36 protein-coding genes are annotated in these 43,117 nt (G+C 71.6%); 10 read left to right on the top strand and 26 right to left on the bottom strand.

The window, feature by feature from the left end; genetic code table 11:
• Positions 1-1,311, top strand: a 1,311-nt coding sequence (locus GVN67_RS09545; protein WP_368667230.1) for an MFS transporter, incomplete at its 5' end; no start/stop codon positions are given.
• Between the two features lie 3 nt (positions 1,312-1,314).
• On the opposite strand, the gene GVN67_RS09550 is transcribed toward GVN67_RS09545, so the two are convergent.
• Entirely contained in the window at positions 1,315-2,892 is a 1,578-nt protein-coding gene (locus GVN67_RS09550; RefSeq protein ID WP_159995187.1) for an ABC transporter substrate-binding protein, read from the bottom strand.
• A gap of 68 nt (positions 2,893-2,960) precedes the next feature.
• Positions 2,961-4,199 carry a Zn-dependent hydrolase gene (locus GVN67_RS09555; RefSeq protein WP_159995189.1) on the bottom strand — a complete coding sequence of 413 codons (1,239 nt, stop codon included), beginning with the start codon at positions 4,197-4,199 and terminating at the stop codon, positions 2,961-2,963.
• Positions 4,200-4,433: 234 nt separating this feature from the next.
• On the opposite strand from GVN67_RS09555, the gene GVN67_RS09560 reads away from it, so the two are divergent.
• On the top strand, positions 4,434-5,642 hold the full coding sequence (locus GVN67_RS09560) for a Bcr/CflA family multidrug efflux MFS transporter (protein ID WP_159995191.1): 1,209 nt from the start codon (positions 4,434-4,436) through the stop codon (positions 5,640-5,642).
• A 103-nt stretch (positions 5,643-5,745) separates the two neighbouring features.
• On the opposite strand, the gene GVN67_RS09565 is transcribed toward GVN67_RS09560, so the two are convergent.
• From GVN67_RS09565 to GVN67_RS09585, 5 genes are read right to left on the bottom strand one after another with little or no spacing between them, the layout of a single operon-like run.
• Entirely contained in the window at positions 5,746-6,498 is a 753-nt protein-coding gene (locus GVN67_RS09565) for an ABC transporter substrate-binding protein (protein ID WP_159995193.1), read from the bottom strand.
• Positions 6,498-8,075, bottom strand: coding sequence for a SpoIIE family protein phosphatase (locus GVN67_RS09570; RefSeq protein WP_200845201.1), 1,578 nt, complete (start codon positions 8,073-8,075; stop codon positions 6,498-6,500). Before GVN67_RS09570 ends, GVN67_RS09565 begins: the two co-directional genes overlap by 1 nt.
• 2 nt (positions 8,076-8,077) lie before the next feature.
• Positions 8,078-9,025 carry a GGDEF domain-containing protein gene (locus GVN67_RS09575; protein ID WP_200845202.1) on the bottom strand — a complete coding sequence of 316 codons (948 nt, stop codon included), beginning with the start codon at positions 9,023-9,025 and terminating at the stop codon, positions 8,078-8,080.
• Entirely contained in the window at positions 9,022-9,408 is a 387-nt protein-coding gene (locus GVN67_RS09580) for a DUF1987 domain-containing protein (protein WP_159995195.1), read from the bottom strand. Before GVN67_RS09580 ends, GVN67_RS09575 begins: the two co-directional genes overlap by 4 nt.
• Positions 9,409-9,423: 15 nt before the next feature.
• Positions 9,424-9,969, bottom strand: coding sequence for a SiaB family protein kinase (locus GVN67_RS09585; RefSeq protein ID WP_159995197.1), 546 nt, complete (start codon positions 9,967-9,969; stop codon positions 9,424-9,426).
• Positions 9,970-10,395: 426 nt separating this feature from the next.
• On the opposite strand from GVN67_RS09585, the gene poxB reads away from it, so the two are divergent.
• A complete protein-coding gene (gene poxB / locus GVN67_RS09590; protein ID WP_159995199.1) occupies positions 10,396-12,135 on the top strand; it encodes a ubiquinone-dependent pyruvate dehydrogenase in 1,740 nt (579 codons plus the stop codon).
• Positions 12,136-12,145: 10 nt separating this feature from the next.
• Here the strand turns inward: poxB and GVN67_RS09595 are convergent, their stop codons facing one another.
• From GVN67_RS09595 to GVN67_RS09615, 5 genes are read right to left on the bottom strand one after another with little or no spacing between them, the layout of a single operon-like run.
• Complete coding sequence (locus GVN67_RS09595; RefSeq protein ID WP_159995201.1) at positions 12,146-13,750, bottom strand: ABC transporter substrate-binding protein; 1,605 nt, start codon at positions 13,748-13,750, stop codon at positions 12,146-12,148.
• A 54-nt stretch (positions 13,751-13,804) separates the two neighbouring features.
• Entirely contained in the window at positions 13,805-14,683 is an 879-nt protein-coding gene (locus GVN67_RS09600; protein ID WP_159995203.1) for a VOC family protein, read from the bottom strand.
• Entirely contained in the window at positions 14,680-15,435 is a 756-nt protein-coding gene (locus tag GVN67_RS09605) for a serine O-acetyltransferase (protein ID WP_159995205.1), read from the bottom strand. Before GVN67_RS09605 ends, GVN67_RS09600 begins: the two co-directional genes overlap by 4 nt.
• Before the next feature lies 1 nt (position 15,436).
• Positions 15,437-16,978, bottom strand: a complete 1,542-nt coding sequence (locus tag GVN67_RS09610) for an aldehyde dehydrogenase family protein (protein WP_159995207.1) — start codon at positions 16,976-16,978, stop codon at positions 15,437-15,439.
• Positions 16,978-17,856, bottom strand: a complete 879-nt coding sequence (locus tag GVN67_RS09615) for an NAD(P)-dependent oxidoreductase (RefSeq protein WP_159995209.1) — start codon at positions 17,854-17,856, stop codon at positions 16,978-16,980. Before GVN67_RS09615 ends, GVN67_RS09610 begins: the two co-directional genes overlap by 1 nt.
• Positions 17,857-18,079: 223 nt before the next feature.
• Here GVN67_RS09615 and GVN67_RS09620 point away from each other — a divergent pair, with 223 nt between their 5' ends.
• From GVN67_RS09620 to GVN67_RS09630, 3 genes are read left to right on the top strand one after another with little or no spacing between them, the layout of a single operon-like run.
• Entirely contained in the window at positions 18,080-18,730 is a 651-nt protein-coding gene (locus tag GVN67_RS09620) for a CDP-alcohol phosphatidyltransferase family protein (protein ID WP_159995211.1), read from the top strand.
• Complete coding sequence (locus GVN67_RS09625) at positions 18,727-19,734, top strand: phosphatidate cytidylyltransferase (protein ID WP_159995213.1); 1,008 nt, start codon at positions 18,727-18,729, stop codon at positions 19,732-19,734. The genes GVN67_RS09620 and GVN67_RS09625 overlap by 4 nt, the downstream gene beginning before the upstream one ends.
• A gap of 7 nt (positions 19,735-19,741) precedes the next feature.
• Positions 19,742-20,452, top strand: a complete 711-nt coding sequence (locus tag GVN67_RS09630) for a lysophospholipid acyltransferase family protein (protein ID WP_159995215.1) — start codon at positions 19,742-19,744, stop codon at positions 20,450-20,452.
• 4 nt (positions 20,453-20,456) lie between these two features.
• Here the strand turns inward: GVN67_RS09630 and GVN67_RS09635 are convergent, their stop codons facing one another.
• The 3 genes from GVN67_RS09635 to GVN67_RS09645 form a co-directional block, all read right to left on the bottom strand.
• Positions 20,457-21,179, bottom strand: a complete 723-nt coding sequence (locus GVN67_RS09635; RefSeq protein ID WP_235035215.1) for a ScpA family protein — start codon at positions 21,177-21,179, stop codon at positions 20,457-20,459.
• A gap of 2 nt (positions 21,180-21,181) precedes the next feature.
• Positions 21,182-21,691 carry a hypothetical protein gene (locus GVN67_RS09640; RefSeq protein WP_159995219.1) on the bottom strand — a complete coding sequence of 170 codons (510 nt, stop codon included), beginning with the start codon at positions 21,689-21,691 and terminating at the stop codon, positions 21,182-21,184.
• 81 nt (positions 21,692-21,772) lie between these two features.
• Positions 21,773-22,777 carry a site-specific integrase gene (locus GVN67_RS09645; RefSeq protein ID WP_159995221.1) on the bottom strand — a complete coding sequence of 335 codons (1,005 nt, stop codon included), beginning with the start codon at positions 22,775-22,777 and terminating at the stop codon, positions 21,773-21,775.
• 103 nt (positions 22,778-22,880) lie between these two features.
• Between GVN67_RS09645 and GVN67_RS09650 the strand changes: the two genes are divergently transcribed.
• Positions 22,881-24,113 (top strand): FAD-dependent oxidoreductase, encoded by a 1,233-nt coding sequence (locus GVN67_RS09650; protein ID WP_159995223.1) that lies wholly within the window; start codon positions 22,881-22,883, stop codon positions 24,111-24,113.
• On the opposite strand, the gene GVN67_RS09655 is transcribed toward GVN67_RS09650, so the two are convergent.
• The gene (locus tag GVN67_RS09655) at positions 24,110-26,218 is read right to left on the bottom strand and encodes a PAS domain-containing sensor histidine kinase (protein WP_235035210.1); all 2,109 of its coding nucleotides are present in this window, start codon (positions 26,216-26,218) and stop codon (positions 24,110-24,112) included. The genes GVN67_RS09650 and GVN67_RS09655 overlap by 4 nt on opposite strands.
• 119 nt (positions 26,219-26,337) lie before the next feature.
• Positions 26,338-27,360, bottom strand: a complete 1,023-nt coding sequence (locus GVN67_RS09660) for an amino acid ABC transporter substrate-binding protein (protein WP_159995225.1) — start codon at positions 27,358-27,360, stop codon at positions 26,338-26,340.
• Between the two features lie 221 nt (positions 27,361-27,581).
• Between GVN67_RS09660 and GVN67_RS09665 the strand changes: the two genes are divergently transcribed.
• Complete coding sequence (locus GVN67_RS09665) at positions 27,582-29,087, top strand: ABC transporter substrate-binding protein (RefSeq protein WP_235035211.1); 1,506 nt, start codon at positions 27,582-27,584, stop codon at positions 29,085-29,087.
• A gap of 222 nt (positions 29,088-29,309) precedes the next feature.
• Here GVN67_RS09665 and GVN67_RS09670 read toward each other — a convergent pair whose 3' ends face one another.
• The 5 genes from GVN67_RS09670 to GVN67_RS09690 all read right to left on the bottom strand — a co-directional run bounded on the left by GVN67_RS09670 (position 29,310) and on the right by GVN67_RS09690 (position 37,400).
• A complete protein-coding gene (locus GVN67_RS09670; RefSeq protein WP_159995227.1) occupies positions 29,310-30,194 on the bottom strand; it encodes a dienelactone hydrolase family protein in 885 nt (294 codons plus the stop codon).
• 46 nt (positions 30,195-30,240) lie between these two features.
• A complete protein-coding gene (locus GVN67_RS09675) occupies positions 30,241-31,452 on the bottom strand; it encodes a multidrug effflux MFS transporter (protein ID WP_235035212.1) in 1,212 nt (403 codons plus the stop codon).
• A 95-nt stretch (positions 31,453-31,547) separates the two neighbouring features.
• On the bottom strand, positions 31,548-32,996 hold the full coding sequence (locus GVN67_RS09680) for an efflux transporter outer membrane subunit (RefSeq protein ID WP_304621454.1): 1,449 nt from the start codon (positions 32,994-32,996) through the stop codon (positions 31,548-31,550).
• A gap of 2 nt (positions 32,997-32,998) precedes the next feature.
• Entirely contained in the window at positions 32,999-36,154 is a 3,156-nt protein-coding gene (locus tag GVN67_RS09685; RefSeq protein ID WP_159995229.1) for an efflux RND transporter permease subunit, read from the bottom strand.
• A 7-nt stretch (positions 36,155-36,161) separates the two neighbouring features.
• Positions 36,162-37,400, bottom strand: a complete 1,239-nt coding sequence (locus GVN67_RS09690; protein WP_159995231.1) for an efflux RND transporter periplasmic adaptor subunit — start codon at positions 37,398-37,400, stop codon at positions 36,162-36,164.
• Positions 37,401-37,536: 136 nt separating this feature from the next.
• Here GVN67_RS09690 and GVN67_RS09695 point away from each other — a divergent pair, with 136 nt between their 5' ends.
• Positions 37,537-38,193, top strand: a complete 657-nt coding sequence (locus GVN67_RS09695; protein ID WP_159995233.1) for a TetR/AcrR family transcriptional regulator — start codon at positions 37,537-37,539, stop codon at positions 38,191-38,193.
• Between the two features lie 29 nt (positions 38,194-38,222).
• Here GVN67_RS09695 and GVN67_RS09700 read toward each other — a convergent pair whose 3' ends face one another.
• From GVN67_RS09700 to GVN67_RS09710, 3 genes are read right to left on the bottom strand one after another with little or no spacing between them, the layout of a single operon-like run.
• The gene (locus tag GVN67_RS09700) at positions 38,223-39,500 is read right to left on the bottom strand and encodes an aminotransferase class III-fold pyridoxal phosphate-dependent enzyme (RefSeq protein ID WP_159995235.1); all 1,278 of its coding nucleotides are present in this window, start codon (positions 39,498-39,500) and stop codon (positions 38,223-38,225) included.
• Between the two features lie 59 nt (positions 39,501-39,559).
• Positions 39,560-40,885 carry a sensor histidine kinase N-terminal domain-containing protein gene (locus GVN67_RS09705; RefSeq protein WP_159995237.1) on the bottom strand — a complete coding sequence of 442 codons (1,326 nt, stop codon included), beginning with the start codon at positions 40,883-40,885 and terminating at the stop codon, positions 39,560-39,562.
• Positions 40,882-41,544: a response regulator gene (locus tag GVN67_RS09710; RefSeq protein ID WP_159995239.1), complete on the bottom strand. Its 663-nt coding sequence runs from the start codon at positions 41,542-41,544 to the stop codon at positions 40,882-40,884. The genes GVN67_RS09705 and GVN67_RS09710 overlap by 4 nt, the downstream gene beginning before the upstream one ends.
• A gap of 151 nt (positions 41,545-41,695) precedes the next feature.
• On the opposite strand from GVN67_RS09710, the gene GVN67_RS09715 reads away from it, so the two are divergent.
• Positions 41,696-42,076, top strand: coding sequence for a hypothetical protein (locus GVN67_RS09715; protein WP_159995241.1), 381 nt, complete (start codon positions 41,696-41,698; stop codon positions 42,074-42,076).
• 104 nt (positions 42,077-42,180) lie between these two features.
• On the opposite strand, the gene GVN67_RS09720 is transcribed toward GVN67_RS09715, so the two are convergent.
• A partial coding sequence (locus GVN67_RS09720) for an ABC transporter substrate-binding protein (RefSeq protein WP_235035213.1) occupies positions 42,181-43,117 on the bottom strand: 937 nt, incomplete at its 5' end.

The raw sequence follows: 43,117 nt of genomic DNA on the forward strand, positions 1-43,117 counted from the left end.
CGTGGCGCGCGCGCCGCGCTGGATCCGCCCGCCTCCGCCGCCCCCCGCACCCTGCGCGGGCTCGACGCGCTGAACTTCTTCCTGGCCGATGTGCGGGACGGGCTCGGGCCCTATCTCGCCATCTACCTGGTGGCGGTGCGCGGACCCGAGGGCGGCTGGGACGAGGCCACCACCGGCCTGGTCATCACCATCGCCGGGCTGACCGGGCTGCTGGCGCAGACCCCGGCCGGGGCGCTGATCGATGGCAGCCGGCGCAAGCGGGCCATCGTCATCGCAGCGGCGCTCGCCGTGACCATCAGCTGCCTGGCCATCCCCTATCTGGAAAGCTTCGCCGCCGTCGCCGCCAGCCAGTCGCTGGCCGCCATCGCCGGCGCCATCTTCCCGCCGGCGCTGGCCGCCATCACGCTGGGCGTGGTCGGCCCCCGCCTCTTCGCCCGCCGCATCGGCCGCAACGAGGCCTTCAACCATGCCGGCAACGCGGCCTCGGCGGCGCTGGCCGCGGGCGGCGCCATCCTGTTCGGCCCGCTGGTGGTGTTCTGGCTGATGGCGGCGCTGGCCGTGCTCAGCATCGGCGCCATGCTGATGGTGCCCGGCCGCGCCATCGACCACCGCCAGGCGCGCGGCCTGGCCAGCGGCGCCGCGGAGGAGAAGGCCAGCACCGGCGAGGCCCCGAGCGGGTTGGCGACGCTGCTGGGCGACCGCGCGCTGATGACCTTCGCCCTGCTGATGGCGGCCTTCCACCTGGCCAATGCGGCGATGCTGCCCAGCCTGGGCCAGCTGCTGGCGCGCAGCATCGGCCAGGAGCATGCCACCTCGCTGATCGCGCTCTGCATCCTGGCGGCGCAATGCGTCATGGTGCCGGTGGCGCTGCTGGCCGGCGCCAAGGCGGATCGCTGGGGCCGCAAGCCGCTGTTCCTGGCGGCCTTCGGCGTCCTCGCCCTGCGTGGCGTGCTCTACGTCCTGTCCGACAGCCCCTACTGGCTGATGGCGGTGCAGCTGCTGGACGGCATTGGCGCCGGGCTGTTCGGCGCGCTCTTCCCCGTCGTCGTCGCCGACCTCACGCGGGGCACTGGGCGGTTCAACGTGGCGCAGGGCGCCATCGCCACGGCGCAGGGGCTGGGGGCGGCGCTCAGCGCCAGCCTGGCCGGAGGGCTGATCGTCGCCGCCGGCTTCGACGCCGCCTTCCTGACGCTCGGCGGCATCGCGGCGGCGGGGTTCTTCGCCTATTGGCTGCTGATGCCCGAGACCCGCCCGGACAGCGTCGCCGCGGGCGGAGAGCCGCCGGCGGCGACCCTCCAACCCGCCGAGTAGCCGTCAGGCCTTGTCGACGCCCCAGAAGAGCGGGAACGGCGCCTGCTTCACGCCGGAGACATTGCCGCGCCAGGCGCTGTGGCCCAGGAAGAAGCCGGTCGGGATGAAGGTGACATGGTCCATCCCGGCGCGGTTGACGCCGTCCAGCGCCGCCTTCTCCGCCGCCAGGTCGGGCGCCTGGTACCATTCGGTGATGTGCTGCTCGACCTCGGCCGAATCCGGCCAGCCGAACCAGGCCTTGTCGCCGCTGGCGCTGACCCCCTTGTACGGCGCCGGATTGATGCAATCGACGCCCGAATGCCAGCTGAAGAAAATGCTCCAGCCGCCCTCGGCGACCGGCTTCTTGTTGGTGCGGCGCGAGCCCACCGTGCCCCAGTCGGTCGCGATATAGTCGACGTTCATGCCGATGCGCGCCAGCATGTCGGCGGTGACATCGCCCTGCGCCTTGGTGATCGGCACGTCGGTCGCGACCAGCATCGCCACCTTCTCGCCGGCATAGCCCGCCTGCTTCAGCATCGCGCGGGCGCGGTCATAGTTGCGCGGGCCCTTCAGCCGCTCGGCGCCGGCCTCGGTGTAGAGCGGCGTGCCCGGGGTGAAGAAGCTCGGCATCGACTTCCACAGCGCCGTGTCGTCGCCGACGATGGCGCGCATGTAGTCTTCCTGGTTCACCGCCAGCTGCAGCGCCTGGCGCACCAGCTTGTTGTTGAACGGCGCCTGCAGGTGGTTCAGCCGCATCGAGCCGACATTGCCCAGCGGATCGCCGATCGCCACCTTCACGTTGCGGCCGCGGCTGAGCAGCGGCACCAGATCGGCGATCGGGTTCTCCCACCAATCCACCTCGCCGCCCTGCAGCGCGCTGGCGGCGGTGCCGGGGTCGGGCATGGTCAGCCACTCGACGCGGTCGACCAGCATCCGCTTGCCGCCCGCCAGCCAGTCCGGCGCCTCCTCGCGCGGCTGGTAGTCGGCGAAGCGCTGGAACACCGAGCGAGAGCCGGCCACCCACTCGTCCCGCTTGAAGGCCATCGGGCCGGAGCCGACATATTCGGTGATCTGCTTGAACGGATCGGTCTTGGCGATCCGCTCCGGCATGATCACCAGCAGCGGCGTGTTGCTCTTGCCCAGGGCGTAGAGCAGCTTCGGGAAAGGCGCCTTCAGCCGGAAGCGGAAGTTGCGGTCGTCCACCGCCTCCAGCGCATCGAGCTGCGACTGGATCATCTGCCCCATGCCGTCGCGCACCATCCAGCGCTGGATGCTGGCGACGACGTCGCGGCTGCGCACCGCCTCGCCATCATGGAACTTCAGGCCCGGGCGCAGGCGGAAATCCCAGATCTTGCCATCGGCCGAAACCTCGTGGCCCTCGACCATCTGCGGCTTCGGCTGCAGATCGGCGCCGATGCCATACAGCATGTCGAAGACCAGCAGGCTGGCATTGCGCACCACCAGCTGCGTGCCGGCGACCGCATCCAGGTTCGGCAGGTCGGCCTGCGGCACGAAGCGCAGCACCTTGGAAGACTGGGCGCGGGCATAGGACGGCGCGGCCAGCGCGGCGCCAGCGGCGAGCAGGAAGTTGCGGCGTTGCATCACAAAGAAAGCTCCAAGCGAAGCAAGGCTGGGGGAAGGTATTCCCCCAGGCCCCCCTTCTATTTCTGTCAATTGGCTCTGCCGGCGCGGTTCAGCATATGGTCCAGCAGGATCTCGGCGCCGGCGGCGCAATGCTCGAGGCTCGCGCGCTCCAGCTCGCTGTGCGAAACGCCGTCGAGGCAGGGCACGAAAATCAACGCCGTCGGACAGATCGCCGACAGGTTGAAGGCGTCATGGCCCGGGCGCGTCAGCGCCGGCATCGCGCTGTGGCCGCGCGCGGCGGCCAGGCGCAGCGTTTCCTCCGCCAGGCCGGCATCGAAGACGATCGGGTCGCGCCGCATCCGCGACACCACCGACAGCGCCAGGCCCGTCTCGTCGGCGATCCTCGCCATGGCCGCCAGGATCGCGGCCTCCATCGCCTCGACGCCCTCGCGCGCCGGATGCACGACGCTGGCGGCGAAGACGGCGCGATGCGCGATATTGATCCGGTTGTTCGGCCAGACATCCATGGTGATGGCGCTGGCGGTGCCGGCCGGCGCATGCGCGTCGCCGATCGCCTCGATCTCGGCGACCAGCCGGGATGCGCCATACAGCGCGTTGCGCCGGCGCGCCTGCGGCAGCGACTGCGCATGGCCGTTCTCGCCCAGGCATTCCAGCCCGAGATACAGCATGTAGTGGCTGCCGGTGACGGCGCCGATCACCCGGCCCGCCGCCTCCAGCACCGGCCCCTGCTCGATATGCAGCTCGAAATAGCTGTCGACCGCCCGGCCGCCGCAGGGCGCCGCGCCCCGATAGCCGATGCGCGCCAGCTCGGCGCCGACCGTCGCGCCGCCGCGGTCGGCGGTGGCATGGGTCGCGGCCAGGTCCAGCTTGCCGGCGAAGACGCCCGACCCCATCAGCCCGGGCGCGAAGCGGGCGCCTTCCTCATTGGTCCAGTTCACCACCTCGACGGCGCGTTGCGTGACGATGCCGGCGGCGTTCATCGCCCGCACCGCCGCCAGCGCCGCCAGCACGCCGAGCGGCCCGTCGAACTTGCCCCCCGGCTGCTGCGTGTCCAGGTGGCTGCCCGCCAGTACCGGCGGCAGCGACGGGTCGGCGCCCTCGCGCCGGCCGAAGACATTGCCCATGGCGTCGATGGTGACGGCCAGCCCCGCCTCCGCGCACCAATGGACGAAGAGGTTGCGCGCGTCGCGGTCGGCATCCGTCAGGCTCAGCCGGTCGCTGCCGCCGCGCGGCGTGGCGCCGAGGCAGCCCAGCGTCATCAGGTCCGACCACAGCCGGTCGCGGTTGATCGCCAGAGCGGGCATGGTCCGGGCTCCCTGCCGTTGAGGCGTGGGATACATCGTCCTCCCCGCCCCGAAGGTCACGCCCCTTCGCAACCGCAAAAAGCCGCTCCCAGACCGGCTTTGCCCAGCCTGTCGTCATTCCCGGGCGATCCCCGATGCAACTGCCCATTCGGCAAGCATGCAGGCGCTGTCATGGCCTTTTTGCAGGGCAGAAGCGATTTGTGCAGCGCAGCATCGTCATGGCAATTTAAGGAAATGTCCTCGACGACCTCGGCGCCTGCCGCCGCCTCCCTCGCCTCCACGCCGCGGCTGGTGCTGGCGCTCAGCACCCTGATGGCCTTCGGCGCCATGTCGACGGACATGTACCTGCCGGCCCTGCCCGCCTTGCAGGCCTCGCTGCAGGCCAGCCCGGCGCGGATCCAGCAGACGCTGTCGCTGTTCCTGGTGGGCTTCGCCCTGGCCCAGCTGGTCTGGGGGCCGCTTGGCGACCGCTACGGCCGGCGGCGGCCGATCATGGCCGGCGTCGCGCTGTTCATGCTGGGCTCGGTCGGCTGCGCCCTGGCGACCACGGCGGGCGAGATGCTGGCCTGGCGCCTGCTGCAGGCGGTCGGCGCCTGCGCCGGGCCGGTGCTGGCCCGCGCCATGGTGCGCGACCTCTATGGCCGCGACCGCGCGGCGCAGATCCTGTCGGTGCTGATGCTGGTGATGGGCGTGGCGCCGCTGGTGGCGCCGATCATCGGCGGCCAGCTGCTGGTCTTCTTCTCCTGGCGCAGCATCTTCTGGGTGCTGCTGGGCTTCGGCGCGCTGGCTTTCGCCGCCGCCTGGAGCCTGAAGGAGACCCTCCCCGCCGACCGTCGCGCGCCGCTCGGCTTCCGCAACCTGGTCTTCGGCTATCTCGGCCTGCTCGGCGACCGCCGCTTCCTCGGCTACGCGCTGACCGGCGGCTGCTTCTATGGCGGCATCTACACCTATCTGGCCGGCTCGCCCTTCGCCTATATCGAGTTCCATCACGTGCCGCCCGAGGCCTATGGCTTCCTCTTCGCGGTGAATATCTGCGGCATGATGGGGCTGAACATGGTCAACAGCCGGCTGGTGCCGCGCCTCGGCACCGACCGGCTGTTCCGCGCCGGCCTGGTGCTCGGCGCCCTCTCCGGCGTGGCGCTGGCGCTGACCGCGGGCTTCAGCTGGCTCGGGCTGCTGGGGCTGGCGGCGCCGCTTTTCGTCTATGTCTCGATGCTGGGCTTCATCGTCGCCAATTCGGTGGCGGGCGCCCTCTCCGCCTATCCGCGCAAGGCCGGCCAGGCCTCGGCGCTGCTGGGGACCATGCATTACGGGCTGGGCGGCGCCTTCAGCGCGCTGCTCGGCCTGCTGGCCGATGGCACGCCCGCGCCGATGGGGCTGCTGATCGGCGTGCTCGGCGTGGCGGGCCTCGCCGCCGGCCTGCTGGTGAAAAGCGAGAGGTAGCCAGAGCGTGATGGCTCGAGGTGGAATCACCGAGAAGCCTGCATCACACGATCAAGCATAAGTCTGGAGTGGGTTGCCTTCGTCTGTCCGAAGACAGCCCGCCCTAGCGCGCCGCCGTGTAGCCGGCGACGATGGCGTCGTAGCGGCCCGAGGCGCGCAGCTCGGCCAGCCCGCCATTGAACGCGGCGCAGAGCGTCGCGTCGCGGAAGCCGACGCGGTAGGCGACGGGCTCGAACAGCGCGTGCAGCGCGACCGGCTGCTGCGCCTCCGCCGAGGCCGGCAGGGTGCGGTTGAACCAGTTGAAGATGTTGATGTCGCCGACGACGACATCGACCCGCCCGGCGAAGAGCATGGCGTTCTGCGTCTGCTGGTTGGCGGTCTCGGCATAGCCGGGATTGTCCGCCGTCACCGCGTTGAAGGCCGGGCCGAGATAGAGCCGGGCGTTCTGGAAGGCGCGGATCGACTTGCCGCGCAGGTCGTCCATCGCCTCGATCTTCAGGCCCCGGCTGGCCAGGCTGATCGCATAGTTGCGGTAGATGATATGCACGTCCGAGAAGCAGGCGCGAATGCCCGAGCTGTCATTGACCGTCATCGCCGCATCCGCCGCGTCGCGTTCGAGCTCGACGGGGATGCGCGCGAAGGGCACGTAGCTCGGCACCATGCGGTGGCCGCGCAGCGCCAGCGCCTCCTTGACGATGTCGTATTCGACGCCGCGGTTCTCGCGCTCGATGATGTAGGGCGGCAGCGAATTGCCGATCAGCATGCGGACATCGGCGGCCCGGGCCGCGTCGACAGGAAGAAGGCCGGCGGCCAGCAGCAGGCCGGTCAGCAAGGTCAGCCTGCCGCGATGGCGCATCAGGAATTCTCCGGTCCGTTTGGCGTGGCGAGCGGGATGAAGCCGATCGCCGTCATGTCGTCGCGCAGCGGCTCGGGCCCGCGATACCCGGCCAGCGCCTGCTCCAGCCGGTCCATCTGCGCCGTCATCGACAGCCCCTGCCCGGCCTGCAGCAGCCCGGCCAGCCGCTTGCGCCCGAGCAGCCGCCGCGGGCTGCCGCCCATCTGGTCGCTGACGCCGTCGGTGCACAGGTAGAAGGCCATGCCGGGCGCGACCGCGATCTCGACATCGACGAAGGAGGAGGGCTCGGGCATCACGCTGCGATAGCCGAGCCCGTGCCGCCCGCCCTTGACCAGCTGCATCGCGCCCGCCGCGTCGGTGTGCAGCAGCGGCAGCCCGGCGCCGGCGAAGAGCATGCGCCGGCGCGGCCGGTCCCAGACGCAGATGGCGCAGTCCAGCCCGTCGTCGGATGAGGCGCCGCGCCCGTTCTGCCGCAGCCGGCTGCGCACCATGGCATCCAGCGCCACCAGGATGGCGGCGGGCGAATCCAGGCCGCGCTCGCCCAGCGCCCGGTCGAGGGCTGCCGCCACCACCAGCGTCATGAAGGCGCCGGGCACGCCATGGCCGGTGCAGTCGACCACCAGCAGCACGCTGCGCCCGCCGCTCTGGTCGACCCAGAAATAGTCGCCGCCGACGGTGTGCAGCGGCTGCCACAGCGTCGCCACATCGGCGATCGCCGGCAGCAGCACCCGCTCGTCCGGCAGCATCGAGGCCTGGATGCGGCGGGCATAGTTGATGCTCTCTAGCACCAGCCGGTTGGCGGCGCCCAGGCGCTGATGCGCGGCCTCCAGCTCGGTCAGCAGCTGCTTCGCCTCGTCGCCGCTGCGCAGCCCCTCGACCATGCGGTTGAAGGCGGTGGAGACGGCGCCGATCTCGTCGCCGGCGCCGGCCTCGGTCTCGACCGTGGTCCAGCGCTTGTGCTCGACCTCGCGCATCGCCGCCAGCAGCCGGCGCAGCGGCAGCACCGCGCGGCGGCGGACGGCGGCCTGCAGGGTCACGGTGAAGACCAGCACCAGCACCAGCACGGCGGCCACCGCGATCGCCACCTGGCGGATGGCGCTGTCGCGCAGCTGGGCGGTGGACAGCACCAGCTCCAGCCGGCCGACCGGGCGCGGCGCGCTGTCGACGCGCAGCTCGGCGCTGACCCGGATCACCCCGGCATCGCTCTGGTCGGGCTGGCCATGCACCAGCATCGGCTTGCCCATGTCGTCGAGCAGGCGGACGCCGAGGAAGGCCGAATCCAGCGCCAGGCTCTCGATCTGCGGGCGATAGACGCTGTCGTCCAGGTTCCAGACCGGCCGCGCCACGGCGCTGGCGGTCAGCTGCGCCAGCAGCCGCGCGCGCTCCGACTGGGCGCGCAGCTGGTCGCTGTAGCTGACCCAGGCGACGGTCAGCTGGGTGACCAGCACGACCCCCGCCACCACCGGGAAGACGCGCAGGAACAGCCGCCGCGCCAGCCCCGCCTGCACCGGCGCCGCGGCCGGGTCGGCGATGGCCAGCCCGGGCGCCCTGCCCCCGGGCGGCGTCCGTGCCAGCATGCTCAGCCGGCCGGGCTCTGGTCGGCGCCCAGATCGGCAACCGCGCGGCTGCGGCCCTGGTGCTTGGCCTGGTACAGCCCGCGATCGGCGCGGCGCAGCAGCTGCTCCAGCGTCTCGCCCGGCGCCCGGGTGGCGAAGCCGATGCTGACCGAGATGCGGATGCTCTCGCCATTGGCCAGCGGCACCTCCAGCCCGGCGATCGCCGCGCAGATCCGCTCGGCGGCGGCGCGCGCCTCGTCCAGCCCGGTCTCCGGCAGCAGCAGGCCGAATTCCTCGCCGCCGAGGCGCCCGAAGACATCGAAGCCGCGGATCATCTTCTGGCAGCAGGCGGCGAAGGCGCGCAGCGCCGCGTCGCCCGCCTCGTGGCCATGCGCGTCGTTCAGCCGCTTGAAGCGGTCGAGGTCGAGGATCGCCAGCGACAGCGCCGCGCCGTTGCGCTGCTGGCGGGTGAATTCGGAGGCCGCCAGGTCGTAGAAATGCCGGCGCGAGCGGGCGCCGGTCAGCGCGTCGGTCTCCAGCATCGAGCGCAGCTCGAGCTCGAGCCGGCCTCTGAGCTCAATCTCGGCGGCCAGCGTCTCGTTCAGCGCCAGCAGGTCGGAGGCCTGCTCGGCCAGCCGCGCCTTGGCCTTCTGCAGGTCGCGCTGCATCCGGTCCGACAGGCGGACCAGCCGCTCCTGCTCGCGGTAGCTCTGGCGATAGGCCTCGGCCAGGTCGCTGACGGTGCCGCCGATATCGCCGAGCTGCGCCAGCATCAGCGCGGCGCTGCGCAGCACCTCCTCCTCCTTGTCGAACAGGCTGAAGCGGCGCGCCTCGGGGGCGGCGGCCAGCGCCTGCGGGTCGAGGGCGCCGGCCGCCAGCTTCGCGGCCAAGGTGGCCGACGCCAGGGTGGCCGAGGCCATGGTCTCGGGCGCGGCGCCCGGGCGAGCGCTCTGGCGGCCGGCGGTCTTCATGCGGGGGTCTCGATCATCTCGAAGCGGGCATGGGTGAAGTCGGCGGAGAAATCCTCCCCCGCCTCCTGCAGCGAATCATCGCCTTCCAGGTAGCGCCAGCCGATGCTCACCGGGGCGCCGGCCTCGGCCGCTTCCTCCAGCGTCATGAACAGGTTCATCAGCGCCTTGGCGCTGGAGCTGTTGAAATAGGACAGCGCCACGTCGAAGCGGATGGCGGCCGCGGGCGCCGCCTGCACATGCTGCTTCAGCCCCTGCAGCAGCGGGCCGAAGAAGGCGGCGGCGTCCTCCGGATAGGCCTCGCCCTCGAGCGCGAAGCGCCCGGCGGCGAAGTCGAAATCCACTTTCGGAGAGCGGTCCGTCGCCTCCAGCAGGATGCGTTCCATGGTCGGGCTCGGCTCTCAGATATAGGCCTTCAGGCAGAAGAAGCTGAGATCGGCTCCGACGTCCTGAAAATCGAATTCAACGGGGGCGCTGGCGCGGCGGACGATCTCGATCAGGCCGATGCTGCCGCCGAGGCTGCCCTCCTCGGGCGGCTCCTTCAGCTTGGTGCGGTAATGCGCCTTCAGCTCCTCGGCGGTCATCCCGGCCAGCAGCGACAGCCGGCCGCGCAGGACGGCGACGTCGCGGTTCAGCACCTCGTTGCCGCAGACCACGAAGAAGCGGCCATCCTCGACGCCGACGATGATCAGCCCAGCGCTGAGCGGCGGCGTCGGCTCCTTGGCGATGCGGTTGGCCGAGTAGCGGATGACGTTCTGCGCCTGCTCGACGAAGATCGAGAAGACCCGCTTGGCGATGCCGGTATCGGTCTCTTCCTGCTGCATGCGGGCGCGCAGCACCTCGCCGAGCGAGAACATCACCTTCTCGGAGACGAAGCCGCTGAAGGAAAGGATGACCCCATTCTCGCGAATGGCCCGGTGGAACGCGGTGTACTGCTGAGCGAGCAAGCATCCCTCTCCCGCAAAATCGTTGCGGCGCCGGCGGCGGGCAGGCCCTGGCGCCCGGCCCCTCGGCAATCGTCAGTGGCATTTATACCGAGGCCTGCCCGCTGCGGTAGCTAAAAATTTACCATTGCGCCGGGTCCGCGGCAGGTCTTTCCGCAAGAATGTGATGGAAGCGGCGCCCCAGCCGGCCCCGCAACTATTCCATCAAGGATTTACGCGGAACGAAATTATCCTGGGGAGCGCTGGGCGAGCGGCGGCTGATACCAAATCGAATTGGTCCGGTGCCGGGTCTCCCACCGAAGTGTGATCCGGTGCCCCGCGGCCGGCGCGCCAGGATGCCCGCCCGAAGCCGCCCGGCCCGGAGTCGCCGCCCGGCGCGCCCCGGCCCTCGACGCCCTGCCCGGCGGCCCCGCCCGCCGGAGGTGCCCGATGCCCAGCAGCGTTGCCGACCAGTTCGCCGCCACCCTCGCCGCCGCCGGGGTGCAGCGCATCTACGGCGTGGTCGGCGACAGCCTGAACGGCTTGACCGAGGCGCTGCGCCGCCAGGGCCGCATCGCATGGATCCCGACCCGGCACGAGGAGGTCGCCGCCTTCGCCGCCGGCGCCGAGGCGCATCTGACCGGGAACCTCGCCGTCTGCGCCGGCAGCTGCGGCCCGGGCAACCTGCACCTGATCAACGGCCTCTATGACTGCCACCGCTCCCGCCTGCCGGTGCTGGCGATCGCGGCGCAGATCCCCTCGGCCGAGATCGGCAGCGGCTATTTCCAGGAGACCGACCCGACCGCGCTGTTCCGCGACTGCAGCCACTACGCCACCATGGCCGCGAGCCCGCAGCAATTGCCGCGGGTGCTGGAGATCGCCATCCGCTCGGCGCTCGGCCAGGGTGGCGTCGCCGTGGTCGGCATGCCCGGCGACGTCGCGCTGCAGCCGGCCATCCCGGCGCCGCTGCCGAAGCTCGCCGGGCTGATGCCGCCGCCGCCGCTGACCCGCCCCGCCCGGCGGGAGCTCGAGGCCCTGGCCTATCTGCTGTCGCAGGAGGAGGCCCGCATCACCCTCCTCTGCGGCGCCGGCTGCGCGGGCGCCCAGGCGGAGGTGATGGAGCTGGCCGCCCGCCTGAAGGCCCCGATCGTCCATGCGCTGCGCGGCAAGGAGCATGTCGAGGGCCACAACTCCTACGACGTCGGCATGACCGGGCTGATCGGCTTCGCCTCCGGCTACTACGCCATGCAGGATTGCGACATCCTGCTGATGCTCGGCACCGACTTCCCCTACCGGCAATTCTATCCGGACGGCGCCGCCACCCGCATCGCCCAGGTCGATATCCGGCCGCAGCAGATCGGCCGGCGGGCGTCGGTCGATCTCGGCCTGGTCGGCGATGTCCGCGCGACGATTGCCGCGCTGCTGCCGCTGCTGGCGCAGCGCGAGGATGGCCGCCACCTGAGCAAGGCGCTGGCCCATTACCACCGCACCCGCGAGCAGCTGGACGCCGAGGCGGAAGCCACCCCCGGCCGCCGCCCGATCCACCCGCAGCAGGTGGCGAAGCTGGCCAGCGACCTGGCCGCCCCCGACGCCATCTTCGCCGCCGATACCGGCCTGCCCACTGTCTGGGCGGCGCGCTACCTGGCCATGGGCGGCGGGCGGCGGCTGCTGGGCAGCTTCGTGCATGGCTCGATGGCCAATGCCCTGGCGCAGTTGATCGGCGCGCAATCCACCCTGCCGCAGCGCCAGGTCGTGGCCTTCTGCGGCGATGGGGGGCTGGCCATGCTGATGGGCGACCTGCTGACCATCACCCAGCAGAAGCTGCCGGTGAAGCTGATCGTCTTCAACAACGCGACGCTGGGCTTCGTCGAGGTCGAGCAGAAGGCCGCCGGCCTGCTGCCCACCGGCACCACGCTGGAGAACCCCAACTTCGCGGCCATGGCCGAGGCCATCGGCATCAAGGGCATCCGCCTGGAAGACCCGGGCGAGGTCGAGGCCGGCCTGGCCGCGGCCTTCGCCCATCCCGGGCCGGTGCTGGTCGACGCCGTCGTCTCCCGCACCGAGCTGCCCCTGCCGCCCGCCATCACCGCCGAGATGGCCAAGGGTTTTTCCCTGTATGCCCTCAAGGCGGTGATGGACGGGCGCGGGCGGGAGCTGATCGACCTGGCGAAGAACCAGTTCTGGCGTTGATCCCGGGGCGCTAGCCGCCGCGGCGGATGTTCCAGAACAGCGGCAGCGCCAGCACCCGCCCCGACAGGTCGCGGCGATGCGCGGTCGTCAGGAAGGTCGCGCCCAGCGGGATGAAGGGCAGCTCCGCCATGGCGACGCGCTGGATCTCCTCGGCCTTGGCCTTGCGCGCGGCGTCGTCCGGCGCCTCGAACCATTCTTCGCGCAAGGTCTCCAGCGCCGGCACGTCGGGCCAGCCGAAATAGGCGCCGCTGCCATTGCCGCGCAGCGCGATGTTCACCGCCGGATCGGCGAATTCGAACCAGGAGAAGGTGGTGCAGAACACCGACCAGCCGCCCTTGTCCAGCGGCTCGCGGCTGGCGCGGCGCTGCACCACCGTGCCCCAGTCGGACAGCGCCAGGTCCAGGTTGAAGCCGAGGCGCTGGAACACATCCGCCACCACCTGGCTGACCGCCGTCACCGAGGGCAGGTCGGTCGGCGCCAGCTGGCGCATCGGCTCGCCCTTGTAGCCGGCCTCGCGCATCAGCTTCTTGGCCAGGTCGAAGTCGCGCCTGCCGGCCAGCGGCTCCAGCCCGGCGGCGCTGGCGGAGGCGGTGCCCGGCGTGAAGACGCCGACATTCTCCTGCCAGAGCTCCTTGTTGTCGCCGACGATCGAGATAGAGACATCGGACTGGCTGAAGGCCGGCAGCACCGCCTGGCGCAGCGCCTTGTTGTTGAAGGGGCCGTGCAGATGGTTGAAGCGCAGCCCGGGCACCTGCGGGAAGCGGTCCAGCTTCTCCACCGTCAGGTTGCGGTCGCGGCGCATGGCGTCGGCCAGCTCCGGCGGCGGCTGCTCGTACCAGTCGACCTCGCCGGAGCGGAGCGCGGCGGCGGCCGTCGCCGGGTCGGGGATCATGTTCCAGACGACGCGGTCGAAATGGGCAACCTTCGGCCCGGCGGTCAGGCTGACCTCGCCGGACGGCGCCGGGACATACTGGGAAAAACGTTCATAGACGGCGCGGCTGCCAGAGACGAACTCTTCCGATTTGAAGCTGTAGGGCCCGCTGCCGATGATCTCGCGCACCTGCTCGAAGGGGCTGGTGGCGGCCAGGCGCTCCGGCATGATCGCCGCCTGCGGGCCGACCGAGCCCAGCGCATGCAAAAGCTGCGGGAAAGGCTTCTTCAGGACGAAGCGCAGGCGGCGCTCGTCCAACGCCACGAGTTCCGCGGTGACGCTTTCCAGCTTCTGGCCCATCGGGCTGCGCTTGGCCCAGCGCTTCAGGCTGGCGACGCAGTCCTGGGCGCGGACCGGCGAGCCGTCATGGAAGCGCAGGCCCCCGCGCAGGGTCACCGTCCAGGTCAGGCCGTCGGTCGAGACCTCGGACCCCTCGGCCATCTGCGGCTGCGGGCGCAGCTGGGCGTCCATGCCATAGAGGCTGTCGAAGACCAGGTAGCCATGCACCCGCGTCACCGCGGCGGTGGTCCAGATCGGGTCCAGCGCCGTCAGCGGCGCCGAGGGCACGAAGATCAGCGTCTTCGCCCGCGAGGCCTGGGCGAAGGCCGGCCGGATCAGGGCAGGCGTCATCAGCGGCGACACGGCAAGACTTGTCGCGGCGCCCAGCAGGTGGCGTCGTTTCATCAGGCTCGTTCCGTCAGGTGATGCGGCCGCCCCGGCGGCGGCCGCGGGGAAGCGTCAGGCGGCCACGAAGCGGATCAGCGCATTGCCGCAGGCGACGATGTCGCGCACGGCCGGCCCTTCGGGAGTTTCAACGGTGTCGATGCCAGCCTCGGCCAGCACCCGGCGCGCGGCGCCGAGGTCGGCGACCGCGATATCGATGGCGGCGCCGGCGTTTTCACCGGCCGCCATGACCGGCTGCGGCGCGTCGGCGAAGACGGTGCTCCAGGCGTCAGGGCGCAGCACGCGGAACACCCCCTGCCCGGTCGCGACCTCCCAGCCGAAGGGATGCTCGACCGGCGCGATGCCGCCGAACATAGCGGAAAGCCGCGCCAGCACCGGCGCCGGATCGGGCGCGCGATAGGTGACGGCGCCGATGAAGCGGGCGGTGTTGGCGTGGCTCATCCAGGACGGCACCCAGACCAGCTCCGGCTTGTGCTGCTGGCACAGGAAGTGGGAGACGCGCGGCAGCGCCTTGTCGCGCAGCACCTCGAGCTCGACCACGGCCTCGTCCCAGTCGCCGCCGGGCACCTTGACGCGGCGGCGGAAATGGATGGCGCCGCTGGGCGCGATGCCGCGGCTCGCCATGTCGGCGCGGTCGCCGGCGGCGTCGCGGCTGTGCAGGGCGACGAGGGACAGACCTTCGCGCTCGGCCAAAGCCTCCTGCATATGGCGCCCGAAGAAGAAATCGCCGGTGCCGTAGCCGCCGGTCAGGCTCTCGTCATAGACGCTCATCACCTCGAGCAGCGAGCGCTCCAGCACCGCCAGCGTCGTGCTGGTGCCCCAGGGGTGCAGCCCCACCGGCGTCATGGTGAAGCCGAGCCGCGTGTAGAAGCCGCGGGCGCGCTCGATGTCGCGCACCAGGACCAGCGGATGGTCAATCCCGGGCATGCTCATGCGGCGATCTCCAGCGCAGCCAGGTGCTGCGGATAGGGGTGGCGATGCTGCCCGCGCTGTACAGCGGGATTGCCGGCGACGGTGGTGCGCGGCGGCACAGAGCGCAGCACGACGCTGCCGCTGGCGACGACCGCCGCCTCGCCCACCTCGATATTGCCCAGGATGGTGGCCCCCGCCCCCAGCACCGCGCCGCGGCGGATTTTTGGATGCCGGTCGCCATCGGCCATCAGCGTGCTGCCGAGCGTCACGCCATGCCAGAGGCAGACGCCATCCTCGATCACCGCGGTCTCGCCGACCACGAGGCCGATGCCGTGGTCGAGGAACAGCCCCCGCCCCAGCCGCGCCGCCGGATGGATATCGGCGCCGAGGATGGCCGCCCCCGTCTTCACCGCGATGGCCAGCTCGGTCTCGCCGTCCATCCACAGCCGGTGCGCCAGGCGATGCGCCACCAGCATGTGGAAGCCGCGCCCGCCCAGCCAGGTGCCGACCAGCCCGCCCGGCTCGAAGTTCAGCCGGGTGATGGCGTCGAGGTCGGCGAGCGCCGCGGCCACGTCATCCGGCGCCTCGGCGAAGCTGCGCTGCGCCAGCGGGCCGATCTCGACCCAGCCGCCCGGCACCAGCCGCCGCAGCAGCCCGGCCAGGCCGCTGGCGGCGTCCGAGGCCAGCGCGGTCTCGCCCAGCCCCGCCGCCAAAGCGGGGACGCGCGCCGCCAGGGCAGCGGCCTCTTCCTGCAGGCGGGGCCAGAGGCTCATCTCAGCCGACGTAGCCGAAGGCGACCGCGGGCGAGGCCGCCGTCTCCACCCAGACGCTCTTGGTCTGGGTATAGGCGGACAGCGCCTCCCGCCCCGAGGAGCGGCCGAAGCCGCTGCGCCCGAAGCCGCCGAAGGGCGAGGCGACATTGATGGTCTTGTAGCTGTTGATCCAGAAGGTGCCGGCCCGCACGCCGGCGGCGACGCGATGCGCCCGCCCGACATCCTGGGTCCAGACCGCGCCGGCCAGGCCATAGGGCGTGGCATTGGCCAGGGCGATCGCCTCTTCCTCGCTGTCGAAGCCGAGCACCGCCAGCACCGGCCCGAAAACCTCCTCGCGGGCAATGGCGGCGTCGGGCGTCACGCCGTCCAGGATGGTCGGCGCGAAGAAGAAGCCGCCGGTCTCCCGCAGCGCCGCCGGGCAGCCGCCGCCCGAGGCCAGCTGCGCGCCGGCGGCGGTCGCGGCACCCACCATGCTGCCGATCTTCTCGAATTGCCGGCGGTTGTTGATCGGGCCGATCTGCGTCGCGGGGTCGGTGGGCGCGCCCACCGGGATGCGACCGGTGGCGGCGGCCAGGCGGGCGACGAACTCGGCCTGCACGCTGCGCTGCACCAGCAGGCGGGACCCGGCGACGCAGCTCTGCCCGGCGCCGCCGAAGATGGCGGCCTGGGCGCCGGCCACGGCGCGGCCGAGATCGGCGTCGGCGAAGACGATGTTGCCCGACTTGCCGCCGAGCTCCAGCACGCTGGGCACGATGTTGCGGGCGGCGGCGGCGGCGATCTGCGCCCCGGCCTCGGCGGAACCGACAAAGACCACCAGCCGCGTGTCGCGATGGCCGACGGCGGCCGCCCCCGTGGTCGGGCCGGCGCCGGCCAGGATGCTGACCAGCCCGCGCGGGATTTCTTTTACGTTGTCGATCAGCGCGCCGAGGGCGAGCGTCGTCAGCGGCGTCAGCTCGGAAGGCTTCAGCACCACCGCATTGCCGGCGCAAAGCGCCGGCGCGATCTGCCAGCCGGCGGTGAAGATCGGCGCGTTCCAGGGGGTGATCTGCACCACCGTGCCGAAGGGCTCGGGGCGCGTGTAGTTCAGATGGCTGCTGGGGACGGGTATGACCTCGCCATGCAGCTTGTCGGCCCAGCCGGCGTAGTATTCGAACATCTCGGCGACCTTGGCCACCTCGCCGCGGGTGTCGCGGATCGGCTTGCCGGCGGAGAGGGTCTCGAGCTCGGCCAGGGCATCGGCATTCTGCCGGACCAGGCGGGCCACTTCCCACAGCGCGCGGCCGCGGGCGGCCGCCGTCATGCCCCACCAAGCACGCTGCGCCGTGGCCGCGGCGGCCATGGCGGCATCGACGACGCCCGCACCCGCATCGGCAAAGGACAGAATGACGCGGCCGTCGGCGGGGTTGATCAGGTCGAGCGAGGCGCCGGTGCCGGGCAGCACCTCACCCGCCACGAAGCTGCCGACCTTGCCGCCGGGCAGGAGCTGCGAGACCAGGGCCTCGACGCGCGGGGCGCTGCTGGTCAGGGTGGCGCCATCGGGCATCAGATCGGCTCCTTGCGGAAATCGGCCATGTTGGTGAAGTCGTCGGTGTCGGCAATGCGCGGCGTGCTGTCGCGCCAGATGCGGGCGACCTCGGCCGAAAGCGGCAGGGTGACGCCGGAAGCGTCGGCCATCTCGACCGCCAGCCGCACGTCCTTGCGCATCAGCCCGGCGCTGAAGCCGCTGTCGAAGGTGCCGGGCAGGATCCAGCGGGGATACATCGCCTCGCTGATGGCGCTGCGGCCGGTCGCGGCATTGACCACGGCAAGCGCATCGGCGGCCGACAGGCCCGCGGCCTCCGACAGGCGCATCGCCTCGCCGGTGGTGACCAGATGGGCGGCGACCAGAAGATTGTTGACCAGCTTGGCGATGTTGCCGGCGCCCGAGGGCCCGACATGCACTGCCTTGGCCGACATGGCGTCGACCACCGCCTGGACGATGGCGAGATCAGCAGCCTCGCCGCCGATCATCATGGTGAGCGAGCCATTGGCCGCCCCCGCCGGCCCGCCGCTGACCGGCGCGTCGAGCAGCCCGTGCCCGGCCGCCGCCAGGGTCGCCGCCAGCCGCCGCGTCGTCACCGGGTCAGAGGTCGAGGTGTCGATCACCACCACCTTGCGATCGGACCGATCCAGCAGCCCGCCGGGGGCCGTGGCCACCGCCTCGACATCCTTCGCGTAAGGCAGCGAGAAGACCAGCGCATCGGCCTGGCCCAGCACGTCGTTGAGCACCGGCACGAAGCGGACGCCGGCGGCCTCCACCTGGGCGCGGCGCGCATCGCTGATGTCATAGCCCAGCACCGTGAAGCCGGCCTTGGCCAGGGTCGCGGCCATGCCGAGGCCCATATTGCCCAGGCCCACCACGCCGATCGTCCGCAGTTCCATCATCCGCTCCACCGAACCGTAACAAAGCCTCGCCCGCGGCCGGGGTGACGACAAGCCGCAGTTTCCGCACGAAGCGTTGCCTTTTCGGCAACGCTACACGCGTTTGTCACCGTCCGGCCGGGGGGTGGGGCCATGGACAGGCGCGGGCGCGGCCGGGCATCTGTCACGCTACCGTCGCGATTGACGGGCCCGAGGAGTCGCCAAAACCCATGACCGAGCCAGCATGACGGAGCCTGGGGACCGGCGACCCATCGCCGCGCGCAACCTGGCGGTGATGACGCGGCTGGCCGGCTGGCTGATCCAGCGCCAAGCCTCGCCCAATGCGATTTCCGGCTGGGGGATGGTGGCGGGGCTGGGCGCCGGGCTGGCGCTGGCCGGCACCGCCTGGCTGCCGGAGGCGGCCCGGCCGCTCTGGCTGCTGGGCGCGCTGGGCATCCAGCTGCGGCTGCTGGCCAATCTGCTGGATGGCATGGTCGCCGTCGGCCGCGGCGTCACCTCGTCGGTGGGCGAGCTGTGGAACGAGGTCCCCGACCGGGTTTCCGACAGCGCCGTGCTGCTCGGCCTCGGTGTCGCGGCCGGCAATTGGGGCCTGGGCGCGGCGGCGGCGCTGGCCGCCATGGCGACCGCCTATATTCGCGCCATGGGCAAGGCCGCCGGCGCGCCGAGCGATTTCCGCGGCCCGATGGCCAAGCAGCAGCGCATGGCGCTGTCGACCGCCCTGGCGGTCTGGTGCGCGGTGGTGCCGCTGGGCTGGAGCCATGGCATCGGCCTGCCGGCCATCGTGCTCTGGGTGATCCTGGCGGGGTCGCTGCTGACCTGCTGGCGGCGGCTGTCGGGCACGGCCGCGGCGCTGCGCGGGAGGCCACGGGCATGAACGGGACGCTGGCCATTCCTGTCGCGCCGCCGGGCCTCGGCCGCGCCTTCGAGCATCCGGTGACCCAGGGCATCGTCATCGCGACGGTGGGCGTGCTGCTGGCGGCCTCGCTGATCATCCTGGCGCTGCAGATGACCGGGCGGATCAGCCCGTCGCTGCGCAAGGAGCTCTGGCTGCGCACCGGCGCCTGGGGCGTGCTGCTGCCGCTGATGCTGGGCCCGGTGCTGGCCGGGCGCGAATGGACCATCCTGGCGGTGACCCTGCTCGGCATCTTCTGCCTGCGCGAATACGACCGCGCCACGGGGCTGTTCCGCGAATACCTGCTGGCCGGCGTGGTCGCGCTCGGCATCCTGCTGGTGAACTTCGCGGCGCTCGACCATTGGTACGGCCTCTATGTCGCGCTCTGGCCGCTGATGGGCGTGCTGATCGCGGTGGCCACCATCCCGCAGGACCGGCCGGAGGGCTATATCCAGCGTGTGGGCCTCGCCACCTTCGCCTTCATGCTGTTCGGCGCCAGCCTGGCGCATCTCGGCTACATGGCCAACGACCCGGGCTACCGGCCGCTGGTGCTGCTGCTGCTGACCGCGGTGGCCTTGAACGACGTCGCCGCCTTCACGTTTGGAAAACTGTTCGGGCGGAAAAAACTGCTGCCGGCGACCAGCCCGAACAAGACCATCGCCGGCGCGCTGGGCGCGCTGACCACCACCACGCTGCTGGTCGCCTTCGTCTCCGGCCCGATCTTCGCCGGCACCGCGATGGAGCCACTCTGGCTGCGGCTGGTGCTGGGCGTCATCGTCTCGGTCGCCGGGCAGCTCGGCGACCTGATGCTGTCCTCGATCAAGCGGGATCTCGGCATCAAGGACATGGGCACGGTGCTGCCGGGCCATGGCGGCGTGCTGGACCGCTTCAACAGCCTGCTGCTGGTCTCGCCGGCGGTGTTCCATTTCCTGCGCTGGATCATGGATCTGGGCGCCGCCGGTCCGCACCGGCTGATCACCGGGTGAGCGCGCCATGAAATGGGACCTGCGCCCGGCGCGAGACCTCGGGCTGAAGCCGATCGACCGGCTGCGCTCTCAGGGGCGGGAGACCGGGCTGGGCAGCCTCGCCGCCCAGGGCGTCTGGCGGCGGATGGTGCGCGGCTACCTGGCCGTCGCGCATCGGCTGGTGGTCGAGGGGCGGGAGAACCTCCCGCCCGCGCCACCCTACGTCCTGATCGGCAACCACAGCAGCCACCTGGATGCGCTGACGCTTTCTTCAGTTCTGCGCGGCGCTGCCGCCCGGCGCGGCTATGCGCTGGCGGCGGGCGACTTCTTTTTCAGCTCGGGCGCGTCTTCCGCCTTCGCCGCCTATGCGGTGAACGCCCTGCCCGTCTGGCGCCGCCGCACGACGCGGAAAGAGCTGAACATGCTGCGCGACCGCCTGGTCGAGGATTCCCTGGTCTATATCCTCTTCCCCGAAGGCACCCGCAGCCGGGACGGCGCCATGGCGAAGTTCCAGCCCGGGCTGGGCACGCTGGTGGCGGGCACCTCGGTGCCGGTGGTGCCCTGCTATCTCGACGGCGCCCACAAGGCCTGGCCGCCGGAGGCCAAGTTCCCGAAGCCTTCGCCGCTGGTGCTGCGGATCGGCGCGCCCTTGCACTTCGCCGACCAGCCCAATGAGAAAGCCGGCTGGGCCGCCATCGCCGAAAAATCCGAAGCAGCGGTGCGCGCGCTGATCCGCTGAAGCCTCAGCCCGCCGGGGCGACCAGGATCGGCGCGAAGCTTTCTGCCTGGGACAGGCGAAGATCGCCTTCGCGGGCCAGCTCCAAAGCGGCGACGAAGGTGCTGGACAGGTCGCCGCGGCGTCGCCGCTTCGGCAGGAATTTTTCCAGGCTCCGCGGCGTGTCGAGACCGGGCAGCATCTCCCGGAACAGCGCCAGCGCCTCCGGCACGCGCCAGAGCTCCTGCGGCGGCGGGCGATAGGTCACGGCGAAAGCTTCTCCGCGCGGCAACGGGCCTTCCAGCAGCACCAGCAGTGCCTCGAGGAAGGCCAGCTGCGCCGCCGCCCGCGGCGGGCCCGCCGGCCGCTCCGGCGCGCCGCGGGCGAAGACATCGCGCCCCAGCTGCGGACGCGCCGACAGGAGGGCCGCGGCGGCGCGCATGGCGGCGAGCGTCTCCAGCTGCGCCAGGCGGCGCTGCGCCTCCTGCTCGGCCTCGAGCGCCTCTTCGGTGTTGCGCGGCGCCAGCAGGCGGGATTTCAGCAGCACCAGCTCGGCCGCCATCACCAGCCAGTCGCCGCGCTGCGCCAGCGGCACGCGGCCGGCGCTGTCCTGCAGGGCCGTCGCCAGCTGGTCGGTGGCCTCGGCGATGGGCAGCGCCGCCAGGTCGATCCGCTTGCGGCCGAGCATCTCGAGCAGGAAGTCGAGCGGGCCCTCGAAGCCCTCGATGCTCAGCAGCGGCGCCTCAGACATGGTCAAGGCGGGGCATCATCATAGACCGGGCGCAGGTCGAAGATCAGCGCGGGCCAGGCGTGGCGCAGCCGGCGCAGCGCCTGCCAGGGCGACCAGTCGGCGGCGAAGAATTCCAGCTCGATCCGGCCGCTGCGGGTCAGGCGGCGATCCTCGGCCGGCAGCGCCCGCACCTGGCGCAGCGCCCGCAGCGTGCCCCAGCGCCGCCGCAGCCAGGCGCGCGCCTCCACGTCGTCGGGGCCGCGGCGCAGCAGCGTCTGGGGGATCGGCAGCAGCCGGTGCAGGTCGAAGGGGCAGCGCCGGTCGGTCGCCGCCCGGGCCAGCAGCGCCGCCTGGTTGGCGCCCGCCGCGTCGCGCAGCCGCCGCGCCAGCAGCCGGGCGCCGGTCGGGCTGATCGCCGGCGGGCCCTCGACGGGCGCCAGCAGCTGCAGCCGCCAGTCTTCCTCCATCCGGTCGAGGTCGAGATGCCAGGGGATCTCGCCCGGCCCCGCCGCGGCGGCCGAGAAAGCCGCCATGGGCTCGGCAGGACCGCTGACGGTCAGGCGGTGGCGCAGCCAGTCGGTCCAGTCGGGCGCGAGCGGATCGCTGGCCAGGGCTCAGAGATCCAGCAGCCGCGCCGGGCTGTCGGCGGTGATCTTGGCGCGGCGGCGATAGGACTGCGTCGTGTTGAAGTCGCTCTGCCGGGCGTGCTGCATCACCTGCTCGTCGCGGGCGCCGTTCAGATAGGCCTCGGTGATAAAGCCGGCGCGCAGGCCATGCGGCGACAGGCGCTCGGCCGCGTCCACCGTGATGCCGGCACGCTCCGCCCGGCGGCGCAGGATGCGCCAGACGCCCTGGTCGCCCAGCCGCCCCTCCAGCGTCCCCGCCGCCGTCACCCGGCGGAACACCGGGCCATAGTCGATGCGGGCGCGCTTCAGCCAGTCCTCCACCGCCCGCACCGGGCAGGAGAGCGGGTTGTTGCCGCGCGGAATGCCGAGCCGCGCGCCCTCCGCCTCCTGGTCGCGCTTGGAGCGCGGGATCTCCAGCACCATGCCCTGGCTGGTGAAGCGCAGGTGCTCGCGGTCGATCGCCACCAGCTCCGACCGGCGCAGCGCCGCGGCGAAGCCGACCAGGAAGATCGCGCGGTCGCGCAGCCCCGCCAGATCCGTGCCGCAGGCGCGCAGCAGCTGCTTCACCTCGACCGAGGTCAGCGCCGCGGCCGGGCGGGTCGGCTTGCCATGGGTGACCAGGATGCCGCGCAGCGTGGCGCGGATCGCCGGATGGCCGGCCTGCCAGGGCAGGTTGGCCTGGCGATGCGCATGCGCGATGGCGGCCAGCCGCCGCTTCAGCCCGCTTCGGCCGAGGCTGCCGGCCAGGCTCGCCAGATGCGCCGCGACCAGCACCGGCTCGGCCGGCAGCGCGTCCTGGCCGAGCGGCGCGCACCATTCGGAAAAGGCGCGCCAGTCGCTGGCATAGGCGCGGCGGGTATTGGCCGAGAGCGAGCGGCCGGCATAGGCGGCGGCGCTGGCGATGGCGGCGCCGAGGGGGCCTGCCAGCAGCGCGGCGGCCTCGGGCGATTCCTGCTTCAGCGCCAGCACCAGGGATTGCGCTTTATCGGCCATGCCGCGGTTCTGCCAGAGAGACCCGCCTGGGGGCAAGAGACGCCGCGGCTTCCGCGCCTTGCCGCCGCGTGCAAGGCTCGCCGCCCGACGGAGAGGATCGCGGATGGACATCCTGGTGGTGGGGGCCGGCGTCGCCGGGCTGAGCCTGGCGCTGACCTTGCAGCGCGGCGGGCGGCAGGTGACGGTGATCGACCCGCTGCCGCCGGCCGGCGGCGCCAGCTTCGGCAATGCCGGGATGATCAGCGCCGACACGGCCATCCCGATCGCGCTGCCGGGCATGCTGCCGCGGGTGCCGCGCTGGCTGCTGGACCCGGACGGGCCGCTGGTGGTGCGGCCGCGCCACCTGCCGCGCGCCCTGCCCTGGCTGGCGCGCTGGATGGCCGAGGGCCGCGCGCAGGCCGCCACCCGCAACGCCGACGCCATGCGCGCTTTGCACAAGGATTCCTTCGGCCATTGGCGAGCGCTGCTCGGCGATGCCGATTTTGCCGATCTGATCCGGCAGACCGGTCAGGCCTATCTTTGGGAAGATCGCGCCCCGCCGCCGGGCAAGAATTTCGAGGACGGGCTGCGGGCGCGGCATGGGGTGGAGACGCGGCTTCTCGACCGTGGCGAACTGGAAAAACTGTTCCCGGGGATCGCGCCGAGCGTCAATCGCGGGCTGCTGCTGCCGGGCAATGGCCAGACGGTCAATCCGGGCCGGCTGGTGCGGCGGCTGGGCGAGAAACTTCTGGAAGCCGGCGGCGCGATCCGCGCCGAGCGGGTGATGAAGCTGCTCCCCACAACGCCCGGCTGGCGGGTGCTGACCAATATCGACAACCATGATGCGGCGGTGGTGGTGGTGGCCGGCGGCGCCTGGTCGAAGCCGCTGCTGGCGCCGCTGGGCTATGCCCTGCCGATCGAGGCCGAGCGCGGCTACCACGCGCTGCTGCCGGCGCCCTCGGTGACCCTGCCGATGACGGTGACGCTGAAAAGCCGCGGCTTCGGACTGACCTCGATGGAGATGGGCCTGCGCGCCGCCGGCACGGTGGAATTCGCCGGCATCGAGGCCGCCCCCGACGAGCGCCGCGCCGCGGCGCTCGTCGGCCAGGTGCGCGCGGTCTTCCCTGGCATCACCCATGCCACACCGAAACTCTGGATGGGCCACCGCCCGGGCACGCCGGACAGCCTGCCGCTGCTCGGTCCCTTACCCCGCCACCCAGGTCTCTTCCTCTGCTGCGGCCATGGGCATTTCGGCCTGACCGGCGGGCCACCGAGCGCTGCCATCGTCGCGGCCCTGATCAACGGGCAGCAGCCGGCGGTCGATCCTGCGCCCTATGCGCCGGGGCGGTTCAGCTAACCGCCGTCGCCCAGCAAGGCCTGGATCCGCCCTGCCAGCAGCTCCATGGCGAAAGGCTTGGTCAGCAGGTGCATGCCCGGCTCCAGCTGGCCTTCGCCGATCACCGCGCTCTCGGCATAGCCGGTGATGAACAGCACCGGCAGGCCGGGGCGCAGCGCCCGGCCGGCATCGGCCATCTGGCGCCCGTTCATCCCGCCCGGCAAGCCGACATCGGTGACCAGCAGGTCGATCCGCTGCTCGGACCGCAGATGCGCCAGGCCGCCGGCGCCATCGGCCGCCTCCAGCGCGGTGTAGCCCAGGTCCTCCAGCACGGTGCGCATCAGCATCCGCAAGGTCGGCTCGTCATCGACCACCAGCACCGTGCCGGCGCGGGACGGCAGCGGGGTCGCCAGGTCGGCCGGCGGCTCGGCGCCGGCGGGCTCGGCGGCGCCCTGGTGGCGCGGCAAATAGAGCATCAGGGTGGTGCCCTCGCCGGGCGCGGTGCGGATTTCCGCCTGGCCGCCGGACTGGCGGGCGAAGCCATAGATCATCGACAGGCCGAGCCCGGTGCCGAGGCCCAGCGGCTTGGTGGTGAAGAAGGGGTCGAAGGCGCGGCGGGCGACCTCGGGGTCCATGCCCGTGCCGCTGTCGCTGACCGACAGCGCCAGATAGGGTCCGGGCGGCAGCTCCAGCCGCCGGGCGGCGGCGGCGTCGAGCCGGCGGTTCGCCGTCTCGATGCGCAGCCGCCCGCCATCCGGCATGGCGTCGCGCGCATTGATGCACAGGTTGAGCAGCGCGTTCTCCAGCTGGTTGGGGTCGACCAGCACGGTCCAGAGGTCGTCGGCCGCCACCACCTCGGTGCGGATCGCCGGGCCCATGGTGCGCTCCACCAGCTCGGCCATGCCGGCGATCAGCCGGTTCACGTCGATCGGCTTCGGGTCCAGCGTCTGCCGGCGCGAGAAGGCCAGCAGCCGGTGGGTCAGCGCCGCCGCCCGCCGTGCCGCATCCTGGGCGGCGCCGATGAAGCGGCCGAGATCGTCGGTCTGGCCGCGCGCCACGCGGAACTGCAGCAGCTCCAGGCTGCCGGTGATGCCGGTCAGCATGTTGTTGAAGTCATGCGCCAGCCCGCCGGTCAGCTGGCCGACGGCCTCCATCTTCTGGCTCTGGCGCAGCTGCTCCTCGGCCAGCTGCAGCGCCTCGGCCTGCTCGCGCTCGGCGGTGAAGTCGCGGCCGCCGGCATTGACCAGCCCCTCGCCGGGCACGGCGTTCCAGGCGATCCAGCGATGCCCGCCATCGCGATGCTGCAGCCGGGTGTCGAAGCGGCAGCTCGCCTGGCCCTCGGCCATGCGGCGCATCGCCTCGTCCAGCGCCGCGCGGTCATCCGCAAGCACCAGCGAGGACAGGTCGCGGCCGATCAGCTCGGCCTCGCGCCAGCCCAGCACCGCGGTCCAGGCCGGGTTGGCGGCGGCGATGCGGCGGTCGAAGCGGGCCACCAGCATCAGGTCGGTGGTCAGCTGCCACAGCCGGTTGCGGTCGGCGGTGCGCTCGGCGACGCGCAGCTCCAGCGCCGCGTTCATCTCGGCCAGGCGGGCGCGTTCCTGGCGCAACGCCCGCTCGGCCAGGACCTTGCCGGTGCTCTCGATCACCGTGTCGATCATGCCGGCGACGCGGCCGGCCTCGTCGCGGATCGGGCTGTAGCAGAAGGTGAAAAACGCCTCCTCGAGATAGCCATGGCGCTCGATCTGCAGCGCGAAGTCCTCGATGAAGGTCGAGGCGCCGGCCAGGGCGCGGTCGGCGATCGGGCCGATCTGGTGCCAGACCTCCGGCCAGACCTCGCGCATCGGCTTGCCGAGCGCCTCCGGCTTCTCGCCCAGCATCGGCAGATAGGCATCGTTGTAGATGCTGATCAGCGCCGGCCCCCAGAACAGGCATTTGGGGAAATGCGAGGCCATGGCGGTATCGACCGCCAGGCGCAGCGCCACGGGCCAGCCGGTGATCGGCCCCAGCGGCGTGCTGTCCCAGGGGAAGTCGCGGATGCGCGCCGCCACGGCGCCGCCCGAGGCCGGGAAAGGCGCGGCCATCCCGGCGGGGGGCGAAGGCACGGGGCCGGCGGCGGGCGACGTCATGCGGCGGTCCTGGCGAGGGCATGGGCCGGCGGCAAGCGGCGCATCCGGCACCGGCCCAGCGATGCCACGCCGCCCCCGCCGCTGTCAAAGCGTCAGCCCAGGCTTATTTAAGGGCGGGCTTACTCGAAGGAGGGCGCCACCATCAGCCCGCCGTCGCGCCACAGCCGGTTCGGCCCGCCCTCGCGCGGGATCTGCACCGGCGCCGCGGGGCCGAGGTTGCGGTCATAGAGCTCGGCATAGTTGCCGACCTGGCGGATCGCCTCATAGGCCCAGCCCGGCTCCAGCCCCAGGGCCTTGCCCAGCGCGCCATCCAGCCCGAGCAGCCGCCGCGTCTCCGGATCGGTGCTGGCGCCGCGGCGCTCGGCCACATTGGCCGAGGTCACCCCGCGCGCCTCGCCGGCGACCAGGGCGTTCAGCGTCCAGCGGATGATGCTCGACCATTGCGGGTCATTGCCGCGCACCACCGGGCCGTTCAGCGCGACGGTGATGGTCTCCGGCAGGATCAGGTGCTGCGACGGATCGCGCAGCCCCTTGATGCGCGCCTGCAGCGTCGACTTGTCGGTGGTGTAGGCGTCGCAGCGCCCGGCCTCGTAGGCGCCGATCGCCTCCGGCGCGGTCTCGAAGACCACGGGGGTGAAGGCCACGCCCTGCGCGCGGAAGTAGTCGGCCAGGTTGCGCTCGGTGGTGGTGCCGCTCTGGGTGCAGATGCTGGCGCCCGACAGCTCCTTGACGTGGCCGATGTTGAGCGCGCGCCGCACCAGGAAGCCCTGGCCGTCATAGAAGGTGGTGCCGGTGAAGGCGAGGCCCAGCGCCGCCTCCCGCCCCAGCGTCCAGGTCACCGAGCGCGACAGCAGGTCGACCTCGCCCGATTGCAGCTGGGTGAAGCGGGCGACCGGCGTCGCCGGCTTGAAGGTCACCTTCGACGCATCGCCCAGGACGGCTGCCGCCACGGCGCGGCAGAAATCGACGTCCAGGCCCCGCCACTCGCCCTGGCTGTCCATGGCGAAGAAGCCGGGGAAGCTTTCGCCGACGCCGCAGGACAGGCGGCCGCGCTCGCGCACCTCATCGAGGGTGCCGGCATCGGCCGCCAGCGGCGCCAGGCCGCCGGCCAGCGCCGCCAGGGGAAGCAGGAAACGACGCATGGCCGGGATTCCGATCGAGAAAGGGTGGACCGCCGCATCAAAGCGCAATCGCCGCCATCCCGCCAGGGAGCATGCCCCGAGGCCCTTTCGGTATTCCCAGCCGTCGGCGCCAGCCCTATCCTGGCGACATCGCTCTTCATGCTGAGAACAGGTGAAATACCATGATGTGGAAGTGGTCGGTTGCCGCTGTCGCTTTGCTTTGTGCCGCCCCGCTGCAGACTGTGGCTGCCGCTGACCTGACCATGGGCAACAGCGCCTTTCCGCTGTCGGTCGACCCGCATTTCTACAACGGCATTGCCGACCGCAACCTGTCGCTGCATGTCTTCAGCCGGCTGGTCGAGCAGAAGGGCGACATGTCCCTGGCCCCGGGTCTGGCCACCGAGTGGAAGCTGGTCTCCGACACCGTCTGGGAATTCACCCTGCGCCCCGGCGTGAAGTGGTCGGACGGCCGCCCGGTGACGGCGGACGACATCGTCTTCTCGCTGACCCGCTCGGCCAATATCCCGAACAGCCCGCTGGGCTACGCGCCCTTCACCCGCGACATCGCGACGGTGGAAGCGGCCGGGCCCGGCGTGGTGCGGATCACGACGAAGCAGCCCTCGCCCAACCTGCCGATCAACATGACCGCCATCTCGATCGTGGCGAAGCATGCGGTCGAGGCCGGCGAGAATGATTTCGACGGGCTGCGCGCCGCGGTCGGCACCGGCCCCTACCGCGTCACCCGCTTCCTGAAGAACGAGCGCGTCGAGCTGGAGCGCAACCCGAACTGGTGGGGCGACCGGCCGGAATGGGACCGCGTCTCGATGCGCTTCATCGCCAATGAGGGTGCCCGCAGCGCGGCGCTGCTGTCCGGCGACGTCGACCTGATCGACAGCCCGTCGCGCAACGACCTGCCGCGCTTCCGCCAGGACAGCCGCTTCCGCGTCGCCTCCACCCCCGGCAACCGCTCGATCCTGCTGCTGCCGAACTTCGAGGCGGAAAGCAGCGCCCAGGCCGCCGACAATGACGGCAAGCCGCTGCCCGCCAATCCGCTGCGCGACCTGCGCGTGCGCCAGGCGCTGAGCCACGCCATCGACCGCGTCTCGCTGGCCGACCGCGTCCTCGAAGGCACCGCCCAGGCGGCCGGGCAGTTCATGTGGCCGGGCGCCTATTCCTACACGCCCGACATCGCCCTGCCCGCCTTCGACCAGGCCCGCGCCCGCGCGCTGCTGGCCGAGGCCGGCTTCCCCCAGGGCTTCCGCCTGACGCTGAGCGCCTTCGCCGACCGCCCGGACTTCCGCACGGTCGCCCAGGCCATCGCCCAGATGTGGAGCCGCGTCGGCGTGCGCACCACCGTCGACGCCATCCCGGCCTCGGTCTATCTCGGCCGCGGCGCCAAGCATGAATTCGCCATGCCCTTCTTCAGCTGGGGCATCAGCACCGGCGAGGCGGGCTACGCCCTGACCAACATGTTCACCACCATGGACCGCACCACCGGCCGCGGCCCGGCGAATTGGGGCGCCTATTCCAACCCCGCGCTCGACACGCTGATCGACCAGTCGCTGTCCACCATGGACAACGCGGCGCGCGAGAAGCTGCTGATCCAGGCACAGAAGATCGTGGCCGACAATGTCGCCGGCATCCCGCTGTACCAGCTGGTGAACTTCTGGGCGTCCCGCGCAGGCGTCACCTACGAGCCGCGGCAGGATCAGCGGACGGTGGCTTTCTCGGCGACGTCGACGAAGTAAGAAGACTAAAGGCTGGGGGGAATGAATTCCCCCAGACCCCCATCTTTTTTCTGATCACCGGCCGTTTGGGGATCAGCGCCCTGCTGGCACCGTCGTCAGGGCATCACGGCGGGGCGCATTTTTATGAGCGCGGCGTCCCGCCTCACCGGAAGACCGCGGCAGCCAGACAGAAAAAAGATGGGGTCCAGGGGAATTCATTCCCCTGGCCTTTTCTGTCTTCTCTTAAACTCCGTATTTCTTAAACCAAGCCAACATCCTTCCCCACCCATCTTCCGCGATCTCCTTGCGGTAGCTGGGGCGGTAGTCGGCGTGGAAGCCGTGCGGCGCCTCGGGGAAGACGACGATCTCCACGGTTTTCCCAGCGGCGCGGGCCTTTTCCGCCGCGGCCTCGACGGTGGCCGGCGGGATGCCGGTGTCGGCGGCGCCGTAGAGGCCCAGCAGCGGCGCCTTCAGCTCGGCCGCCGCATCGGTCGCGGTGCGGGGCTGGATGGCGCTGGTGGCGCCGGCGACGGGGCCGTACCAGGCCACGGCCGCCTTCAGCTGCGCGTTGTGCGCGGCGTAGAGCCAGGTGTTGCGGCCGCCGCGGCAGAAGCCGGTGACCGCCAGCCGGCCGGCGTCGCCACGGCCCTCGGTGGTGGCCCAGGCGAGCGCGCTGTCCAGGTCGGACAGCACCAGGGCGTCGGGGGCCTTGCTGATGACCTCGCGGACGATGGTGGCGGCGTCGGTCATCTTGGACAGGTCGGCCAGGCGCGCATAGAGCTCCGGCGCCACGGCCAGGTAGCCGGCCTTGGCCAGGCGGCGGCAGGTGTCCTTGATGTATTCGTGGACGCCGAAGATCTCCTCGATCACCAGCACCACCGGGAAGGGCCCGGCGCCTTCGGGGCGGGCGTAGTAGGTGGGCATGCTGCCATCGGCCACGGGCACCTGCACCTCGCCGGCGGAGAGCCCCTGGGTGTCGGTGGCGATGACCTGGGCGCTGGCGCCGTGGGGGACGGCCAGCGTCAGACCGGTCATCAGCGAGGTCATCATGAAGCCGCGGCGCGCCAGGTCGCCGAGGAGGGGGTTGGGGGCGGGCATCAGCCCGTCCAGGCCGTGAAGGTCGTCCATCGCCGGCGTCTCCTGTGGGGGATCTGCGGCGATGCTAGACCTGTGCTCAGCGGCTGAACAGCGTCCCGCGCTCGGCGTAGAGCACGCAGCCCAGCGCCGCGATGCCGCAGGCGGCCAGGCCCAGCAGCATGGGCACGGCGGTGCCGTCGAAATGCTGGCCGATCCAGAAGCCGATCAGCGCGCCGCCCAGGGTGGTGACGAAGCCTTGCACGGCGCTGGCGGTGCCGGCGACATGGCCGAGCGGCTCCATGGCGAGCGCGCCGAAATTGGGCACGGCCAGGCCGAAGCAGAACATCAGCGGCGCCTGCAGCAGGATGAAGCTCCACAGCGTCTCGTAGCCGGCCAGCGCCACCAGGGCGTGGACGGTGCCGACGACGATATAGCCCAGCAGCGCCAGGTGGCTGATGCGGCGCGAGCCGAAGCGGACGACGACGCGGGCATTGGTCAGCGAGGCCAGGGCCATGAAGCCGGCGATCAGCGCGAAGACCGCGGGGAACAGCGCCTCGGCGTGGAAGACATCGGCGAAGAGCTGCTGCACCGAGTTGATGAAGCCGAAGATGCAGCCCAGCATCATGGTCATCGCCAGCATGTAGCCGACGGCGCTGCGGTGGCCGAGCACGGCGGCGAAGGCGCGCGCCACGCGGCCCGGGTTGATCGGCATGCGGTCGGCCGGGTTCAGCGTCTCCGGCAGGCGGAAGGTCACCCAGGCCGAGACCAGCGCGCCGAAGGTGGCCAGCACCCCAAAGATCCAGGGCCAGGGGGCAACTGAAACAATCGCCTGGCCGATCGAGGGGGCGATGATCGGGACGGCGAGGAAGACGATGAAGGACAGCGACATGACGCGCGCCATCTGCGGCCCGGCATAGCGGTCGCGCACGATGGAGATGGTCAGCACCCGCGCGCCCGCCGCCCCCACACCCTGGGCAGCGCGGGCCAGCAGCATGGTGTCCAGCGTCGGCGCCAGGGCGCAGGCGATGCTGCACAGGGTGTAGATGACCAGCCCGGTCAGCAGCACCGGCTTGCGGCCGAAGCGGTCGGCGAGCGGGCCATAGACGATCTGCGCCGCGCCGAAGCCCAGCAGATAGGCGGTGATGATCCACTGCCGGTCGTTGTCGGTGGCGATGCCCAGGGCGCGGCCGATTTCCGGCAGGGCGGGCAGCATGGAATCGATGGCCAGCGCATTGACCGCCATCAGCGCCGCGATCAACGCGACGAACTGCCGGAAGCCCATGGCCCCGCGGGCCGCTTGCTCACGCACCTGTCGTCTCCCCTGCCCCCAAAGCCCGCGGGCGACGCGCCAGGGGGCGCCGCCGCGGTCGGGGGTCGTGCTTCAACTCTGCCGGTGACGCCGCCTCAGCGCCAGCCGCCGCCCAGGACCTTGTACAGGGTCACCAGGCTGGCCAGCCGGTCGCGCCGCAGGGTGATCAGGGTCTGCTGGGCGGCGTAGAGCTCGCGCTGCGAATCGAGCGTGGTCAGGTAGCTGTCCACGCCGCTGCGGAAGCGGAGCTCGGACAGGCGGTAGCTGTCGGCATAGGCCTCGGTCAAGCCCTGCTGCGCCGCCAGCTGGTCGCCATAGGTGCCGCGCGCGGCCAGCGCATCGGCCACCTCGCGGAAGGCGGTCTGGATTGTCTTCTCATAGGTCGCGACCTGAACATTGCTTTGGATCTTGGCAAGGTCGAGATTCGCCTGGTTGGTGCCGCCCGAGAAGATCGGGATGTTGATCTGCGGCGCGAAGCTCCAGCTGCCTGAGCCGGGCTGGAACAGCCGCGACAGGGCGGCGCCGGCGCTGCCGACATTGCTGGTCAGCGTGATGCTGGGGAAGAAGGCCGCGCGCGCCGCGCCGATATCGGCATTGGCGGCCTGCAGGCTGTGCTCGGCCGAGAGGACGTCGGGGCGGCGGATCAGCAGATCGGACGACAGGCCGGCGGGCACGTCGGCCAGCATCAGCCCCGACGACAGGCTGCTGGCGGGCAGGTCGGCCGGCACCGGCTGGCCCAGCAGCAGGGCCAGCGCATTCTCGTCCTGCGCCAGCTGGCGGGTGTATTGCGCCTGGTTGGCGCGCGCCGTCTCCACCGCCGTCTGCGCCTGGCGCAGCGTCAGCGCGGTCGCCGTGCCGCCCTGGGTCACCGCCTGGGTCAGGCGGTAGGACTGCTCCTGGCTGGCCAGCGTCTGCTTCGTCAGCGCCAGCAGCTCGCGATCGGCCAGCACGGTCAGCCAGGCATCGGCGACCTGGCCGACCAGGGTGATCTGCGCGGCGCGGCGGGTCTCCTCCAGCGCCAGGTAGTCCTCGAAGGCGGCGCGGCTCTGGCTGCGGACGCGGCCGAACAGGTCAAGCTCCCAACTGGTGAAGCCGACGCCGGCGCTCCAGCTGCGGCTGGTCACCGGGTTGGTGCGGCCGGTGGCGCTGCCGCCGGCCAGGTCCGCCGGGGTCTGGGCGTAGCTGGCGCTGCTGGTGGCGCCGAAGGCGGGGAACAGCCCGCCGCGCTGGGCGCGATAGGTGGCCTCGGCGGCGGCGACATTCAGCGTCGAGACGCGCAGGTCACGGTTGTTCTCCAGCGCGATCGACACCAGCCGCCGCAAGGCGGGATCCAGGAAGAAATCCTGCCAGGCGATAGCGTCGGCGGTCTGCGCGCCGGCGGCGGGCGGGAGGTAGGCGGCGCCGGCCGGCCAGCTGGCGGAGACCGGCGCGGCCGGCCGGGCATAGTCGGGGTCCAGCGAGCAGCCGGCCAGCAGCAGCGCCGCGAGGCCCAGCATCGGCAGGCCCAGCATCGGCAGGCCCGGCATGGGGGGGGTGCGGAACATGCTCAGGACTCCAGGCTCGGCTGGGCGGCGGCCGGCTCGCGGTCGCGGTCGCGGTCGCGGCTGCGCTGGGTGCGGAACAGCTTCAGCACCAGGGTGAAGAAGACAGGGACGAAGAACACGGCCAGCACGGTGCCGGCGATGACGCCGCCGATCACGCCGGTGCCGATGGCGGTGCGGCCGCCGGCGCCGGCGCCGGTCGCGATGGCCAGCGGCACAACGCCGAGCACGAAGGCCAGCGAGGTCATCAGGATCGGCCGCAGCCGCTCCTTCGCCGCATGCAGGGCGGAGTCCACCAGGCTTTCGCCGGACTCAAAGTGCTCCTTGGCGAATTCGACGATCAGGATGGCGTTCTTGGCGGAGAGGCCGATGGTGGTCAGCAGGCCGACCTGGAAATAGACGTCGTTGGCCATGCCGCGCATCAGCGTCGCCAGCACCGCGCCGAAGACGCCGAGCGGGATGACCAGCAGCACCGAGGCCGGGATCGCCCAGCTTTCATACAGCGCGGCGAGGCACAGGAAGACCACCAGGATCGAGATGGCGTAGAGCGCCATGGCCTGGGAGCCTGCCGCGCGTTCCTCGTAGGACAGGCCGGTCCAGTCGATGGCGATGCCGGCGGGCAGCTCGGCGGCCAGGCGCTCCATCTCGGCCATGGCGGCGCCGGTGCTCTGGCCGGCGGCGGCGTCGCCCAGGATCTCGATCGAGTTGGTGCCGTTGTAGCGCGACAGCTTGGGCGAGCCGACCTCCCAGCTGGCGCTGGCGAAGGCGGAGAAGGGCACCATGCTGCCGGCGGTGTTGCGCACCTGCCAGCGGTCGAGGTCCTCGGGCAGCATGCGCGACGGCGCGTCGCCCTGCATGTAGACGCGCTTGATGCGGCCGCGGTCGAGGAAGTCGGACAGGTAGGTGGAGCCGAAGGCGGCCGACAGCGTCGCGTTGATGTCGCCGACGGCGAGGCCGAGCGCGCTCGCCTTCTCCCAGTCGATGTTCAGCCGGTATTGCGGCTCGTCGCGCAGGCTGTTGGGGCGGACGCCGACCAGCAGCGGGCTCTTGGCCGCCGCCGCCAGCAGCTTGTCGCGGGCCTCCGACAGCGCTGCCTGGCCCAGGCCGCCGCGGTCGAGCAGCTGCATGTCGAAGCCGGTGGCATTGCCGAGCTCGGAGACGGCGGGCGGCGAGAAGGCGAAGATCTGCGCGTCGGGGTAGCTGGCGAAGCGCGCCATGACGCGGCCGGCGATGGCGGCGACCTGGGCGTCGGCGGCCTTGCGCTCGCCCCAGTCCTTCAGCCGGACGAAGGCCATGGCCGAGCTCTGGCCGCGGCCGCCGAAGCTGAAGCCGACGATGCCCATCACCGACTGGACGCGCGCGCCCTCCTCCTTCAGCAGGAAGTCGGTGACATCGTTGATCGCCTGCTGGGTGCGCTCGACGGTCGCCCCCGGCGGCGTCGAGACCTGGACGAACATCACGCCCTGGTCCTCGGCCGGCAGGAAGCTGGCGGGCAGGCGCAGATAGAGCACGCCCATGGCGCCGGCGATCAGCGCATAGACCAGCATGACGCGGGCGGGCCGCGCCACCAGCCGTTGCACGCCGCCGCCATAGGCGCGGTTGGTGCGGTCGAAGCCGCGGTTGAACCAGCCGAAGAAGCCCTTCGTGCCGGCGCCATGCTTCGGCCGGCGCAGGATGGTGGCGCAGAGCGCCGGGGTGAAGACCAGCGCCACGATGACCGACAGCGTCATGGCGGTGACGATGGTGATGGAGAACTGCCGGTAGATGACGCCGGCCGAGCCCGCGAAGAAGAACATCGGCAGGAACACCGCCGACAGCACCAGCGCGATGCCGACCAGCGCGCCGGAGATCTGGTCCATCGACTTGCGGGTGGCTTCCAGCGGCGACAGGCCTTCCTGCTCCATCACCCGCTCGACATTCTCGACCACGACGATGGCGTCGTCCACCAGCAGGCCGATGGCCAGCACCATGCCGAACATGGTCAGCGTGTTGATCGAGTAGCCGGCGAAGGACAGCACCGCGAAGGTGCCGAGCAGCACCACCGGCACGGCCAGCGTCGGGATCAGGGTCGCGCGGAAATTCTGCAGGAAGACGAACATGACGATGAAGACGAGGACCATGGCCTCGACCAGCGCCTTGATCACCTCCTCGATCGAGATCTGCACGAAGGGGGTGGTGTCGAAGGGATAGACCACCTCCAGCCCATGCGGGAAGCTCGGCTTCAGCCCGTCGATGGTGGCGCGCACGGCGGCCGCGGTGGAGACCGCATTGGCGCCGCTGGCCAGCTGGATGCCGATCGCCGCCGTGGCCTGGCCGTTGTAGCGGCTGCTGATGCTGAAGCTCTGCGCGTCCAGCTCGATGCGGGCCACGTCGCGCAGTCGCACCTGGCTGCCATCGGTCTTCACCCGCAGCAGGATGGCGCCGAACTGCTCCGGCGTGTTCAGGTAGGAGGGGCCGATCAGCGTGGCGTTCAGCCGCTGGCCGGGAACCGAGGGCAGCGCGCCCAGCTCGCCGGAGGCGACCTGCACGTTCTGCGCCGCGATCGCCGTCGAGATGTCCGACGGCATCAGGTTGAAGGACAGCAGCCGCTCCGGGTCGATCCAGACGCGCATGGCATATTGCGAGCCGAACAGCTGGAAGTCGCCGACGCCGGCGGTGCGGGTGATCGGGTCCTGCACGCTGGAGGCGATGTAGTCGGCGATGTCAGGCCCCGACATGCTGCCGTCGGTGGAGACGAAGCCCATCACCATCATGAAGTTGGAGGTCGCCTTGGCGACGCGGATGCCGGTGTTGCGCACCGTCTCCGGCAGGCGGCTCTCGGCCAGGGCCAGCTTGTTCTGCACCTGCACCTGGGCGATGTCGGGGTCGGTGCCCTGGCGGAAGGTCAGCTTGATGACGGCGCTGCCGTCGCGGTTGCTGTCCGAGCTGAAATAGAGCAGCCCGTCGAGGCCGGTCATCTGCTGCTCGATCACCTGGACCACGGTGTTCTGCACCGTCTCGGCCGAGGCGCCGGAATAGTTCAGGCTGATCTGGATCGCCGGCGGCGCGATGTTGGGATATTGCGCGACCGGCAGGCTGCGCAGCGCCAGCAGGCCGGCCAGCATGATGCTGAGCGCGATGACCCAGGCGAAGACCGGGCGGGCGATGAAGAAACGGGCCATGGCGCGGTCAGCTCCCCGCCTGCTGACCGGCCCGCTGGCCGATGCGGGCGTCGAAATCGGCGGCCGAGACCTCGGTCACCTGCGGCTTGGCGCCCGGCGCGATGCGCTGCAGCCCCTCGACCACGACGCGGTCGCCGGCCTGCAGCCCGGCCGAGACCAGCCACTTGTTGCCGATGGCGCGCTCGGCGCGCAGCACCCGGCTGGCCACCGTGCCGTCGCCCTGCACCACCATGGCGATGGCCTCGCCGCGGTAGTTGCGGGTCACCGCCTGCTGCGGCACCAGCAGCGCCTCGGGGGCGACGCCCTCCTCCAGCCGCTGGCGGACGAACATGCCGGGCATCAGCAGCCCGTCGGGATTGGGGAATTCGGCGCGCAGCGTGACCGAGCCGGTCTCGGCATCGACCGTCGCCTCGGAGAATTGCAGCTTTCCGGCCTGCGGATAGGCGGTGCCGTCTTCCAGCAGCAGATGCACCTCGGCCGCCGCCGCCTCGCCGCTGCTGCGGATGCGCCCCGCCGCCAGCTCGCGCCGCAGCCGCAGCAGCGTGGCCGAGGGCTGGGTCACGTCGACATAGATCGGGTCGAGCTGCGTCACCGTCAGCAGCGCCCCGGTCTGGTCGGCGGTGACCAGCGCGCCGACCGTCAGGCTGGAGCGGCTGGTACGGCCGGCGATCGGCGAGCCGATGCGGGTATAGTCGAGGTTGATCTGCGCGGTCTCGACGGAGGCGCGGCCGGAGGCGACATCGGCCTCGGCCTGGCGCTGGGCGGCCACCGCATTGTCGTAGTCGAGCCGGCTGATGGCGTTCTGCGCCACCAGCGGTCGGTAGCGGTTGGCGGTGACGCGGGCGGCGCTCAGGGTCGCCTCGGCCCGGGCCAGGGTGGCCTGGGCGCTGGCCAGCGCCGCGCGATACGGCGCCGGGTCAATCTGGAACAGCGTCTGGCCGGCGGCGACGGTCTCGCCCTCGCGATACAGCTTCTCGCGGATCACGCCGCCGACCTGCGGCCGGATCTCGGCGGTCTGATAGGCGCTGGTGCGGCCGGGCAGCAGGGTCTCCAGCGCCACGGCCTCGGGGGCCAGCCGCACCACGGTCACCGGCGGCGGCGGGGCGGCGGCCTGGCCCTGGGCCCGCGCCTCCTCCTTGCAGCCGGCCAGCGCCAGGGTGCCAAGCAGCAGGGCTCCGGCCGGCAGCGCGCGCCGGGCCAGCGGCCGGCCCAAGCGGGCTGGGAAAGCATGTGACGAGAGGGTCATGCGGGGGCATCCTCGGGAGGCTTGTCGACGCCGTTGGAAACCGTGTAGTTTCCGGGGCGCCGGAAACTGGCCGGTTTCCGAGGTCCGGTCAAGCCGATACCGCAGTGCACAAATTGTTTGATGGATGACGTTACAGATGGATACGAAGGCGGCGGCTGAGCTGACCCTGACGCCCCCCCTGGTGCCGACCATGGTTGGAGCGCCGGCGGATTGCGCGCTGCGCCAGCGGGTGGTCGCCGCCGCCGCGGCCGAATTCCGCGCCCGCGGCTTCCACCTGGCGACGATGGACGCCATCGCGCGCGGCGCCGGCTGCTCGAAGAAGACGATCTACAAGCATTTCGCCTCGAAGGAGGACCTGTTCCTCGCGCTGCAGGACCTGCGCGACGACGCCTTCCTGCGCATCGGCATCGACCATGCGGCGGCACCCGCCGAGGCGCTGGGCCGCTTCATGCGCGAGGTGGCGGCGCTGCTGCTGAGCGACCAGGCGATCGCCGGCATCCGCATGGCGCTGGCCGAATACACCCACAGCCCGGCGCTGCTGGACGCCGCCGAGCGGCGCGGCGTCAGCAAGGCGCGCTTCGCCCTGGAGGACTATCTGGAGGCGCTGGAGCGGCGCGGCCTCTATGCCTTCGGCCCGCCGCACGAGGCGGCGCGGCTGCTGATGGGCATGGCGATCGGCGCCTTCCACCACGAGCAGCTGATGGGCTTCGTGGCGCATTTCCCGCAAGCCGTGGTCGAGGCCCGCATCGACCGCGCCATCGCCATCTTCCTGAACGGCTGCCGGAAGGGCTGAGCCTTCCGGCAAGCCTCCGGCAGCAGGCGTCAGGCCGGCAGCGGCACCAGGCTGCCGACCCGGGCCAGCGCCCGGCCGAAGCGCTGCACCACCTCGGCGATCAGCGGCGCGGTCATCACCGTGGTGGTGGTCATGGCGCAGCGCGGCAGCGGGAACAGCCCTTCCAGCAGCATGGCCAGGTGCAGCTCCTGGGTGAAGGCGGCGTCGGGCCGCGTCGCCGACGACACCGGCCCCTGCCCCGGATCGTAGAAATACAGCCCGAGCATCGAGCCGACCCGGCGGGTGTGCAGCGGGATGCCCTTGGCCGCCGCCTCGGCCCGCAGCCCGGCTTCCAGCAGCTGCGCCAGGCGGTCGATATGGGCGATGGCCTCGGCGGTCAGGGCGCGGACCGAGGCGAGGCCGGCCGCCATGGTCACCGGATTGCCGCTGAACGTGCCGGAGGCCAGGGCGCGCGGCGCGGCCGGGTCGACCACCGCCAGCAGATACGCCCGGCCGCCGACGCCGCCGACCGGGAAGCCGCCGCCGATCACCTTGCCCAGCATCACCAGGTCGGGGGTGAAGTCGAGCCGCGACTGGGCGCCGCCCAGGGCCAGGCGGAAGCTGATCACCTCGTCGAGCACAAAGATGATGTTCTTCCGGCTGCACGCCTCGTGGACGGTGCGCAGGAAGCCCGGCGGCGGCACCGCAAAACCACCGGAGCCCAGCACCGGCTCCAGGAAGACCGCCGCGATTTCTTCCCCGTGCTGCTCGATGACGGAGAGGAAAGCCTCGGTGTCGCCGTAAGGCGCGGAGAAGTGGACCGGCCCGGGCGCGCCGCGGCCGCCCAGGTTGGTATCCCACATGGTGCCGTGATAGCCGCCCTGGGCCATCAGGAAGCGGTGCCGCCCGGTCTGGCCGCGGGCGATGTTCAGCGCCAGCGAGAAGGCCTCGGTGCCGGAATTACAGAAAAGAACCTTCTCGACGGCGGGCAGGCGGGCGACCAGCGCCTCGGCCAGCTCGATCTGCGCGGTGTTGTTGGCCGGCCAGGCGCTGCCCTGGGCCAGCTGCGCGGCGGCCGCCTGCACGATCGGCGGGAAGGCGTTGCCATGCACCAGGCTGTACATGTTGCTGGCGAGGTCGATGTAGCGGGCGCCATCGGCGTCCCACAGAAAAGAGCCCTCGGCGCGGGTGACGGTCAGCGGATAGGGGTCGTGGAAGGCGATGGCGCGGGAGCTGGCGATGGGCATCGCGGCCTTGCCCCGCGCCTCCCATGCGGCCGAGGCGCTGGTGGCCTCGCGGAAATCCTGCTGCAGGCTGGCATTGCGCATCGGCGGGCCCCTTCTCGCTGGCGGCGCCATTCAGGACCGGGCGCGGATAAAAATCCAGATCAGACGCCGCGCAAAAGAATCTCGGCGCGCAGCCCCGGGGCGCTCGCCCGGTTGCGCAGCGCCAGCGCCCAGCCGCCCTGGCGCAGCGCCAGCTCGGTGATGGCCAGGCCCAGCCCGCTGCCGGTCGGGCTCTTGTGGCGGCCGCGGAAGAAGCGCTGGGTGACCAGCGGCAGCTCCTCCGGCGGGATGCCGGGGCCTTCATCCTCGACATAGAGCCGCTCGCCATCCTCGAGGCCCCAGCGCACCAGCCCGCCCGGCGGCATGTGCTGCACCGCGTTCTCGTGCAGGTTGCGTAAGGCGAGCGCCAGCAGCGCGCGGTTGCCGCGCAGCACCAGGCCGCGCAGCTCAGGCGCGATCTCGACCCGGCCGGCGGCGCCGCGCTGCGGCTCGGTGACCTCGGCCAGCAGCGATTCCAGGTCGATCGCCTCCAGCCGCTCGGCCTCGCTGCCGGAATCCAGCTTGGCCATGCTGAGCAGCTGCTTCACCAGCCGGGTGGTGCGGTCGACGGCGACCAGGATCTGCCGCAGCGCGCCCTCGCGCACGGCGGCGTCGCCGCGGGCGGCGATGGCGATCTGCGCCTGCGCCTTCAGCCCGGCCAGCGGCGTGCGCAGCTCATGGGCGGCGAAGGCGGTGACCGCGCGCTCCTGCCGCCGCGCCGCCTCGACCTTGGCGAAAAGGTCGTTCAGCGCCTGCACCACCGGGCGGATCTCGGTGGGTGCATCCGGCGCCGCCTCGATCGGGCGCATATCCTCCTCGGAGCGGCGGTTCAGCTCGCTGGTCAGGGCGCGCAGGGGGCGGAAGCCGCGGGCGAGGCAGGCCCAGATCAGCAGGCCGAGCAGCGGCAGGATCAGCAGCCCCGGCACCAGCAGGCTCTTGATCAGCTCGGCCAGCAGCGCCTGGCGCTCCACCAGCCGGTCGCCGACCAGGATGCGCAACCCCTTGCCGGCATCCTCGACGACATAGACGCGCCAGGGCTCGCCGCCGACATCATGGTCGGCGAAGCCCGGCGGCTGGTCCGACAGCTTTGCCAGCGGCGCGCCTTCCGAGCGGGCCACCAGCCGGCCATCCAGCGACCAGACCTGGCAGGAGAGCGGCCGGCCGGCCCCTTCCAGCGAGGGGATCCGCGCCGCGCCCGGGCTGGCGGCCACCAGGTTGCCGTCGGTCAGCAGCGAGGCGACCATATGCGCCGAGGCCTGCAGCCGGCTGTCCAGCACCTGCTGCAGCCGGTGCGTGGCGCCGGCATAGATCCAGGCGGCGGCGCAGAGCCAGAGCAGCCCGGTGCCGGCCAGCAGGATGGCGAAGAGCTTGCCCTGAATGGATTTCATCGGGGAGCCCGCATCCGGTAGCCGACGCCGCGCACCGTCTCGATCGCCTCGCGGCCCAGCTTGGCGCGCAGGTTGTGGACATAGACCTCGACGGCGTTGCTCTCGATCTCCTCCTGCCAGCCATAGAGGCGGGTCTCGATGTCGGGGCGCGACTTGATCACGCCCGGCCGCTCCATCAGCGCGGCGAGGACCGAGAATTCGCGGCGCGACAGCTCGACCGGGCGGCCGGCGAGCGTCACCCGCTGCGCCGCGGGATCGAGCAGGATATCGCCCAGCTGCAGCAGCGCCGCCGCCCGCCCCGCCGCGCGCCGGGCGATGGCGCGCACCCGCGCCGCGAGCTCATCCAGGTCGAAGGGTTTTCCAAGGTGGTCGTCGGCGCCGGTGTCGAGGCCGCGGATGCGGTCGGCCACCTCGTCCAGCGCGGTCAGCAGCAGCACCGGCGTGCGGTCGCCGCCGCGCCGCCAGCCGGCCAGCAGGTCGAGGCCGGAGCCGTCGGGCAGCATGACATCCAGCACCACGGCGTCGAAGCCGCCGGTGGCCAGCGCCGCGCGGGCATCGGCGCAGCTGGCGACGCCGTCCACCGTGGCGCCGGCCAGGCCCAGCCCGACGCGGACGGCATCCAGCAGCACCGCGTCATCCTCCACCACCAGCACCCGCATCGCTTTTGAGATATCCTCTGCCGATGGCCGCTTTGGCCGGGTTGGCTTAAGGCGACCTTAAGCGAGCGCCCCCGCGCGGCGCTTGTCTGCCGTCATGCAGATGCGTATATCGTCGAGGCCAGGGCCGCCAGCCGGCTCTGCGGAGGGCCCGATGAGCGCGACCACCCCGGATGCCGTGGCTGCCGAATACGGCGCCCGCCTGGACCTGGCCATGCAGGTCGCCCAGATCGAGCGCGCCCAGGCCGAGACCCGCAAATTCGCCGCCGAGCAGAACAAGCTGGCCGAGGAGGCGACCAAGTTCGCCGCCGAGCAGAGCAAGCTGACCGAGGAAGCGCGCAAGCTCGGCCAGGAAACCAACAAGATGGGCGCCGAGGCGCTGAAATTCGCCGCCGAGCAGCTGAAGCTCTCGGCCGAGCAGATGAAGCTGCAGCGCGACCGCAGCCTGTCGCCCTGGCTGGCCATGGGCGCTGCCGCCGGCGGCGTGGTCACCATCGCCACCCTGCTGCTGCGGGCGCTGGGCGTGCTGCAGTAATCGTTTAAGCATTCCTTAAGCTCGACCCGCCACAAGCGCCGCGATCCGCCTCCTCCAGGATCGCCGCGGCGGCTGGTCCCGGGCCGTCGCGGCCCCCCCTCCCTTCAGGGTTCCAGCATCGGCAGCAGGTCGTGGCGCCGCGCCGCCTGCTCCAGCAGCCCATCGGTCCGGGCCTCCTGCAGGAAGCGGTTGACCTCGGCCAGCAGCGCCGGCTCGCCCGGCCGCATGGCATAGGCATAGCGGGTGACGCCGAAATCCTCCGGCATCTCGATGACGCGGAACAGGTCCTGCCCGCGCAGCAGCCGCCGCGTGTAGGGATAGTCGGAGATGAAGATATCGGCGCGGCCGGCCTGCACCTCGGCCTCCCGCGTCTGCGGCGGGCGCACCACCGACAGCGTCGCCGCGCGCAGCCGCTGCCGCATCATCGGCTCCATCAGCGTGCCGGCGGCGACCGCCACCACCACCCCGGGCTGGTCCACCGCCTGCCAGCGCTGCAGCCCCTGGTTGCCGCGGTCGACCACGCCATAGACCCGGCCGCGCAGATAGGCCTCGCTGAAGGCGACGCGCGCGGCGCGCTCCGGGGTGACGCCGACGCCGAACATGGCGATGTCGCAGGCCTCCTCCTCCAGCGCCTCGACGAAGCGGGCGAAGCTGGTGTCGATGAATTCGGGCCGGACCTGCAGCCGCTCGGCCAGGGCGCGGGCCATGTCGATGTCGAAGCCTTCCAGGGCACGGTTGCGCGGGTTTCGGTAACTGATCGCGTAGTATTCCGGCCAGATGCAGACCCGCAGCAGGCCGCGCGCCTGGATCGTGGCCAGGAGCGGCCGCGCCAAGACAGAGGCAGGCGCGGCCTCCGCGGCCATCAGCCCCGCCGCCGGCCCCGCGGCCAGCCCCGCCGCCAGCCCGTCGGGCTGGGCCGGCCGCGTGGCGGTCTTGTCGAGAAAAGTATTCGCGGCGTTACGCGACCAGCCGGGACGCGTTTCGGCAACAATAGCGAAACAGGTCGCCAGCAGAAGGACCATGACCCCCCCCGCCCCTCGC

This window comes from Roseomonas sp. 18066 (assembly GCF_902706185.1).
In the GTDB taxonomy this organism is placed as follows: domain Bacteria; phylum Pseudomonadota; class Alphaproteobacteria; order Acetobacterales; family Acetobacteraceae; genus Pseudoroseomonas.

Excerpts from the sequence above, each read along its gene's own strand:
- GVN67_RS09550 (WP_159995187.1), bottom strand. The coding sequence starts at position 2,892 with ATGCAACGCCGCAACTTCCTGCTCGCCGCTGGCGCCGCGCTGGCCGCG.
- GVN67_RS09555 (WP_159995189.1), bottom strand. The coding sequence starts at position 4,199 with ATGCCCGCTCTGGCGATCAACCGCGACCGGCTGTGGTCGGACCTGATG.
- GVN67_RS09560 (WP_159995191.1), top strand. The coding sequence starts at position 4,434 with ATGTCCTCGACGACCTCGGCGCCTGCCGCCGCCTCCCTCGCCTCCACG.
- GVN67_RS09565 (WP_159995193.1), bottom strand. The coding sequence starts at position 6,498 with ATGCGCCATCGCGGCAGGCTGACCTTGCTGACCGGCCTGCTGCTGGCC.
- GVN67_RS09570 (WP_200845201.1), bottom strand. The coding sequence starts at position 8,075 with ATGCTGGCACGGACGCCGCCCGGGGGCAGGGCGCCCGGGCTGGCCATC.
- GVN67_RS09575 (WP_200845202.1), bottom strand. The coding sequence starts at position 9,025 with ATGAAGACCGCCGGCCGCCAGAGCGCTCGCCCGGGCGCCGCGCCCGAG.
- GVN67_RS09580 (WP_159995195.1), bottom strand. The coding sequence starts at position 9,408 with ATGGAACGCATCCTGCTGGAGGCGACGGACCGCTCTCCGAAAGTGGAT.
- poxB (WP_159995199.1), top strand. The coding sequence starts at position 10,396 with ATGCCCAGCAGCGTTGCCGACCAGTTCGCCGCCACCCTCGCCGCCGCC.
- GVN67_RS09595 (WP_159995201.1), bottom strand. The coding sequence starts at position 13,750 with ATGAAACGACGCCACCTGCTGGGCGCCGCGACAAGTCTTGCCGTGTCG.
- GVN67_RS09600 (WP_159995203.1), bottom strand. The coding sequence starts at position 14,683 with ATGAGCATGCCCGGGATTGACCATCCGCTGGTCCTGGTGCGCGACATC.
- GVN67_RS09605 (WP_159995205.1), bottom strand. The coding sequence starts at position 15,435 with ATGAGCCTCTGGCCCCGCCTGCAGGAAGAGGCCGCTGCCCTGGCGGCG.
- GVN67_RS09610 (WP_159995207.1), bottom strand. The coding sequence starts at position 16,978 with ATGCCCGATGGCGCCACCCTGACCAGCAGCGCCCCGCGCGTCGAGGCC.
- GVN67_RS09615 (WP_159995209.1), bottom strand. The coding sequence starts at position 17,856 with ATGGAACTGCGGACGATCGGCGTGGTGGGCCTGGGCAATATGGGCCTC.
- GVN67_RS09620 (WP_159995211.1), top strand. The coding sequence starts at position 18,080 with ATGACGGAGCCTGGGGACCGGCGACCCATCGCCGCGCGCAACCTGGCG.
- GVN67_RS09625 (WP_159995213.1), top strand. The coding sequence starts at position 18,727 with ATGAACGGGACGCTGGCCATTCCTGTCGCGCCGCCGGGCCTCGGCCGC.
- GVN67_RS09630 (WP_159995215.1), top strand. The coding sequence starts at position 19,742 with ATGAAATGGGACCTGCGCCCGGCGCGAGACCTCGGGCTGAAGCCGATC.
- GVN67_RS09635 (WP_235035215.1), bottom strand. The coding sequence starts at position 21,179 with ATGTCTGAGGCGCCGCTGCTGAGCATCGAGGGCTTCGAGGGCCCGCTC.
- GVN67_RS09640 (WP_159995219.1), bottom strand. The coding sequence starts at position 21,691 with ATGGCGGCTTTCTCGGCCGCCGCGGCGGGGCCGGGCGAGATCCCCTGG.
- GVN67_RS09645 (WP_159995221.1), bottom strand. The coding sequence starts at position 22,777 with ATGGCCGATAAAGCGCAATCCCTGGTGCTGGCGCTGAAGCAGGAATCG.
- GVN67_RS09650 (WP_159995223.1), top strand. The coding sequence starts at position 22,881 with ATGGACATCCTGGTGGTGGGGGCCGGCGTCGCCGGGCTGAGCCTGGCG.
- GVN67_RS09655 (WP_235035210.1), bottom strand. The coding sequence starts at position 26,218 with ATGACGTCGCCCGCCGCCGGCCCCGTGCCTTCGCCCCCCGCCGGGATG.
- GVN67_RS09660 (WP_159995225.1), bottom strand. The coding sequence starts at position 27,360 with ATGCGTCGTTTCCTGCTTCCCCTGGCGGCGCTGGCCGGCGGCCTGGCG.
- GVN67_RS09670 (WP_159995227.1), bottom strand. The coding sequence starts at position 30,194 with ATGGACGACCTTCACGGCCTGGACGGGCTGATGCCCGCCCCCAACCCC.
- GVN67_RS09680 (WP_304621454.1), bottom strand. The coding sequence starts at position 32,996 with ATGTTCCGCACCCCCCCCATGCCGGGCCTGCCGATGCTGGGCCTGCCG.
- GVN67_RS09685 (WP_159995229.1), bottom strand. The coding sequence starts at position 36,154 with ATGGCCCGTTTCTTCATCGCCCGCCCGGTCTTCGCCTGGGTCATCGCG.
- GVN67_RS09690 (WP_159995231.1), bottom strand. The coding sequence starts at position 37,400 with ATGACCCTCTCGTCACATGCTTTCCCAGCCCGCTTGGGCCGGCCGCTG.
- GVN67_RS09695 (WP_159995233.1), top strand. The coding sequence starts at position 37,537 with ATGGATACGAAGGCGGCGGCTGAGCTGACCCTGACGCCCCCCCTGGTG.
- GVN67_RS09700 (WP_159995235.1), bottom strand. The coding sequence starts at position 39,500 with ATGCGCAATGCCAGCCTGCAGCAGGATTTCCGCGAGGCCACCAGCGCC.
- GVN67_RS09705 (WP_159995237.1), bottom strand. The coding sequence starts at position 40,885 with ATGAAATCCATTCAGGGCAAGCTCTTCGCCATCCTGCTGGCCGGCACC.
- GVN67_RS09710 (WP_159995239.1), bottom strand. The coding sequence starts at position 41,544 with ATGCGGGTGCTGGTGGTGGAGGATGACGCGGTGCTGCTGGATGCCGTC.
- GVN67_RS09715 (WP_159995241.1), top strand. The coding sequence starts at position 41,696 with ATGAGCGCGACCACCCCGGATGCCGTGGCTGCCGAATACGGCGCCCGC.